Source organism: Catellatospora vulcania, from assembly GCF_009720385.1.
In the GTDB taxonomy this organism is placed as follows: Bacteria; Actinomycetota; Actinomycetes; order Mycobacteriales; family Micromonosporaceae; genus Catellatospora; species Catellatospora vulcania.
This window is the reverse complement of record NZ_WARX01000020.1, coordinates 56779-113749: the sequence shown is the minus strand read 5'-3', so window position 1 is coordinate 113749 and position 56971 is coordinate 56779. Positions and strand designations below refer to the sequence as shown.

Below are 56971 nucleotides of genomic sequence, written 5' to 3'. Positions count from 1 at the left end.
GCCGTCGGGCAGGGTGCGGGTGCTCATCCGGTCGAACAGCGCCAGCCGCTCCGGGTTGGTCTTCGCCCAGTCGTGGAACGCCTCCTCCCACTGCTCGTGCAGCAGGCGGCCGCGCTCGGCCACGGCGCGGGTGTGCGCGATGACCTCGTCCTCGACCGGGAACGCGACGGCCGGGTCGAAGCCGAGCAGCTCCTTGACCGCGGCGGCCTCGTTCGGGCCGACCGCCGAGCCGTGGATCTTGCCGGTGTTCTGCTTGGTCGGGGCCGGCCAGCCGATGATGGTGCGCAGCGCGATGAAGCTGGGCTTGTCGGTGACCGCCTTGGCGCGCTGGATCGCCGCCCACAGCGCGGGCACGTCCTCGTGGTAGCCGGTGTTGCCGCCGGTCCAGTCGACCTTCTCGACGTGCCAGCCGTACGCCTCGTAGCGCTTGCAGACGTCCTCGGACTTCGCGATCAAGGTGTTGTCCTCGATCGAGATCTCGTTGTCGTCGTAGAAGACGATGAGGTTGTCCAGCTTCTGGTGGCCGGCGATCGAGGAGACCTCGTGGGTCACGCCCTCCTCGATGTCACCGTCCGAACAGATCACGAAGATGTGGTGGTCGAACGGGCTGGTGCCGGGTGCGGCGTCCGGGTCGAACAGGCCGCGCTCGCGGCGGGCGGCCATGGCCATGCCGACCGCGTTGCCCAGGCCCTGGCCCAGCGGGCCGGTGGTGGTCTCCACGCCGCGGGTGTGCCCGTGCTCCGGGTGGCCCGGGGTCAGCGAGCCCCACTGGCGCAGCGCCTGCAGGTCCGACAACTCCAGGCCGTAGCCGGCGAGGAACAGCTGGACGTACTGGGTGAGGGAGGAATGGCCGGCGGAGAGCACGAAGCGGTCGCGGCCGGTCCAGTCGGGGTCGTTGGGGTCGAGCCGCATGGCCCGCTGGAACAGCAGATAAGCCAGTGGAGCGAGGCTCATCGCGGTGCCCGGGTGGCCGTTGCCGGCCTTCTCGACGGCGTCCATGGCCAGGACGCGGGCGGTGTCCACCGCGCGGCGGTCGATGTCAGACCAGATCAACTGCTCGGTCACAGCTGTGCTACTCCTAGCGACTCGTTTCCGTCGCGCCAGGCCGTGGAAGGTTCGCCACGCCCTGGGGCTCCGGCAGGTATGAAGCATCGTCGTCCGGGCGGCCACGGTGTCGCCAGGCGTCGGTGTTGACCCTACTCATACCGCGCACGACGCATGTGCGAACCCGTCCATTCCGCGCGTGGTGGCGCGCCCGCAGGGGTTGACCAGCGTTGCCGTACCCTGTTGCGGGTGAGCACGCTCGCCGCAGAGTCGCCTGAGGCGGCCACCGTAGATCTCCCGTCCCCCCGCACCGCCGTCATCCCGGTCCAGCCGGGCGCGGTGGCCCGTGCCGCGCAGCTGCAACAGCGCAAGGCCAGATGGGCGATGGTGGGGGCATACGTGTCGCTCACCAAGCCGCGCATCGTCGAGCTGCTGCTCATCACCACGATCCCGGCCATGATGCTGGCGGCCGAAGGCCTGCCGTCGATCTGGCTGATGCTGGTGGTGCTGGTCGGCGGCTCGTTCGCAGCCGGCGCTGCCAACGCCATCAACTGCTTCATCGACCGCGACATCGACCCGCTGATGGGCCGCACCTCGCGGCGTCCACTGGTGACCCACAAGATCTCGCCGAAGGCCGCGCTCGTGTTCGGCCTGACGCTGGCGGTCTCCTCGACCCTGCTGATGGCGGCCTTCACCAACTGGCTGGCCACCGCGCTGACCGTGGCGGCGATCGTCTACTACGACGTGATCTACACCGCCTGGCTGAAGCGCACCACGCCGCACAACACCTTCTGGGGCGGCGTGTGCGGGGCGATGCCCGTGCTCATCGGCTGGGCCGCGGTCACCGGCTCGCTGGCCCCGGCGGCCTGGCTGCTCTTCGGCGTCGTCTTCTTCTGGCAGATGCCGCACTTCTACGCGCTGGCCATCCGGTTCAAGGACGACTACGCCAAGGCCGGCATCCCGATGCTGACGGTGGTGGCGACCCCGCGTCGCGTCGCGATCGAATCCGTGGTCTACTCCTGGCTCACGGTGGCCGTGTCGCTGGCGGTGTGGCCGCTGGGCATGTCGTCGGTGTACGGCCTGCCCGCGCTGATCTGCGGCGGCTTCTTCATCCTGGAGGCCCACGGCCTGTACAGCCGCACGGTCAAGGGTGAGGACGTCAAACCCATGCGGCTGTTCCACTGGTCCACGGCGTACCTCACGATCGTGTTCGTGGCCGCCGCGGTCGACGTGTTCATCTGAGCGGTTGTTACCTGTTTCGGCCGGACACGCCCTTTTTCGGCACGGTGTGTCGGCCAGCTGACTAAAAACTGTCCGTTCTGTTACGCATTGACGATGCTATTTCCGGGCGAACCCGGACACCTGATCTCTGTACGCCGGGTTGCGATCACGTAACAGGAATCACAAAAGCCCATCACCATCCCTCCACGGGACACCCGTTCTGCTTATCGTGCTTGGCATGGCAGAAGGTTCAGATACGACGACGACCATCGAGACCCCCACCGTCAGCCTTGTGGCGGGCCTGCGCGCTTTCGCGAGCGAGCACGGGGGAGCGAAGGCAGTCGTCGAATACGTCGGACGGCGCGGTTCGCGCATCGTGCTGGTGGGCAATGACGGAGCGTGGGGCGACCGCATGGCCGCCAGCACCGACATCGCCCGGGCCGCCTGCGAGAAGGCCGGCATCACCGTGGAGAACGAGTGGGAGCGCGAGCTGATCGAGCTCATGCGCCCCACGAACGACCTCTGGCGTTCCATGTCCAAGCGAGTTTTGGCGCGCTGAGGTTCTTTCAGATCCCGCGTTATATTCGGATCTTGTGAGCACATCCCTTGACCACGCGACCCGGGCCCAGGCCCGGGTCGCCCTGGTTCTTGAAGAAGGTTCCGTCGAAGCAGGTTCCGCCCCGTCGCCGCGCCCCTCCGGCGGCCGTCCCCGGGTCGCGATCGTGACCTGCGCCGAGATCCCGCTGCTGGAGGCCGACGACCAGCTGGTGCTGCCCGCGCTGGCGGCCCTGGGCGTCGACGCCTCGCCCGTCGTCTGGGACGACGCATCGGTTGACTGGTCCGCCTACGACCTGGTCGTGCTGCGCTCCCCGTGGGACTACGCGCAGCGCCACGACGAGTTCCTGGCCTGGGCGGCCACCGTGCCCCGCCTGGTCAACCCGGTCGAGACGGTGGCCTGGAACACCGACAAGCGCTACCTCGCCGAGCTGGCCGCCGCCGGGCTCCCGGTCACCCCGACCACCTTCCTGGCCCCCGGCGACGAGTGGACGCCCCCGGCCGGCGGCGGCGAGTACGTCCTCAAGCCCGTGGTGAGCGCCGGCAGCCGCGACACCGGCCGCTACGGCCCCGGTGACGCGGCCCAGGCCGTCGCCCACGTGCGCCGCCTCCAGGCGGCCGGCCGGATCACCATGGTCCAGCCGTACCTGCCCGCGGTGGACTCCTACGGCGAGACCGCGCTGCTCTACTTCGCCGACCCGGCCACCGGTCGGCTGGCCTACAGCCACGCCATCCGCAAGGGCCCGATGCTGACCGGCCCCGACGAGGGCCTGGAGACGCTGTACAAGCCCGAGGAGATCACGCCCAGGGTGCCCACGACCGCCGAGCGGGCCGTGGGCGAGGCCGTGGTGGCCACCCTGCCCGACGGCCTCGTCTACGCCCGCGTGGACCTGATCCCCGACGAGCGGGGAAACCCGCTCCTGGTCGAGCTGGAACTGACCGAACCCTCGGTCTTCATGCTCCACGACGAGGGCGCCGCAGCCCGCCTCGCCACCGCCATCACCTGGGCCCTCTGACCGCCGCCGCCCCTCGGGCCGTCGCGCCGCGGTGAAGATCGCTGTTTGGTGTCAAAACCTCGGGTCTGACCCCACTTCCTGACCCGAAACAGCGATCTTCACCGCGCGACCTCACGGAAGCCGCCAAGATCGCGACGATCTTGCGCGGAGGGTTGTCCGTTCGCCGAAATGCCCGCTTCGTGCCCGCAGCTCGCGCAAGATCTCCGCGGCGCGGCGCGGCGCGCAGCGTCGCCGCGGGGCGGGGTGCCGCGGGGCGGGGTGCCGCGGGGCGGGGTGCCGCAGGGCGGGGGTTAGGGGGCGGGGGTGCGGGAGAGGAAGTCGCGGAGGCCGGCGCCGGGCGGGTCGTCGGGGTGGGCGGCGAGGCCGCGTTCGGCCCAGGAGCGGGCGGCGGCGGGGTCGCCGATGTCGGCCAGGGCGCGGGCCAGCCGGCCGTACTGGGCGGCGTGTTTGAGGTCGCCGCCGATGACCTCGATCAGGGTGGCGGTGTCGCGTTCCCAGCGGGCCAGGCGCTCGACGGCGTCGCGGGCGCTGAGGTCGCCGGGGTCGGCGGCCCAGCGCCGGCGCACCACGGCCCGGTAGTGGTCCAGGCCGTCGGGACCTAGGGCGGGGCCGTACGCCCAGATGTCGACGGGGCACCAGCGGCCGGTGTCGAACTGCACGGTGACCAGCCAGTCGGCCAGTTCCACCGGGTCGGGGGCGTCCTGGCGGCAGGATTCGGCGTGGGTGGCCAGCAGGCGGTTCAGCAGGTTGTCCAGCGCGCCGGAGGCGTCGTCGGCGTGGTCGAGGGTGCTCAGCAGCAGCTCGACGGCGTGCGCGAGGGGCTCCCGGGCGACCGCGGCCCGGCCGGTGCGCACCAGGGTGGCCAGTTCCTCGGCGACCTGCGCGGCGCTCTCGGCGTGCCGGACGCTGGCCCAGTAGTCGAGGGCGCCGGTGGTGGTGAAGGTCCGGGTCACCACGCCCGGGAGGGAGTCCTCGGGGTGGGCCTGCGGCGCGCGGCGCAGTGAGGTGGGCACCCCGTCATCATCGCTCCGACGGGCGGTCCGTGAGGGGCTTGCGCGACCGGTTGACGACCGGATCGGAATCTGGCGGTTACCGGACGGTGACCAATGTCCGGTTCGTTTCGTCGCTGGTCAGGCTGGACGCGCTCCCACCGGCCTCGGGGGCGTCGTCGAACCCGGTGGCCCAGACCACGGCCAGGGTGGCGACCCACACCGCGCAGGCTCCGGCCATGTGCGCGCCGACCAGCAGGGCGGGCAGATGGGTGAAGTACTGCACGAAGCCGATCGCGCCCTGGGCCAGCAGCACCCCCAGCAGGATCGCCGAGGCACGGACCATCGGGGCGGCGGTGACGGCGCGGGCGGCGAACCAGCACGCGACGGCCAGGCCCAGCATGAGGAACACGGCGTCCACGTGCAGCTGGGAGATCATCTCGGGGTTCAGGCCGGTGCGGTGGGCCTTCTCGTCACCCGCGTGCGGGCCGCTGCCGGTCACCACGACGCCTATCACCACCACGGCGGCGGAGGCGGCGGTCAGCGCCCAGGTGAGCGGCCGGAGCCGGGTGGCCGCGCCGGTGACCGCGGGGCGGCGCACGGTTCGCTGCCAGAGCAGGTACGAGCCGCCGATCATCGCGGCGGAGAGCAGGAAGTGCAGTCCGACCACGTACGGGTTGAGGTCGGTGAGGACCGTGATGCCGCCCACCACGCCCTGCCCTGGGATGCCCAGCGCGAGGATCACCGCGGGGCGGCGCAGCCGGGCGTGCCGCCACACGGCCACCACGAGCGCGATGGCGATGGCCGACAGTACGAAGGTCAGCAGCCGGTTGCCGAACTCGATGGCCCCGTTGACGCCCATCGCCTCGGTGGCGGTGTACGAGTCCTCGGTGCACTTGGGCCAGGTGGGGCAGCCCAGGCCGGAACCGGTGAGCCGGACCGCGCCACCGGTGATCACGATGCCGATGTTGCCCGCGAGACCGGCCAGGGCCAGCCTCCGCCGGGTCGTCGCGTCCGCGTCGAGCAGCTGCGGCACCGGCCACACCGGCACGCGTTCCAGGATCCGGGTGACCCGGGGGACAAATCCGGCCGCATCGGCGGTGTCGACATCACGCACGAACCGATGGTAGGCGCGCGTTCCGGGCGCGCCGAGTTAGGGCAGGCTGGGTGTCACGGGTCACGCCGGGGGCGGTTTGCGCACGTCGAACTAAATAAGTAACACTGGTGTAGTGAAAAAGGGCGGGGTGATCACAGAGGCATCCGATCGCCGCGTGGGTCATCCTGCCACGCGCGGCCGGGTGATAGAGCTGCTTGCCCAGGGCCCCGCGACCGCGGCGGCGCTGGGAGTCGAGCTGGGCCTGAGCCCGGCCGGCGTGCGCCGCCACCTCGACGCGATGTACGCCGAGGGCCTGGTCAGCGCCCGCGAGCAGGTGATCCGCGGCCCGCGTGGCCGGGGACGCCCCGCCAAGGTCTTCTCGCTGACCGACACCGCCCGTGACGGGCTCGGCCGGCATGCCTACGACGGCCTGGCCACGGCAGCCCTGCGCTGGATCGCCGAGCGAGGCGGCGAGCGCGAGGTGGCCGCCTTCGCGGCGGCGCAGATCTCGGTGCTCGAGCAGCGCTGCGAGGCCGCCGTACGCGACTCGGGTGACGATCCTCTCGCTCGCGCGGAGGCGCTCGCGGAGGCGCTGACCGCTCAGGGATACGCTGCGAGCGCGTCCACGATCGCCACCGGCGGGCAGCTGTGCCAGCACCACTGCCCCGTCGCGCACGTCGCCGCCGAGTTCCCGCAGCTGTGCGAGGCCGAGACCGAGGTGATCGGTCGCCTGGTCGGCACGCACGTGCAGCGGCTCGCGACGATCGCGCACGGCGACGGGGTGTGCACGACCCACATACCTCCGAAACTGGCCCGTCCCGGAGCGCCGCCTGGTGGCGCGCCGGCTCCGGCGGGACGAACCGAGCTTATTCAGATCAACGATGGCGTCACGATGAGGACGGGATCATGACCGAGCAGATCACCACGACCGAGGACCAGCTCGCTGGCCTGGGCAAGTACGAGTACGGCTGGGCCGACCCGGACCTGGCCGGGGTCAACGCGCGGCGCGGTCTCAACGAGGCCGTGGTGCGCGACATCTCGGGCAAGAAGAGCGAAGCCGACTGGATGCTCGAGCTGCGGCTCAAGGGCCTGCGCCTGTTCGGCCGCAAGCCCATGCCGAACTGGGGCGCGGACCTGTCGGGCATCGACTTCGACAACATCAAGTACTTCGTGCGCTCGACCGAGAAGCAGGCGGCGAGCTGGGAGGACCTCCCCGAGGACATCAAGAACACGTACGACAAGCTCGGCATCCCCGAGGCGGAGAAGCAGCGCCTCGTGGCCGGTGTCGCCGCGCAGTACGAGTCCGAGGTCGTCTACCACGCGATCCGTGAGGACCTGGAGCAGCAGGGTGTGCTGTTCCTGGACACCGACACGGCGCTCAAGGAGCACCCGGAGCTGTTCAAGGAGTACTTCGGCACCGTCATCCCGGTCGGCGACAACAAGTTCGCCGCGCTGAACACGGCGGTCTGGTCGGGTGGCTCGTTCATCTACGTGCCGCCGGGCGTCAACGTGGAGATCCCGCTGCAGGCCTACTTCCGGATCAACACCGAGAACATGGGCCAGTTCGAGCGGACCCTGATCATCGTCGACGAGGGCGCGTACGTGCACTACGTCGAGGGCTGCACCGCGCCGATCTACTCGTCCGACTCGCTGCACAGCGCGGTCGTCGAGATCATCGTGAAGAAGAACGCGCGCTGCCGGTACACCACGATCCAGAACTGGTCGAACAACGTCTACAACCTGGTCACCAAGCGCGCCGTGTGCCACGAGGGCGCGACCATGGAGTGGGTCGACGGCAACATCGGTTCCAAGGTCACCATGAAGTACCCGGCCGTGTTCATGGTCGGCGAGCACGCCAAGGGCGAGGTGCTCTCGGTGGCCATGGCCGGCGAGGGCCAGCACCAGGACGCCGGCGCCAAGATGGTGCACGCGGCTCCGCACACCTCGTCGACGATCATCAGCAAGTCGATCGCCCGGGGCGGCGGCCGCACCTCGTACCGCGGCCTGGTCCAGGTGATGGAGGGCTCGCACCACAGCAAGAGCACGGTCAAGTGCGACGCGCTGCTGGTGGACACCATCTCCCGCTCGGACACCTACCCCTACGTCGACATCCGCGAGGACGACGTGTCCATGGGGCACGAGGCGACCGTCTCCAAGGTGAGCGACGACCAGCTCTTCTACCTGATGAGCCGGGGCCTGTCCGAGGACGAGGCGATGGCGATGATCGTGCGCGGCTTCATCGAGCCCATCGCCAAGGAGCTCCCGATGGAGTACGCCCTGGAACTGAACCGACTGATCGAACTGCAGATGGAAGGCGCCGTCGGCTGATGAGCACCGAAGTTATCGCACCGCCCAAGACGAAGTCGCAGGCGTTGCGCTCGTTCCACGTCGCCGACTTCCCGGCGCTCACCGGTCGCGAGGAGGAGTGGCGCTTCACGCCGCTCAAGCGGCTGCGGGGCCTGGCGGCCGGCGACCTCGCGGCCTCGGCCGCGCCCAAGCACGAGTACGGCACGCTGCCCGAGGGGGTCACCGTCGCCACGGTGTCCACCTCGGACGCCCGGATCGGCGGGGTGCTGACCCCGTTCGACCGGATCAGCGCCTGGGCCTTCGAGAACGCGGCCGACGCGCTGGTGGTCGAGATCGCCAAGGAGACCGTGCTGGCCGAGCCGTTCACGCTGCGGCTGGCCGGGCACGGCGCCGAGGGCGCCGCGGCGGCGCACACCTACCTGTCGGTGGGGGCGTACGCCGAGGCGACGATCGTGCTGGAGCAGACGGGCAGCGTCACGCTGGCCGACAACGTCGAGATCGCGGTCGCCGACGGCGCGAAGCTGACCCTGGTCACGGTCGCCGACTGGGCCGCCGACGCGGTGCAGGCGCAGCACGTCAAGGTCAAGCTCGGCCGCGACGCGAAGATCCTGCACGTGCAGGTGTCGCTCGGCGGTGACCTGGTGCGCCAGTTCACCAGCGTCGACTACACCGGCCGCGGCGGCGAGGCGGAGCTGTACGGCCTGTACTTCGCCGACGGCGCGCAGCACATCGAGCACCGCCTGCTGGTGGACCACTCGGTGCCGGACTGCCGCTCGTACGTGGGCTACCGGGGCGCGCTGCAGGGCGAGGGCGCGCACACGGTCTGGGTCGGCGACGTGCTGATCCAGGACCAGGCCACCGGCACCAGCACCTACGAGGTCAACCGCAACCTGCTGCTGTCCGACGGGGCGCGGGCCGACTCGGTGCCGAACCTGGAGATCGAGACCGGCGAGATCGTCGGCGCGGGCCACGCCTCGGCGACCGGCCGCTTCGACGACGAGCAGCTGTTCTACCTGATGGCCCGGGGCATCCCGGAGGCCGAGGCGCGCAAGCTCGTGGTCCGTGGCTTCTTCGCCGAGCTGCTGGGCAAGATCCCGGCCGAGGACCTGCGCGAGCGCCTCGGCACGGCCATTGAGGAGCGGCTGGAGAAGGCGGGATCGTGACCGACTTCGTCAGGGCCTGTGCTGCCGACGACGTCGCCAAGGGTGCGGCGCTCGCGGTGGACCTCGCCGGCACGCCGGTGGTCGTGGTGCACACGGAGGACGACGGCTTCTACGCCGCGTACGACGAGTGCTCGCACGCCGCGGTGGCGCTGTCGGAGGGCGAGGTCGACGGCTGCACGCTGGAATGCTGGCTGCACGGCTCGCGTTTCGATCTTCGTACCGGTGCGCCGACCGGCCTGCCCGCCACCGAACCCGTTCCCGTCTTTCCCGTCGAAGTCCGTGACGGTGATGTCTACGTCAGTCTGACGCCAAGCAATGGAGTGACCCGATGAGCAAGTTGGAGATCCGCGACCTTCAGGTGTCGGTGAAGCTGCCCGAGGGCGAGCTGAAGCCGATCCTGCACGGGGTCACGCTGACCGTGGAGTCGGGCCAGACGCACGCCATCATGGGCCCGAACGGGTCCGGCAAGTCGACCCTGGCCTACTCGATCGCGGGCCACCCGAAGTACGAGATCACCGGCGGCACGGTGACCCTGGACGGCCAGGACGTGCTGGCCATGACCGTGGACGAGCGCGCCCGCGCGGGCCTGTTCCTGGCCATGCAGTACCCGGTCGAGGTCCCCGGCGTGTCGGTGGCGAACTTCCTGCGCACCGCGAAGACCGCGATCGACGGCGAGGCCCCGAAGCTGCGCACCTGGGCCGGCGAGCTCAAGGGCTCGATGGAGAAGATGGGCATGGACCCCGCCTTCGCCCAGCGCAACGTGAACGAGGGCTTCTCCGGCGGTGAGAAGAAGCGGCACGAGATCGTGCAGCTGGAGCTGCTCAAGCCGAAGATCGCGATCCTCGACGAGACCGACTCCGGCCTGGACGTCGACGCGCTGCGGGTCGTCTCCGAGGGCGTGAACCGGGTCAAGGAGAACAACGACACCGGCGTGCTGCTGATCACCCACTACACCCGGATCCTGCGCTACATCCGGCCCGACTTCGTGCACGTCTTCGTCGCCGGCAAGATCGTCGAAGAGGGCGGCCCGGAGCTGGCCGACAAGCTCGAGGCCGAGGGTTACGAGCGTTACGCGGCCGGCGCCGGCACGGCTGCCGTGGCCGCCTGAGGGAGCTGAGCTGACGATGACCGCCTTGACCATCCCGGCCGGGATGCCGCAGTACGACGACAAGCCGCGCTTCGACGTGGAGCGCGTGCGCGCCGACTTCCCGATCCTGGGCCGGGAGGTCAACGGTCATCCGCTCGTCTACCTCGACAGCGGCAACACCTCGCAGAAGCCGCGCCAGGTCATCGACGCGGTGGCCCGCTACTACGCCGAGCACAACGCGAACGTGGCGCGCTCGGTGCACACGCTGGGCACCGAGTCGACCGAGGCGTACGAGGGCGCGCGGGCCAAGGTCGCCGCGTTCATCGGCGCGCCCAGCGTGGACGAGGTGGTGTTCACCAAGAACGCCACCGAGGCGCTGAACCTGGTCGCGCACGCGTTCGGCCCGCACGCGCAGGACCCGCGCTTCCGGCTCGGCCCCGGCGACGAGATCGTGATCTCGGAGATGGAGCACCACTCCAACATCGTGCCGTGGCAGCTGCTCTGCCAGCGCACCGGCGCGACGCTGCGGTGGTTCGGCCTCACCGAGACCGGCCGCCTCGACGAGTCGAACCTCGACGAGCTGGTCAACGAGCGCACCAAGATCGTCTCGATCGTGCACATGTCGAACGTGCTCGGCACCGTCAACGCCACCGCGCGCATCACCGCCCGGGTGCGCGAGGTCGGTGCGCTGCTGATGCTCGACTGCTCGCAGTCGGTGCCGCACCTGCCGATGGACGTCGTCGACTACGACGCCGACTTCATCGCGTTCACCGGGCACAAGATGCTGGCCCCGACCGGCATCGGCGTGCTGTGGGGGCGCGGCGAGCTGCTCAACGCCATGCCGCCGTTCCTGGGCGGCGGGTCGATGATCGAGACGGTGAAGATGACCGGCTCGACCTTCGCCCCGGCCCCGGCCCGGTTCGAGGCGGGCACCCCGCCGATCGCGCAGGCGGTCGGGCTGGGCGCCGCGATCGACTACCTGACCGCGATCGGCATGGACGCGGTGGCGTGGCACGACAAGGAGCTGACGGCGTACGCGCTGGACGCCCTTGACACGGTGCCGGGCCTGCGTATCTACGGCCCCCGGGTGCCGGTGGGACGCGGCGCGACCATCTCGTTCACGCTCGACGGGATCCACCCGCACGACGTGGGCCAGGTGCTCGACTCGCTCGGTGTGCAGGTGCGGGTCGGCCACCACTGCGCCAAGCCGATCTGCGACCGTTTCGCGGTGCCCGCGCTCACCCGGGCCTCGTTCTACCTCTACACGACGACCGACGAGGTCGACGCGCTCGTGCGCGGTCTGGATCAGGTGCGGAAGGTCTTCGCTTAGCCATGCAGCTCGACCAGCTCTACCAGGAGATCATCCTGGACCATTACAAGCGCCCCAAGGGGCGCGGGTTGCGCGAGCCCTTCGCGGCCGGCGTGCACCACGTCAACCCGACATGCGGCGACGAGATCACCCTCCGGGTCGCCCTGGACGGGGAGACCATCAGCGACATCTCGTACGACGGCCAGGGCTGCTCGATCAGCCAGGCGTCCGCGAGCGTGCTCTACGAGCTGCTGAACGGCCGCAAGGTCGACGACGCGTTCGCGGTGCACGCGGCGTTCGTCGAACTGATGGGCGGCAAGGGCCAGGTCGAGCCCGACGAGGAGGTGCTGGGGGACGCGGTCGCGTTCGCCGGCGTCGCCAAGTACCCCGCGCGGGTCAAATGCGCGCTGCTGTCCTGGATGGCGTTGAAGGACGCGGTCGCTCAGGCCGTCGCCCTCGAGAAGGAGGAAGTGTGATGAGCGAGACCGACATCGTCGACGCCGTGGAGACCGCGCCCGTCGAGGCCGCGCCGGTCGAGGCCGCCGCGCCGAAGGCCGTCAAGAAGGCCGAGGTGGACGAGGTCCGCGAGGCCATGAAGGACGTCGTCGACCCCGAGCTGGGCATCAACGTGGTCGACCTGGGCCTGGTGTACGGCGTCCACATCGACGACGAGAACGTGGCGACCCTCGACATGACGCTCACCTCGGCGGCCTGCCCGCTGACCGACGTCATCGAGGAGCAGACCCGCGCCGCGCTGACCACCGGCCCCGGTGGCGGCCTGGTGAACGACATGCGCATCAACTGGGTGTGGCTGCCGCCGTGGGGTCCCGACAAGATCAGCGACGACGGCCGCGACCAGCTCCGCTCCCTCGGCTTCAACGTCTGACCCACCGCACGTCTCGCGAAGGGCGTCCACCCCACCGGGTGGGCGCCCTTCGCGCATCCCGGGGCGGTGCGGCAGGCCCTAGGCTCGGGGCGTGGGGAATGCGTCCGAGGGGCCGTCGGCGGAGTTGCAGGCGTGGACGTGTGCGGTGTGCCCGGCGCAGGAACTGGCCCCGGGGCGGTTCGACGTGGCCGCCCGGCCGGGCCCGGACAGCCGCTACGAACCGGCGACCGGCTGGCGCGTGGACCTGTCCACCAGAGCGCCCACCTGCGTGCACCCGTACCGGGTGGGACTGCCGCCGGGGGCGTACGCCTCCGCGGGCGCGCCGCTGCCGCCGCGGCGGCCGTTGCCGCCCGATCCGCGCGACCTCGCCCTGCCCGACGACCCCACGCTGCTGGAGGCCTGGTTCGTGGCGGTGCTGCGGTCCACCGAGCCGGAGCGGATGCGGGCCGCCCTGGCGCAGGCCGAGCAGGTGGCGGGGGAGCGGTTCCCGGGCCGGACGGTGGTGGCCGCTGTTCGCCGGGTCATGTCCACCGAACTCGCGAGATAATGCGGTTGATCGACTCCCGTCCGGCGGAGGAGGCTCGCGCTCATGCAGATCGCCACCCTCGACCAACGCCCCGACCTCGTCGACGCCCTGTGGGACATGCCCACGGTCTGGCCGGAGTTCATGCGCCACGACCCGATCTCGAACCTCTACTACGGCCTCGCGGTGCAGGAGTGGCCGGAGTACATCCTGGTGGCCGAGGACCCCGACGAGCCCGGCCGGCTCGTCGCCAAGGGCCACAGCGTGCCGTTCTTCCTGCCCGAGGGCGACGAGCTGCCCACTGACGGCTGGGACGGCGCGCTGCGCCGCGCCCTGCGCGCCCGGGTGGCGGGGGAGAAGCCGAACATCGTCTCCGCGATCGAGATCGCGGTGCGCCCCGACCGGCAGGGCACCGGCCTGTCCGCGCTGATGCTGACCGCGATGCGGGACAACGCGGCCCGGCGGGGCTTCGCGGACCTGGTCGCCCCGGTGCGGCCCAACGGGGCCAAGGACCCGGCCGAGCCGATGACGTCGTACGCGTACCGGACCCGCGAGGACGGCCTGCCCGTGGACCCGTGGCTGCGGGTGCACGTCCGGGCGGGCGGCGTCATCGAGAAGATCGCCCCGCGCTCGATGGTCATCCCGGGCACCTGCGCGGAATGGCGCGACTGGACCGGCCTGCCGTTCGACACCACCGGGCCGGTCCACGTGCCGAAGGCGCTGACCCCGGTGCACGTCGACGCCGAGCACGACTGGGCCGTGTACGTCGAGCCCAACGTGTGGATCCGGCACCGCACCGGCGCCTGAGACATCGACCGGAAAATAGGTCGCGGGCAGGCCGGCGGCATCCCAGAATGGCCGCATGACCGCTACCTGCCTGCGCCTCGCGCCCCTGTCCGCCTCGGCGGAAGGACGGCGGCGACAGCAGCGTCGGTCCCTGGCCGGAACGAGCCGCCCGCAGTCGTGACCGCCGCCGGAGTGGCGGGTCTGCTGGCGGGGTACGGCGTAGCCGTGCCCGTCGGCGCGATCGCCCTGCTGCTGATGAGCCTCACCGCCCGCACCTCGCTGCGGATCGGCGCCGCCGCTGCACTGGGCGTGGCGGCCGCCGATGGGATCTACGCCCTGGTCGCCGTGCTCGGCGGGGCCGCCCTGGCCCGCTGGATCGAACCGATCGCCACGCCGCTGCGCTGGATCGCGGTCGCCGTGCTGCTCTACATCGCGGGACACACCGCGGTGAGCGCGGTGCGCCACTACCGCGACCCGGCGCGGGCCCGCGAGACCAAACTGCTGGACACGCCGGGCCGGGCCTTCCTGGCACTGCTCGGGCTGACCCTGCTCAACCCGATGACCATCGTGTACTTCGGCGCGCTGGTCCTCGGCGGGCGGCAGGCGATGGACGGGCTGACCGGTCCGGAGGGCGCGGTCTTCGTGACCGCCGCCTTCCTCGCCTCGGCCAGCTGGCAGCTCACCGTCGCGGCGGGCGGCGCGCTGGTGGGCCGGGTGCTCGCCACACCGCGTGGACGCCTGGTAACCGCCCTGGTGTCCAGCCTGGTGATCTCGATCCTCGCGGTGGCGCTCGTCGTGGCAGAGTAAGCGCATGCTGCCTACCCCCTCCGCTCTGCTGCTCGACTTCGGCGGGGTGATCGTCGAGTCCGGACGGTCGCCCCTGCCGGAGGGCTCCGCTCCTCGCCACGCCGAACTCGTCCGGCGCGTCCACCGGCTCACCGGCGGCGTGGTCGGCGAGGACGAGATCCGCCACGCGCTGGACGAGGCGAAGAAGGCCCGCGCGCGGATGCGCGAGAACACCGAGGAGTGCCTGGAGATCAGCCACGAGCAGCTCTGGGGGGAGCTGATCGCCGTGGAGTGGCCGGCGGTGGCGCGGGCCACGGTCCTGGTGCACGCCAGCGACCTGACCCGGCAGTGGGCGCGGCGGGCGGACTGGCGGCTCCGGCCCGGCATCGCCGACCTGCTGGACTTCACCGTCGGGCGGGGCATGCCGGTCGCCGTGGTCAGCAACACGCCCTGCGGCCAGGCGCACCGCGAGGCGCTCGACGAGTTCGGGCTGACCGGCGCGATCGCCGCCCAGATCTACAGCGACGAGCTGGGCGTGTACAAACCGCATCCGAGCATGATCTGGGCCGCCGCCCGGGACATCGGCGTGGCCGCCGCCGACTGCTGGTACGTCGGCGACCAGCCGCACCGCGACGTCGTCTGCGCCCGCCGGGCCGGGGTGGGCGCCGCCATCCTCATGCCCGAGGGCGAGCCGCGCGAGGTCGGCGAGAACACGCCGGACGCGGTCGTCGCGGACGGCACCGAGCTGCTCGCCCTGCTCCGCCAGGCGCTGTAGGGGGACGGTCCCCGGCGCGCCGGGTCAGGGGCTGGCTGAGGGGTGGCCGTGGCGCCGGGCCCGCCGCTCCGCCACGGCCTGCATCACGGGCATGAAGGCCAGCAGCGGCAGCGCCAGGTTCGCGATGAACAGGGCGGCGATCAGGGTGGCCACCATGGCGCTGGTCGCGATCACGCCACGGCGTACCGACCGCTGCACCGCCTCGGCCCGGCCGGGGCGCTGCAGGGGCACCCGGTCGCGGATGCGCAGCGACAGCAGCAGGCCGCTGAACGCGATGAAGACCAGGTTGGCCAGGTACAGCAGGGTCGCGCCGCGCCCCTGGTCGACCTCGTAGGTCAGCACCGCCGTCGGCACCGGCAGGAACACCACCCCGAGCAGCCACAGGCTGTTGAGCAGCATGATGCCCTCGCCGACGTCGACCAGGTTGTCGAAGACCCGCCGGTGCACCATCCAGAACAGCGACACCACCACGAACGACATCACGAACGCGGCGAAGTCCCCGGCGTGCTCGCGCACGAGGTCGCGGACCGTCTCGGTCTGCGCGTCGCGGGCGGTGTCGACCAGCGGCAGGACCAGCAGGGTCAGCGCGATCGCGACGACCCCGTCGGTGTACGCCGTCAGCCGTTCCAGCGAGCGGGACTCCTGCACCCCTCGTGGGTACCACACCCGCCCAGGTCAGCTCAGGTGCTTGAGCGCTTCCCGCCGGGACAGCCCGGACAGCTCGCCGTGGTGGTCGGCGACGAACGCGCGTACCGCCGCCGGGTCGGTCCTGCCGTACTCGCGCAGCGCCCAGCCGATCGCCTTGCGGATGAAGAAGTCCGGGTGCCCGGCCTGCGCCGCGCAGTAGCGCAGCAGCCGCGGGGCGTCGGTGGCCGCCTTGTACGTCAACTGGTGCAGGATCGCGGTGCGGATCAGCCACAGCTCGTGCCCGGCGGCCCAGGCGTCCATCGTCGTGACCAGACCCGGGTCCCGGGCCACCAGCGGGCCGACCACGTGCGCGGCGAGCGCGTCGACGGTGTCCCACCACGGTTTCGTGGTGATCAGATAACGCGCGGTGTCGACGAACCCGCTGTCCAGCACCCGGACCTGCCGGCGCAGCAGCACGCAGGCGAGGTACTGGTACTCCCGCTCCGGCCGCGCCCAGCAGGCCAGGGCGACCTCGCGCAGCGTCGGCGCATCAGGACGGGGCAGCTCGGCCAGCGCCGCCCGGAGCACCTGCTGCACCGCCGGGCTGGGCACGCCCAGGAACGGGAACTGGTCACGCATGTACGCCCGCATCGCCGTGGCCCGCGCGGGGTCGGCGACGGCCGTCAGCCGCTCGTCCACCCGCGCCATCAGCAGGGCGGCCGCCGCGCCGGTCTCGGCCGGAACCGCCGACACCATGCCACCTCCTGCGTATTGGCCCGCGGTGATCGCCCACCGCCGGTGGAATAATGCCAATCATGGACAGTATCGACCTCGCCTCCCTGTGGTCCGCGGAGCCCGGCTACCTGAACACGGCCAGCTTCGGGCTGCCCCCGGACCGGGCGTGGGACGCCCTGCAGGCCGCGCAGGCGGACTGGCGCGCGGGCCGCACCTCGTGGGAGGGGTGGGGCACCGCGACCGAGCGGGCCCGCCAGTCGTACGCCCGGATCATCGGGGTCGACGCCGCGGACGTCGCGGTCGGCGCGCAGGTGTCGCAGCTGCTGGCCCCGGTCGCCGCGGCCGTGCCCGACGGCGCGACGGTGCTGGTCCCCGAGCTGGAGTTCACCTCGGCGGTCTTCCCGTGGGCGGTGCACGCCGACCGCGGCGTGACCGTGCGCACCGCCCCCGCCGACCGGCTCGCCGAGCGCATCGACGCGAGTGTGGACGTGGTCTCGTTCGGGCTGGTGCAGTCGTCGGACGGGGCGGTCGTCGACTACGCCGCGGTCGTCGCCGCGGCCCGGGCCGCCGGTGCGCTGATCGTGGTCGACGCGACGCAGGCCTGCGGCTGGCTGCCGTTCGACGGCTCGCTCGCCGACGTGGTGGTGACCGTCGCCTACAAGTGGCTGATGTCGCCGCGCGGCACGGGCTTCGTCTACCTGAACCCGGCGGTGCGCGAGCGTTTCCGGCCGCTGGCGGCCAACTGGTACGCCGGTGAGGACGTGCACAGCTCGTACTACGGCCTGCCGCTGCGGCTGGCCAAGGACGCCCGCGCGTTCGACATCTCGCCCGCCTGGCACGCCTGGGTCGGCACCGCGCCCGCGCTGGAACTTGTCGAGGAGATCGGGGTGCCCGCGCTCCACGCGCACGACGTCGGCCTGGCCAACCGGTTCCTGGCGGGCCTGGGACTGCCGCCCGGGGACAGCGCGATCGTGACCGTGGACGTGCCCGGCGCGGACGCCAAGCTCGCCGCCGCGGGCATCCGCACCGCGGTCCGCAACGGCCGGATCCGGGCGTCGTTCCACGCGTACACCACCCAGGCCGATGTGGACGCCGCGCTGAACGCGCTGGTGGGCTGATGCCCGCCAAACCCGCCGCGGGCGGGGGCCGCTGGGCCGATGTCGAGCCGCGGCGGCTGCGCCGCTGGCTGGACGGCTTCTACTCGCGCCACGACGGCGCGCAGGAGGAGGGCCTGAAGCTGGTCGCGGCCAACGGGGACACCGCCGAACTGCTGCCGCCACCGGGCCTGGGCGAGATCGCCGACATCGACGGTCTGCTGGAGGCGCTGGCCGTGCCGCGGCGGCTCGGGCTGCTGCTGGCCCGGCGCAACGCGGTCGCGGTCGGAGTCGCCGACGGCGACGAGCTGATCAGCTCCAAGGTGGACACGTTCTACGTGCAGGGCCGCACCGCAGCCGGCGGCTGGTCGCAGCAGCGTTACGCCCGCCGCCGGGAGAACCAGGCGTCCGGCGCGGCCCGCGACGCCGCCGACATCGCCGCGCGCATCCTGCTGCCGTACGCGGACAGCATGGCGGCCCTGGTCTGCGGCGGCGACCGCGGCACGGTCGACGAGATCCTCACCGACCGCCGCCTGGCCCCCCTTCTCCCGCTCCGCCACGAGCGCCTGCTCGACGTCCCCGAACCCCGCCACGCCATCCTCGTCGACGCGGTGACAGCCGCCCACGCCATCCGCATCCACCTCGTCCCCTGACCCGCCCCACCCCCACCCCCACCGCCGCCCAGCCCCGCGCCCCGCGCCCCGCGCCCCGCGTCACGTGCCGCAACTCTTAAAGACTTGCGGCCTCAGCAGGTGCGTGAGGCCGCAAGTCTTTAAGAGTTGCCGCAGGGTGGACGGCGGGGCGTCAGCTGGCGAAGGTGTTGCATTGGCGGGGGTCGCCGGTGGTGTAGCCCTGGTTGAACCATTGCTGGCGTTGGGCGGAGGAGCCGTGGGTGAAGGCTTCCTGGTTGATGCGGCCGGTGGCCTTCTGCTGGATGGAGTCGTCGCCGACGGCGGCGGCGGCTTCGAGGGCCTGGTCGATGTCCTGCTGGGTGATGGACTTGAACAGGGGCTGGCCGGTGGCGTCGGTGGTCTTGGCGGCTGAGTTGGCCCAGACTCCGGCGTAGCAGTCGGCCTGCAGTTCCATGGCGACGGAGTACTTGTTGGCGTTGGCCGGGTCACGCTGCTGGGCCCGGCGCACCTGCGCCTCGGTGCCGAGCAGGGTCTGGATGTGGTGGCCGTACTCGTGGGCCAGCACGTACGCCTGGGCGAACTGGCCCTTGGCGCCGAACCGGCTGGCCAGCTCGTCGTAGAAGCTCAGGTCGATGTAGACGTGGTTGTCGCCGGGGCAGTAGAACGGGCCGACGCCGGCGGTGGCCGGGCCGCACGCGGTGTTGACCGAGCCGGTGAAGAACCGGGTGGTCGCCGGCTGGTACTGCTGGCCCAGGTACTGCGGCATCGCCGAGCGCCAGTACGCCTGGATCGAGTTGATGTACAGCAGGTTGCGGCAGGCCGGGTTGTCGAAGCGCTTGGGGTTCGACTTGTCGCACTGCTGCGCCAGGGCGCTGCTGTTGACGTCGTTGGGGCCCGGCTGCTGGCCCTGCTGCTGTTCGGGGGTCAGCCCGCCGACGCCGCTGAACAGGCTACCGCCGCCACCGGTGCAGATCAGGAAACCGACGCAGAGCGCGCCGACGAGAAGCACCGCCATGCCGATCTTGCTGCGCATGAGCAACGGCAGCAGCCCGGCCAGGCAGCCCGCGCCGCCCATGCCGCCGCCTCCGCCGCCCCCACCGCCCATGGGCGGGAAGTTGAAGCCGCCGCCTCCGCCGCGCCCGCCCCCGGCGCCACGCATGTCCTCGACCTGTGACGGGTCGAGTTCGGCGTTCTCGTTGATGCTCACGTTCGCCAGCGTAGGCAGTTTTGTGGCGAATCACACCCAAATCAGGTCGTCCCCGGGGTAAATGCCATGGCGAGGCGGGTCGGGGCGCTCGGTAGACTGGAGGCTCCTTCCGAAGCCACCCGGTGGCCCACCCCTGACCTGGGAGCAATTCATGATCACGGCCACCGGTCTGGAACTGCGCGCAGGCGCGCGCATCCTGCTGGGGGACACCACCCTGCGTGTGCAGCCCGGCGACCGTATCGGTCTCGTCGGGCGCAACGGGGCTGGTAAGACCACCACGCTGAAGGTCCTCGCCGGCGAGGGCACCCCGTACGCCGGCAAGATCGACCGGCGCGGGCCGGTGGGTTACCTGCCGCAGGACCCGCGCACCGGCGACCTCGGCATCACCGCCAGCGACCGGGTGCTGTCCGCGCGCGGCCTGGACGTGCTGCGCAACGAGATGAAGGAGCTGGAGGGCAAGCTCGCCGACGACGAGCGCTTCATGCGCCGCTACGGCCAGCTCGAAGACCAGTTCTCCGCGCTCGGCGGCTACGGCGCCGAGGCCGAGGCGGCCCGGATCTGCTCGAACCTGGGCCTGCCCGACCGGGTGCTCCAGCAGACCGTGGGCACGCTGTCCGGCGGCCAGCGCCGCCGCGTCGAGCTGGCCCGGATCCTGTTCCGCGACGCCACCGAGACCGGCGGCGGCATCCTGCTGCTCGACGAGCCCACCAACCACCTCGACCACGACTCCATCACCTGGCTGCGCGGCTTCCTCGGCGGGCACAAGGGCGGCCTCATCGTCATCTCCCACGACGCCTCGCTGCTGGAGGCGGTCGTGAACAAGGTGTGGTATCTCGACGCCAACCGTTCGGTCGTCGACTCGTACAACATGGGCTGGAAGACGTACCTGGAGGCGCGCGAGACCGACGAGCGCCGCCGCAAGCGGGAGCGGGCCAACGCGGAGAAGAAGGCCGGCGCGCTCATGGCGCAGGCCGACAAGCTGCGGGCCAAGGCCACCAAGACGATCGCGGCGCAGAACATGGCCAAGCGCGCCGAGAAGATGATCTCCGGGCTGGACGAGGTGCGCGCCGTCGACCGGGTCGCCAAGGTGCGCTTCCCGACCCCGGCGCCCTGCGGCAAGACCCCGCTGACGGCGGAGGGACTGTCCAAGTCGTACGGTTCGCTGGAGATCTTCACCGACGTCGGCGTCGCCGTGGACCGCGGCTCCCGCGTGGTCATCCTGGGCCTCAACGGCGCGGGCAAGACCACCCTGCTGCGCATGCTCGCCGGGATCCTGGAGCCGGACACCGGCGAGGTCAAGGCGGGACACGGCCTGCGCCTGGGCTACTACGCCCAGGAGCACGAGACCCTCGACGTCGACCGCACCATCCTCGACCACATGCGTTCGGCCGCCCCCGAGCAGACCGACACGGAGCTGCGCCGCATCCTGGGCGCGTTCCTGTTCAGCGGGGACGATGTGGACAAGCCCGCGGGCGTGCTCTCCGGCGGCGAGAAGACCCGCCTGGCACTGTCCACGCTGGTCTGCTCCGGCGCGAACGTGCTGCTGCTCGACGAGCCGACCAACAACCTCGACCCGGTCAGCCGCGAGCAGGTCCTGGACGCCATCGCCCGCTACCCCGGCGCGATCGTCCTGGTCACCCACGACCCCGGCGCCGTCGCCGCCCTCAAACCCGACCGTGCCATCCTCCTGCCCGAGGGCGACGAGGACGCCTGGTCCGACGACCTCCTCGAACTCGTCGAACTCGCCTGACCCACCCGCCCCTCCTGCGCAACTCTCAAAGACTCGCGGCCTCGACTGATGTCGATGGCCGCGAGTCTTTAAGAGTTGCGGCGCTTGGAGACGCGGGCCGCGGCCCGGCCCCGCCGGCGCGGGGTGGGGTCACCAGGGCGTGGAGAGGACGGCTTCGATGACCATTGCGGAGAGGGCGCCGACGGCGACCAGCAGCAGCGGTGCGGGGACCGGGTCGCCGCCGGGGCGTTCGGGGGCCACGGCGGCGATGGTGAGCCACGGGAAGTACGGCAGCCAGGCGTGCTCCACGCCGCCCCGGGCCAGGCCGGCCCCGACCGAGAACAGCACCGCCCCGGACGCGCCCACCAGGAACGGCCAGCCGGGGGTGTTGCGCACCTTGCGCAGGCTCGCGTAGATGGGCGGGCCGACCGCCAGCAGCAGCGCGCACACGCTGATCAGGCCCCACCACAGCGCGGAGCGATGCGGCTCGATGCGCTGGGCGAAGTCGGCGTACGCCGTCCCGAGCCCGTCGGTCCACGCGAAGCCCAGTCTCGCCGCGCCGAGCACCGGGAGCAGCACCCCGAGCCCGGCGAACATGTTCAGGGCGGCCCGGCGGCGGGCGAAGTTCAGGAACACCACGGACAGCCCGAGCCACGCCACCGCGTACGAGAACAGCGCCGCCGTGCCCAGCAGCAGCCCGGCCAGCACCGCCCAGCTCGCGGCGCGCCAGCCGTGACGGCGGGTGGCCCGCACCCCGGCCAGCGTCATCGCCGCGCCGATGGTGGCCACCACGGCGTCCATCGACACCGCGGTCCACACCGCGTACGGCGCGAGCGCCAGCACCGGCGCGTACGGCCGGGCGGCGGCCTCGCCGCCCATGTCGCGCACCGCGGCCAGCACCATCGGCACGGACAGCGCCCCGACGGCGGTCACCAGCAGCGCCAGTGCCAGGTGGTCGGTGACACCGAGGCGCTGCACGGCCCACAGCACCAGCACCGGCGCGGGCGGGTGTCCCCGGGTGGCAGCGGTGTGCTCGGCCGAGCGGCCGGTGAAGCTGCGCAGGTAGCCCAGCGGGTCGTCGCCGACCTCCTGCACGTCGCCGAGGTAGCTGTCCGGGGTCAGCGACCGGGTGAGCCCGTCCGCCCCGTCGACGAGCGCGAGTGAGACGGCCCAGGCGAAGAACGCCACCGTCGCCCCGACGCTGACCGCCCACCACGGCAGTCGATGGATCCAGCCGCGCCAGGCGGCGCCGAGCACGGCCACCGCGACGATCGGCGCCAGCAGCGACATCGGCGAGAGTTCGAAACGATAACGGCCCAGGAACGGCGCGCTCGCGGTGCCCAGCCGGGCCCCCGCGCGCACCGCCAGCCAGGTCGCGAGCAGGCCGATGCTCACCAGCACGAACCAGCCGAACAGGTCTCGGCGTTCGCGGTTTCGGGCGCTCAGGGGGTCGACGGTGGTCACGGCGAGACACGCTATCGGGTACCCGACAGCACCGTGCGTGTCGGTTGGCATGGAATTGATATCTAGCGCATGATCGTCGGAGGCGGTCTAATAGGTTGGACCGCAAACCGCATCGTCCGGGACGTGAGGATTTCAACATGGCAGCCACCGGCACAGCTACCACCACCGAGAAGGGTCGCCGGATCGTCGGGACCGAACGCCAGACGCTCGCCAAGGACCTCGTGAAGCGCTACACGTCGGGTGAGTCCATCCGCGCGCTGGCCGCGTCGACTGGCCGTTCGTACGGATTCATCCACCGCGTGCTCACCGAGTCCGGAGTCGCGCTGCGTCAGCGCGGCGGAGCCCGTCGGCGCAAGAAGGCATGATTCACCCGCGCCACGCTGAGCTTGGGGAGCCGGTTGATGTCTGAGATGGCAGCGGCCGGCTTTCGCATCAGCCAGGACGGTCCGGTCGCGACGGTGACATTGGACCGCCCGGAGGTGCGCAACGCGCAGACCCCCGAGCTCTGGGCAGGTCTGGCCGATGCCGCACGGGGGCTCGCCGGCGATGTGCGCGTCGTGGTCGTACGCGGGGAAGGGCGGTCCTTCTCCGCGGGCCTCGACCTGAAAGTGGTGCAGGGCGGCGAGTTCCAGCAGCTCGCCACCGTCAGCCCGGAGGAGTGCGCGGACCGGATCGCCGGTTTCCAGCAGGCCTTCTCCTGGCTCCGCCGACCTGATCTGATCACCATCGCCGCGGTGCAGGGCCACGCCATCGGCGCGGGCTTCCAGCTCGCGCTCGCCTGCGATCTGCGGATCGCCGCCGACGACGCCCTGTTCGCCATGGCGGAGGTGACGCTGGGGCTCGTGCCGGACCTCACCGGCACCAAGCGCCTGGTCGAGCTCGTCGGTTATGCCCGCGCGCTGGAACTGTGCGTGACCGGGCGCCGCGTCAACGCCGCCGAGGCGGACCGGATCGGCCTGGTGAATCTCGTGGTGGGCCGCGACGAGCTGGACGCGGCCGCGGCCGATCTGGCCAATGCGGTGCTGGCGGCCCCGCGTGACGCGGTCGTCGAGATCAAGGCCCTGCTGGCCGCCGCGAGCGGCCGGAGTTTTCCCGAGCAGGAGCGCGCGGAGCGCGAGGCGCAGACGCGCCGCATCCGCGATCTGGCCGGTCTGGGCGAGTGACTTTCCGGCGGTATCGGTTCCGCCGTCCTCTTTCCGCGGTGCCGGGCCACTCTTTCGGGCGTCATACCAGCGGCTGATTCGTCATGGTGGAAAAGGCGGCCGTCCTCTCCTTTCCGGTGAGTGGCGGTATCCGGTCGCGTGCCATTGTCTGCCCAGCGGAATAGTTAATGAGCCGGGCTAAGGAATTTCCGTCGAGGCGGGCACGTTGAAGCGGCACGTCAGATCTTTCACAGGGGAGGTTCACCGGTGAGTTATCCGGGTGCGGGCGGGGGCATGGAGTCGCTGATGCGGTCCATGCGCCGGGGGCAGAGCGTCGAGAACCGCAAGATCGGGCGCCCCACGGCGAAGCGCATCCTCTCCTTCGCCGGGCCGTACCGCCGGGAGATCATCTTCTTCCTGGTCACCATCGTGGTCGGCGCGGTCATCGGCGTGGCCACCCCGCTGCTGGCGGGCAAGGTCGTCACCGCGATCACGCCGAAGGACGGGGTCATGGCCGCGGACGCGGGCCGGACCGTCGTCACGATCGCGGTCGTGATCGCGGCGCTCGCCCTGTTCAGCGCCCTGCTGTCGCTGGCGGAGCGGTTCTACTCGGCGCGCATCGGCGAAGGGCTCATCTTCGACCTGCGCACCCAGGTCTACGACCACGTGCAGCGCATGCCGGTGCAGTTCTTCACCCGGGCGCAGACCGGTGCGCTGGTCAGCCGGCTCAACAACGACGTGCTGGGCGCGCAGCGCGCCTTCACCTCGACGCTGTCCGGCGTCGTCGGCAACATCATCCAGCTCGTGCTGACCGTGGCCGTCATGCTGACGCTGTCGTGGCAGATCACCGTGCTGTCGCTGATCCTGCTGCCGGTGTTCATCCTGCCCGCGCGGCGGGTGGGCCACCGCCTGGCGGAGATCACCAAGGAGTCGTACGACCTCGGCGCGAAGATGAACGCCACCATGACCGAACGCTTCGGGGTGGCCGGGGCGCTGCTGGTGAAGCTGTTCGGCCGTCCGGAGACCGAGTCGGGCCGCTTCGCCGAGCGGGCCGGGCGGGTCCGCGACATCGGCGTGCAGAGCGCCATGTACTCGCGCACCTTCTTCGCCGCCATGATGCTGGTCGCCTCGCTGGCCCAGGCCCTGGTCTACGGGCTGGGCGGCTGGTATGCCGTGGCGGGCACGCTCGACGCCGGCGACGTGGTCGCCCTGGCGCTGCTGCTGACCCGCCTCTACGGGCCGATCACCGCGCTGTCCAACGTACGCATCGACGTGATGGGCGCGCTGGTCTCCTTCGACCGGGTCTTCGAGGTGCTCGACCTGCCGCCCGCGATCGCGGAGAAGCCCGGCGCGGTCGACCTGCCCCGCGGCTCCTCGAAGATCGAGTTCCGGGACGTGACCTTCCGCTACCCGACCGCCGCCGAGATCTCCCTGGCCTCCCTGGAGGACGTGGCGACGCTGGAGCGCACCGCCACGGCCCCGGTGCTGCGCGGCGTCTCGTTCACGGTGGAGCCCGGCCAGATGGTGGCGCTGGTCGGCAGCTCCGGCGCGGGCAAGTCGACCACCTCGATGCTGGTCAGCCGGATGTACGACGTCACCAGCGGCACGGTCCTCGTCGGCGACGTCGACGTACGCGACGCCACCCTGCAGTCGCTGCGCGACACCATCGGCGTGGTCACCCAGGACGCCCACCTCTTCCACGAGACCATCGCGGAGAACCTGCGCTACGCCAAGCCCGACGCCACCGACGACGAGCTGTGGGCCGCGCTGGCGGCCGCGCAGATCGACGCCCTGGTCCGGGCCACCCCCGACGGGCTGGACACCGTGGTGGGCGAGCGGGGCTACCGCTTCTCCGGCGGCGAGAAGCAGCGCATCGCCATCGCCCGGCTGCTGCTGAAGGCCCCGTCGATCGTCATCCTCGACGAGGCCACCGCCCACCTGGACTCCGAGAGCGAGGCCGCCGTCCAGCAGGCCCTGTCCACCGCGCTGGCCGGGCGTACCGCGCTGGTCATCGCCCACCGCCTGTCCACCGTCCGCGAGGCCGACCAGATCCTCGTCCTCGACGACGGCCGCATCGTCCAGCGCGGCACCCACGAGCAGCTGCTCGCCTCCGGCGGCCTCTACGCCGACCTCTACCGCACCCAGTTCGCGGCGACGGACTCCCCCCGAGCCCGAGGCCTGGGCGCCGTCGCCGAATCAGCGCGGCTGGCGGACACCACCGCCTGACCGCGCCGGTCCGCTGATCGCCCGACTTGCCAGGCAACCGGGCGAAAGCGCGCCCAAGATACGCACGACTGCCAGGCAAGTCGGATGATCATGCTTCAGGCCGGGCCGTGCCGAGCCGTGGGCGGTCAGCGCAGGCGGTAGGTGAGGGCGCGGCCGCGCCAGCGCAGGAGCAGCTCAGCCGCGTGCAGGCGGGCGGCGGGGCCGCGGCGCGGGCGGGGAGCCGTCGTGCCGTCGTACGCCCACAGCAGGTCGCGGAGGGCGAGTTCGCGTGCGGCCGCGGGGTCGCGCGGCGGGTTGGCGCGGGCGTAGTCCCAGCCGTCGCGCAGCGAGCCCTGCGGCGCGCGGCCCGCGGCCCAGGCCGAGAACATCCGCGGCCACCGCCCGGGGCCCGCCGACTCGGCCAGGCGCGGCCAGCTGCGCGCGACGTCGTCGGCCCGCTTGCGCAGCAGCGCGGTCTGCGTCGCCGCCACCGCCGCGGCGTCGAAGCCCGGCGGCGTGGCGGCCCCGGCCACCAGGGCGAGCACCAGTTCCTCCTGCCGCCGCGCGAGGTCACCGCCGGTCACGGCACCGCCGGTCATCGGCCCGCCGCCGCCGTGATCACGGGGTAGCCGGTCGCGGCGGACAGGGCGTCGAGTTCGGCGCGCAGCGCCGCGGCGGGCGGGTAGTGGCCGTCGCGTTCCAGCAGGACGGCGGGCGGGCGCTGCCGCGCGCACAGCTCGCCGAGCAGTTCGAGGACCTCGCCGGGCACCGGGTCGGTGTGCGTGTCGTGGTAGCGGCCCTCGTGGATCCGGCCGCCGGCGACGTGCACGTACGCCATGCGCTCCAGCGGGAGCCGGTCGAGCAGGTCCATCGGGTCCTCGCCGCGGTTGCGCGCGTTGGCGTACACGTTGGCGATGTCCAGCAGCAGGGCCGCGTCGGTGCGTTCCAGGATCTCGGTGAGGAACTCGGCCTCGGTCAGCTCGTCGTCGGGCCACTCGAACAGTGCCGCGATCGGCTCCAGGGCCAGCGGCACGTCGAGTTCGGCGGTGGCGCGTACGACGTTGGCCACCACCGCGTCGACGGCCTCCCGGCTGCGCGGCAGCGGCAGCAGGTGACCGGCCTCGACACCGCCCGCCCGGACGTACGCGATGTGCTCGCTGACCAGCGGCGCGTTGACGGCGCGGGCGGCCTGCGCCAGGTGCTCCACCCGGTGCGGGTCGACGGGCTCGGCTCCGCCGAGGGACAGTTTCACGCCGTGCGGCACCACCGCCACCCCGGCGGCGAGCAGCCGGGCCAGCGCCTCGGGCGGCTCACCGGAGTGCGGCAGCGATTCGGCGATGACCTCGACGAAGCGCAGGCCGGGCAGTTCGGCGACGAAGCCGGAGAGCTCGGGGCGCCAGCCGATGCCGACGCCCCGCCCGGCCAGCGGCGTCATCCGCCGCACCCGCCTCCGCCGCCGCAGCCACCCCCGCCACCACAGGACGAGCCGCCACTGCTGCAGGACGAGCTGGTGGAGCCGCCGTCGCCGCCGGTCGTGCTGCTGCCGGAGTTGTTCCAGCGCGGGCCGTAGACACTCTCGTCGAGGTTGGGGATGTCCGAGCCGTCGGCGAAGGCGGGGTCGGCCGACCACAGCACAGCCGTGCCGAACAGGCCCACGGCCAGCGCGGTCTGCGTGGGGCCGTAGGTGTTCCAGGCGGGGTGGGAGCTGGGCCGCAGGTGGTTGAACTGCCGCTTGGCGGCCAGCAGCGCGCGGTCGGCGGCACGGGTGCGCCGCGGCTTGCGCAGGAACATCACCAGGCCGACGAGGCCGACCGGGATCGCCAGCAGGACCAGGAACAGCACCGGCTTGTCGTTGCCCAGCCCGGCCACGACCCGGGCCACGGCCACCGCGAACAGGGCGAGCAGCAGCAGCGGTCCGCGGCGGGCGCGGGCGAGCACGCCGCTGTCGAGGGTGAGCCCGGCACGGCGCAGGTCGGCGTCGAGGGTGTTCAGCGCTTCGGCGACCGAGCGGTCCTGGCGCAGCTCGCTCTGCCGCGTGCCGTTGCCCACGGCGTGCAGCACCGCCGCGTCGAGCGGCGTGCCGCCGGCCGGCAGGCCGCCGGTGCGGGTGAGCCGCCCCTGCTGGTCGGCCTCGATCACGTGGGCCTGGCGCAGGAAGGTCAGCGAGGAGTACACCGCCAGCGTCGCCCCGCCGTTGAGGTACGCGGTGTGCTGGGGTGACAGCTGGTCCACGCGGACCTGCGCGGGGCCGGAGAACAGCCGGGACCGGTGGATCAGCGTGCCCACCAGTACGACCGCCGCGGCGACCGCGAACAGCATCAGGAAAGTGGGGCCAGGGATGCCCCAGGTGTCCGCCACGGGAGCTCCTTCGACGAGGGAGCCCTCATGATGGACCATCGCCGCAATCAGCGGGAGACCAGGACGCTCAGGCAGGTGACGCAGCCTTCGAGCTTCTCGAACTCGCCGATGTCCACCACCACCGGCGTGTACCCCAGATCGGCCAGCAGTTCCGCGGTACGCGGCGCCGACGCGGCCAGCAGCACCCGGTCGCCGCCGAGCGGGATCACGTGGCAGCCGCCCTCCTCCTCGACCGGCCGCACCGCGGGGAACAGCCCCGTCGGCACCAGGTGGGGCAGTGCGAGGAAGGTGCCGTCGGGCAGCGCGGTGACCGCGGACTTCAGGTGCAGCACCTCGCCCAGCGGCACCGGGACGACGGTGCGCCCGAGCGGCGCCAGCAGGTTGCGCAGCTGCCGGATGCCCTCGGCGTTGGTGCGCCCGCCGCGTCCGACGTAGACGGTCGTGCCGACCTGGAGCACGTCGCCGCCCTCCAGGGTGCCCGGTTCCTCGATGCGCGCGGTGCGCAGGCCCAGTTCCAGCACGGCCTGCTCGACGCCGGTGATCTCGCCCCGGCGGGACTCGGCCCCGGGGTGGGTCAGCACGGCCAGGTCGTCGACGACGACCACCGCGTCCTCGACGAACACCGAGTCCGGGTGCTCGTCGGCGGCCGGGGCCGGGTAGACCTCCCAGCCCGCCGAGGCCAGCGCGTCGGCGTACGCGATGTGCTGGGCGCGGGCCAGGGACAGGTCGATGTCGCTGCGGCTGATGTGGGTGACGATGCCGTCGGCCAGCCGGGAACTCGGCTCGCGGACCAGGGCGGTTCTCATTTCTTACGTAATACCAGGAACAGCACCAGCGCGAGGACCACTACGGTGACGCAGCAGACGGTGCCGCCGAGGAGCAGATGCCAAGGTTTGAGGGCGCCCATGACGCGGCACTGTAGCGCCCGGATGCCCGGAAGAAAATATCTTGTCGATCCCTGGATCTCGTGGCTAATGTCGGCGGTACACGGGAAAGGAGGTGGTCCAGCTTTGAGTAGCTACAGGACACGTGAGGTGGCTGCCCGCTAGGCGGCTGTCATCGACTGCACTTCTGTCGATACCTGAAGGTTCGACTGGAGCGTCGAGGCCGTGTGTCAGCGGCCCTGGCGAATCCAAGGGAGCCACCCGATTCCCGGGGGAATGTCCGGTTTGTCCAGCCGGCCCGCGCATCCGCGCGGTACCCCCGGGTTTCGCATTTTTTCGGCCCGGAAATCCGTTTCCGCATCAGCGGCGGCGCACGGTCTCCTCGATCAGGTCCAGCACCGGGCCGAAGTCGTCGGCCGAACCGCCCATCGCCAGCCGCTTGACCAGCCCGTCGTACGCCAGCTCCAGGAAGTGCGCCAGCACGTCCAGCGGCACGTCCTCGCGCAGCACGCCCGCGCTCGCCTGGCGCTGCAGGCGCTCGCGGGTCGCGGTGTCGATCGCCTCGCTGTGCTGGGCCCACCGCTTGGCGAACGCCGGGTCCGTGCGCAGCCGCCGGGCCACCTCCAGCTGCGTGCCGAGCCAGCCGGCCGCGTCCGGGTCCTGGGCGTGGGCCAGCAGCTCCCGCATCACCTGCACCAGGCCGTTCGCGGCGACGGTGGCGGCCATCTCGACCGCGTCGTCCTCGGCGACGGCCAGGAACAGCGAGTCCTTGTCGCGGAAGTGGTGGAAGATGGCGCCCCGGGACAGCCCGGTAGCCTGCTCCAGGCGGCGCACGGTGGCACCCTCGTAGCCGTAGCGGGCGAAACAGGCGCGGGCCGCGGCGAGGATCTCGTGGCGGCGCGCGTCGAGTTGATCCTGACTCACCCTGGGCACATGCCGATCTTCCCAGGTCGGCCCCGCACATGCAATCCGTACGTACGGCTTGGCGGCCGGCGGGTGACTGCGGGTGAGGCCGCGGTGGCAGATCTACGACGCAATGCGCGCGTGACCGCCGCATGGAAGAATCCTCCGCGGCCGGCGTGCGTTGAGCGTCGGGGGCAGTAAGGCGACACCGTGCGAAACGTTGCAGGCCAAGGGGTCTGCGGCCCGCCGGGGAGGATACAAGCTGTGGACCTGGAGCTGTTGACCACGACCTACGTCGACACGTGGGTGATGGTGCTGGTGGTGTCGATCCTGACGATCTCCCTGCTGGTCGGCGTGCCGCTGGCCCGCTCGGCCGGGCGCCGGCGGGGCATCCGGCTGGCCAACCCGGGGGCGTACGCCACCCGCGCGGACAAGGCCAAGGACACCGGCCTGTTCCTGGCCGCGCTGATCCCGACGCTGCTGGTCTGGCTCGCCGTGATGGGCGTGTCCTTCATCGGCCTCACCGGCTTCGCCAACGACGTCATGGGCTGGAACCACTGGACCAACGTGCTGGTCCCGCTGAGCCTCGACGGCATCAGCATCTCATTCGGCGCGTGGGCGTTCGTCGCGGTCAAGCGCGGGCGGCACCCCGGCCGGGCATACAAGATCGTGCTCGCCGCCGCGACGGTGTCGGCGACCCTGAACTTCGTGCACGGCCGCGACAAGTGGTCCATCTGGGCAGGCCTCTACCTGGCGTTCCTGTCGTTCGCGGGCATGGCGATGTTCCACGAGCTGCTCGACCAGTTCATGGCCGGCTACGACGACGAGGTGGCGCTCAAGACCCGCTACCCGCGCTTCGGCCAGCGCTGGTTCTACGCGCCGATCTCCACGTTCGCGGCCCGGCGGGCCTGGATCGTGCACCCGCCGACCGAGGGCCTGCGGCCCAGCGTGCGCAACGCGCTGACGCACCTGGAGGACACCCGCGAGGCCAAGCGCCAGCGCCGCCTGTACGGCGCCCAGCTCGTCCGCGAGGAGCAGCAGGCCAAGCTGGTCGAGGTGCACGCCCGCGCCGAGGTGCGCCGGGCCCGCTCGGCGAGCTGGCGCACCGGGGCCGCGCCGGCCCCGCAGGCGCCGCACCAGCAGGTCTCCCACCAGCCCATGCCGCACCAGCCCATGCCGCACCAGCCCATTGCGCACGCCAACGGGCACCAGCCGTTCCCGCCGCAGTCGGTGTACCAGCCGACGCCGCAGCCCGAAGCCGTGCCCGAGCCGCCGCCGGCCCCCCGCCAGCCGGAGCCGGTCGCGATGTCCCAGGAGCTGGTGCCCGAGCGCGACGAGCGCGGCACGATCCTGGGCCCGGATCTGCGCGCCACCCTGGAGTCGGTGTGGAGCGCGCCGACCGGGCGCGAGCCGATGGGCCACCGGCCGCTGTCGGACACCAGCGAGATCACCTCGCGCGGCATGCTCAACCACATCCAGGAGCCGGTCCAGCGGATGATCGCCGACGCCCTGGCCCGTGGCGAGGAGGTCAGCGTGGGCGGCGTGCGCGAGTGGGCGACCCGGGAGTACGGCCGCACGCCGAGCGAGACCTGGGCCCGTACCCAGATCAAGGCAGCTCGGCAGCGGGACACCTTCGGCGTGGACGCGGATCTGGTGTGAGCAGGCATCGATTTCGTTACCGCTGCGTTTCCCGCACAAAGGGGGGCTTCACCAGCGTGTCCTGAGTCACGTAAGGTGCCCGCGTGCCTCTGTTGCTGTTGGACCTCGACAACACACTGGTCGACCGCGAGGGCGCCTTCCGGATGTGGGGTACTCGGTTCCTGTCCGAGATCAGCGCCCCGCCGTACGACATCGACTGGCTGGTGGACGCCGACGCGGACGGCCTGACCTCGCGCTGGGACCTGGCCGACGCGATCCGTGACCGCTATCGACTGCGCAACTCCGTGATCGACCTGGTCGAGGAGCTGCACGAGGGGCAGATCGAGGCGACCCGGCTGGACCCGATGGTGGGCGCCGCGCTGCGCATCGCCGCCGAGGCCGGCTGGGTGCCGGTGATAGTCACCAACGGCGAGACCCGCCAGCAGGAAGCCAAGATCCGGCGTACCGGCCTGGACCGCTTCGTGGCCGACTGGGTGGTCTCGCAGGAGGTCGACTGCCGCAAACCCAACCCGCGCATCTTCGAGATCGCCGCGGAACGGGCCCGGATGCGGCTGCGCGGCGCCTGGATGATCGGCGACAGCCCCGAAGCCGACATCGGCGGCGCGACCACCATCGGCATCCCCAGCGTCTGGATCCACCGCGGCCGCCAGTGGACCGAGCGCCGCTTCGGCCCCACCCGCATAGTCGAAGGCGCCATCCAAGCCGTAGCCGCCGTCCTCGCCGCCGACCCACCCCACCGCATGGCCCGCTGACCCGGTTCTATGGGTTGATCATGAACTTATGGCACGGGTCGACGGCGTGTCGCGGCCACAACTTCATGATCATTTCTGGTGGGCGGGTGTGGCGCGGGTCGCAGGAGAAAATCGGTTGACAGAGGTCGGGGGTCGAAGGAAGACTCGTCGGCGTTGTGCGAGATCCCGGAACTGATCCGGGTCGGGAGAGAAGGGGGTTGAGCCGAATGGTTGCCGTCGCTGTGCGCTGCGCGCATTCCGCCTCTTACTTCTTCTCTCCGACCGAGGAGCTTTTCCAGTGCGAGAGCACGACTTTCCGCGCGCCGGCCGCGTCAACCGCCGGAACCGTTTCGACGACGACGAACTGACCTTCGAGAAGTCGCACGCCGAAGAAGTCGAGTGGGACGAAACCCCCGACAAGCCCGAATTCGGTGACCGCTGGTCCACCTGGGACCTGTCGACCCCCACCGAGCGCGGGCCACAGCCCCATCCCGACTGGCTCGTCACCGAGCTGGCCGCGGTCGACGTGGAACGCGGAGTGCTGAAAACCGGCAAGGAAGCCGACGTCTTCCTGCTGCACCGCCACGTGCCCGGCACCGAACGCGGCTGCCTGCTGGCGGCCAAGCGCTACCGCAGCCACGACCACCGCATGTTCCACCGCGACTCCGGCTACCTCGAAGGCCGCCGGGACAAGGAATCCCGGGTCAACCGGGCCATGGCCAACCGCAGCGCGTTCGGCAAGGAGGCCATCGCCGGACAGTGGGCGGCCGCCGAGTTCGGCGCGCTGGCCCGGCTCTGGGAGATCGCGCGGCAGCTCGACGTGCCGCCGTTCACGCCGTACCCGGTGCAGATCCTGGGCACCGAGGTGCTGCAGGAGTTCATCGGCGCACCCGACGGCACCGCGGCCCCGCGGCTGGCACAGGTGCGCACCGACGAGGCCGGCCTGGCCGACCTGTGGTCGCAACTGGTGCTGGGCCTGACCGTGCTGGCCCGAGCCGGGTACGCGCACGGCGACCTGTCGCCGTACAACATCCTCGTGCACGAGGGGCGGCTGGTCATCATCGACCTGCCGCAGATCGTGGACGTGGTGGCCAACCCGCAGGGCAAGCGATTCCTGGCCCGCGACGTGCACAACGTCGCGACCTGGTTCACCGCCCGCGGCCTGTCCGGGCTGGACGAAGCGGCCCTGACGGCCGAACTACTGGCCGAAGCCGGCATGCGGACCTGACGATCGCGGGCCCGGCGCACGGCCGTGATCATTGAGTTTGCCTGGCAATCGGGCGAAAGAGTGGGCAGCATACGCCCGATTGCCAGGCAGGTCGGCGCATCCTGGGTACGCCGGGAAGCGGGTCTTGCGGCGGCGAGGGCGGGCCGCGATGATCACCCGATGTCGTCGTTCACGTACGTCGCCCCGTTCCGGTTCGGCCGGCTCACCCTCACCATGCTCGGCGTGGGAGTGCTCGCGTTCCTCGCGGGCCTGCTGCCGGGCCTGCCCGAGGACGTCACGGTCGTGCTGCTGGCCGTCGGCGTGGCGCTGCCGGGCACCCTGCTCGCGCTGTACCTCCCGCTGATCCTGGGCGGCAAACCGGGCCTGCGGGTCGACGCCGACGGCATCATGTTCGGCGGACGTCCCCTGATCTACGCCCGGACCAGCGCGTTCGTGCCGTGGTCGGCGATCAGCGAGATCTACCTGTTCCGGATCCACCAGGGCCTGTTCGTCACCACGTACCTCGGGGTGCAGGGGGTCGACGGCGTCGCGCCGCTGCGGCCGTCCATGCCCGCGAGCGTCGCCGCCACGTTCTGGCACGTGCCGACCGAGGTCGTGCTGGCGAGCCGGCCGGCGTTCGGGTGGCGACTGGACAAGGCGGCGCTGACCACGGCGGTGGGTTACTTCGCGTCCCGGGTGCCGGTGGTGGACCTGACCGAGGCGGCCCCGATGCAGCGTCAGCTCCGCGAGACGCCGCCGACGTTCGGCCCGCCGTCGGCCTGAACGGACTGAGCTGCGTCCCACCGTGTGAGCGGCAGAGGCATCGGCGGGCCGAAACGCATTGCCTGATTTCGATCATTGGTGGCAGTGTCGTTTCGCGTACCGATCGGAACGTGTTCTTTGCAGCCTCGTGAGGTGACGCAGTATGAGGGTGATGGTGACGGGTGGCGCCGGCTTCATCGGCTCCCATCTCGTCGACGCGCTCGTCGAGCGAGGCGACGACGTGACGGTTCTGGACGACCTCTCGGCGGGCCGGGCCGCGCGCTTGAACGAGCGAACCGATCTGATCGTTGGCAGCGTGGTCGCCGCCGACCTCGTCGCGGAGGCCTTCGACAAAGCGCGACCCGATCTCGTCTACCATCTCGCCGCGCAGGCAGACGTGCGCATCTCGATGAGTGCGCCCGCGATCGACGCGTCCGTCAACGTGCTGGGCACGGTCATCCTGCTCGACCTCGCGTCACGGGCCGGAACTCCGGTGGTGTTCGCCTCCAGCGGTGGGGCGATCCACGGCGGGTCGATCACCATTCCGATCAGCGAAAACGACGCGCCTGAGCCGATTTCGCCGTACGGTACGGCCAAACTGTGTGCTGAGGCGTATGTCCGGCAGTTCAACCTGCTGTACGGCACCCGGCATCGGATTCTGCGACTGGGCAACGTGTACGGACCTCGGCAGGATCCGTCGGGAGAGGCAGGTGTGGTCTCGATCTTCGCACGGAGTGTCGCCGCCGGCGTGCGACCCGTAATCTTCGGGGACGGGCTCCAGACACGGGATTTCGTGTATGTGGCAGATGTGGTCGAGGCGCTGGTCAAGGCCGGCCGGGTGGAGATGCCCGGTGTCTGGAACATCGGCACCGGGATCGAGAGCAGTCTGCTTGACCTGCTGTCGGCGTTCTCGGTCCTGGCGGGACGGGCGGTGAAGCCCGTGTTCCGGCCGGCACGACGTGGCGAGGCCAGGCGAAGCTGTCTGGCGATCGAGGCCGCCCGTCGCGATCTCGCGTACCGCCCGGTGGCTGATGTAAGCGAGGGAGTCAGGAAGACCTACCGCTGGGTGATCGGGGGTGCGTCCGACCGGTACCCCTGCTGACGGTGAACACGACGAGGCACCTGCTGTCAGCGGCGGCGGCCGCGCGGCTTGAGCGGGGTGTTCGGCAGCGTCGGAGCGGGCAGCGGCGGCCCGTCGTAGCCGGTCACCTCGCCGAAGCGCGGGTCGGCGGCCGTCCACTGCTCGCGCGCGGCGGCGACGTCGTCGTGGCTGCGCCCGACGAAGTTCCACCACATCACGATCTCCTCCTCGAACGGCTCCCCGCCGAGCAGCAGCACCCGCGCGGGTGCGTCCGCGGCCAGGTCGAGCGACGCCCGCTCGCGCCCGAGGTACAGCAGGGTGCCCGGCTCCAGCGGTACGCCGTCGACCTGGGCCGCGCCGTCGAGCACCAGCGCCGCGTACTCGAAATCGGGCCGTAGCGGCAGCGTGACCTGCGCGCCTGCGGCGAGTGCGGCTTCCGCGCCGACCAGCGGGGTGTACGCCGTCGCAGGCGACACGACCCCGTCCAGTTCGCCCATGATCACCGTCACGGTGACGCCGGGCCGCTCGACGACGGGCAGGTCGGGGTGGTGCTCGAAGGCCGGGGCGACGGACCGCGCCCCGTCCGGCAGCGCGACCCACAACTGCACGCCGTGCAGCAGTTCGGTGCGCGGGACAGGCGATTCCTCGGAGTGCGAGATGCCGTGCCCGGCGGTCATCAGGTTGAGTTGGCCGGGTCGGATGAGCGCGGTGCTGCCGATGCTGTCGCGGTGCAATACCTCGCCGGCCACCAGCCAGCTGACCGTCTGCAGGCCGGTGTGCGGATGGGGCGCGACACGCATGTCGTGGTCGGCGGGACCGTACTGGTCGACGAAGCACCACGCGCCAACCATGCGCCGGTCCTTGTGCGGCAGGGTGCGGCTGACCATCATGCCGCGCGGGCCGCCGAGCACGACTTCGCGTCCCGGGAGCAGCTCATGGGTCGGCCCGTCCGGCACCGGCTCGTGCCCGCAAGCAGTCTCCACCGGCCGCGTCTCAACGTTGCTCATGCAACGACCTTAACCGCGCGGCGTTGCGGCTCCCAAGACGCTGCGCCGCGAGCTCCCAAGATCGCTGTTTCGTGTCACTTCCTCAGGCTGGACCGCAGATCATGGCACCAAACAGCGATCACCACGGCTTTCCACGCCCCTCGAACCGCCACGAACCGCGCGAACCGCCCAGGGCGCCCCCCAGGCCGCCAGGGCCGCGCCCCGCCGTCGTCGCCGCGCCCTGTCCGCCGGACAGCGAGCCGCCTGCCCGCCACCGCACGTCACCGACACGGACACCGTCACCGACCAGCTCATCGCCGCCGCCCGAGGCGACCTCGCCGACCGCGCCGCGGCCTCCCGGCCTGCGCAGGCGACGGCTGTGCGTTAAGAAGGGCACCTTCTACATCGCTTCGCGATGTAGAAGGTGCCCTTCTTAGTCCCTAGACGGGGCTCGTCAGTTGGCGAGCATGCGGCGGAGGACGTAGTGCAGGATGCCGCCGTGGCGGTAGTAGTCCGCCTCGCCGGGGGTGTCGATGCGGACGACCGCGTCGAAGGTGACACCCGTGTCGGTGGTGACCTTGACCGTCTTCGGGGTGGTGCCCTCGTTCAGGGCCTCCACGCCGGTGAAGGTGAAGGTCTCGGTGCCGGTCAGGCCGAGCGAGTCGGCGGTCTGCCCGGCCGGGTACTGCAGCGGCAGCACGCCCATGCCGATGAGGTTCGAGCGGTGGATGCGCTCGTACGACTCGGCGATGACGGCCTTGACGCCCAGCAGCGCGGTGCCCTTGGCGGCCCAGTCCCGCGACGAGCCGGAGCCGTACTCCTTGCCCGCCAGGATGACCAGCGGGATGCCGGCCGCCTGGTAGTTCTGGCTGGCGTCGTAGATCGTGCTGACCGGGGCGTCCGCGACGGTGAAGTCGCGGGTGAAGCCGCCCTCGGTGCCGGGCGCGATCTGGTTGCGCAGGCGGATGTTGGCGAAGGTGCCCCGGATCATCACCTCGTGGTTGCCACGGCGGGAACCGTACGAGTTGAAGTCCTTGCGGTCCACGCCGTGCTCGGCCAGGTACTTGCCGGCCGGGGAGTCCGCCTTGATGGAGCCGGCGGGGGAGATGTGGTCGGTGGTGACCGAGTCGCCCAGCTTCGCCAGCACCTTGGCGCCCGCGATGTCGCTCACCGGACCCGGCTGCGCCGCCATGCCCTCGAAGTACGGGGGCTTGCGCACGTAGGTCGAGTCACCGGCCCAGGCGAACGTGTCGCCGGTCGGCGTCGACAGGCCCTGCCAGCGCTCGTCGCCCGCGAACACGTCGGCGTAGTCCTTGGTGAACATCTCCGCCGAGATCGACTTGTTGATGGTGTCCTGCACCTCGGCCGGGGTCGGCCAGATGTCGCGCAGGTACACCGGCTGCCCGTCGGCGTCGACGCCGAGCGCTTCGCTGGACAGGTCGATGTCCATGGTGCCGGCGATGGCGTACGCCACGACCAGCGGCGGGGACGCCAGGTAGTTCATCTTGACGTCGGGGTTGATCCGGCCCTCGAAGTTGCGGTTGCCGGACAGCACCGACACGACCGCGAGGTCGGCCTCGTTGACCGCGGCGCTGATCTCCTCCGGCAGCGGGCCGGAGTTGCCGATGCAGGTCACGCAGCCGTAGCCGACCAGGTGGAAGCCGAGCTTCTCCAGGTACGGCACGAGTTCGGCCTTGTGGTAGTAGTCCATGACGACCTTGGAGCCGGGCGCCAGGGTGGTCTTCACCCACGGCTTGGCGCGCAGGCCCCGCTCGACGGCCTTCTTCGCCAGCAGCGCCGCGCCCAGCATGACCTGCGGGTTCGACGTGTTGGTGCAGGAGGTGATCGAGGCGATCACGACCGCGCCGTGGTCGAGCTGGTACGTCGTGCCGTCGGCGGCGGTGACCGGCGTCGGCTTGCTGGCCCGGGTCACGCTCTGCGCCGGGGAGTCCGAAGCCGGGAAGCTTTCCTTGCCCGCCTCGTCGTCGTCCTCGTCGTCGACGTAGTCCGGCAGCACGGCCCGGAACGCGGTCTTGGCGTTGGTGAGCTCGACGCGGTCCTGCGGGCGCTTCGGGCCGGCGATGCTCGGCACCACGGTCGCCAGGTCCAGCTCCAGGTACTCGGAGTAGGACGGCTCGATCGACGGGTCGTGCCAGAGGCCCTGCTCCTTGGCGTACGCCTCGACCAGCGCGATCTGCTCGGCCGGGCGGCCGGTCAGCTCCAGGTAGGCGATGGTCTCCGCGTCGATCGGGAAGATCGCGCAGGTGGAGCCGAACTCGGGGCTCATGTTGCCGATGGTGGCCCGGTTGGCCAGCGGCACCGTGGTCACGCCCGGGCCGTAGAACTCGACGAACTTGCCGACCACCCCGTGCTTGCGCAGCTGCTGGGTGATGGTGAGCACCAGGTCGGTGGCGGTCGCGCCCGAGGGCAGCTCGCCGAACAGCTTGAAGCCGACGACCTTGGGGATCAGCATGCTGACCGGCTGGCCGAGCATCGCGGCCTCGGCCTCGATGCCGCCGACGCCCCAGCCCAGCACGCCCAGGCCGTTGACCATGGTGGTGTGCGAGTCGGTGCCGACCACGGTGTCCGGGTAGGCCTGGCCGTTACGCGGCATGATCACGCGGGCCAGGTGCTCGATGTTCACCTGGTGCACGATGCCGGTGCCCGGCGGGACGACCTTGAACTCGTTGAACGCGGTCTGGCCCCAGCGCAGGAACTGGTAGCGCTCCTGGTTGCGGCCGTACTCGATCTCGACGTTGCGCTCGAAGGCGTCCTGGCGGCCGAACACGTCGGCGATGACCGAGTGGTCGATGACCAGCTCGGCCGGGGCCAGCGGGTTGACCTTGGAGGCGTCGCCGCCCAGGTCGCGGACGGCCTCGCGCATGGTGGCCAGGTCGACGACGCAGGGCACGCCGGTGAAGTCCTGCATGAGGACGCGGGCGGGCGTGAACTGGATCTCCACGCTGGGCTCGGCGGTCGGGTCCCAACCACCCAGCGCGCGGATGTGTTCGGCGGTGATGTTGGCGCCGTCTTCGGTGCGGAGCAGGTTCTCCAGCAGGATCTTCAAGCTGAAGGGCAGCCGCTCGTGGCCCTCCACCTTGTTGATCTGGAAGATCTCGTAGCCCGCGTCACCGACGCGCAGCTCACTCTTGGCACCGAACGTGTCGAGGCTCGCCACGTCGTACTCCTTCACAGCGGGTCTGTTACAACCTGAAGTCTTTCGCAGAGGCTGGCGCGCGACCAGGTAAGGCAAGGCTTACTGGCAACGTCGCCGTCACTCAAACCGTACGTCCGTCTTGTTTGCCGCGCAAGTCCGTGCCAGACTCCGGGATGTGATTCACCACGTACAGGTCGCCTGCCCGCGGGGCAGCGAGGACGTGCTGCGCGGCTTCTACGTCGGCGTCCTCGGCATGACCGAGAAACCCAAACCCCCGGCGCTCGCGGTACGCGGCGGCTGCTGGTTCATCGACGAGTACGGCAGTGAGCTGCACCTCGGCGTCGAAGACGACTTCCACCCCGCCCGCAAGGCCCACCCCGCCCTCCTCCGCCCCGACCTCGACACCCTCGCCGCCCGCCTCAGCGCCGCCGGCTATCCCGTCACCTGGGGCAACGACGAGGTCCCCGGCATCCGCCGCTTCCACACCGAAGACCCCCACGCCAACCGCCTCGAATTCGTCCTGGTCGAGGCCTCCTGACGCCCAGCGCAGTTCGCGTTGATCATGAACTTACGGGCAGGTTCGACGGCGTGTCGCTGCCCTGACTTCATGATCGATCTGCGCTGACCCGTTGGGGCCACATGGTGAGGATTGGTGCTTCACCGTGGCCGGGTGGGGGTGGGACGGTCGGGTCATGATCTCTTCGGGCGCGGTTCTCGGGGTGTTCGCGGTGGCGCTGGCCATGGTGCTCACCCCGGGGCCGAACATGATGTACCTGGTGTCGCGCAGCATCACCCAGGGGCGGCGGGCGGGGCTGATCTCGCTGGCCGGGGTCGCGGCGGGCTTCCTCGTCTACCTGACCGCCACGAACCTGGGGCTCTCGGCGCTGTTCGTGGCAGTGCCGTCGCTCTACCTCGCGGTCAAGCTCGCCGGTGCGGGATACCTCGGCTGGTTGGCTTTCAAAGCCCTGCGGCCGGGCGGTCTGTCGGTGTTCGAGCCGACGGTGCTGCCACCGGATTCGAACCGGCGGCTGTTCACGATGGGGCTGGTCACCAGCCTGCTCAACCCGAAGATCGCCATCATGTACCTCTCGCTGATCCCCCAGTTCATCCAGCCGGAGGCCGGGCACGTGCTGGCGCAGGGATTCCTGCTCGGCGCGGTGCAGATCATCGTCGCCGTCACCGTCAACGGGCTGATCGCGCTGGCCGCGGGCACGATCGCGGGCTTCCTCTCCGGCCGCCCGGTGTGGCTCCGCGCCCAGCGCTACCTGATGGGCACCGTCCTCGGCGCCCTCGCCATCCGCATGGCCACCGACCACACCCGCCCCGCCTCCGCCTGACCGCTCCGAAGGAAGGGCACCTTCTTATCGCTTTTCGATGTAGAAGGTGCCCTCCTTGTTAAGGCTCTGCGCCGACCGGCACAGCCGGCCGCCGGCTGCCCGCCGGCCGCTTGTGGTTGTGCTTGCGGCGCTTGCGGCGCTTGCGCGCGGTGGGACGGCAGGGCGAGCACGGCGCAAGGTAAACAGCTGCAGGTCTTCGGGTAGCAGCCATGAGGGCAGGGCGCGGATCAGTCGGTCTCGAGGGTCGGGCCTGGCCCGCCAGCTGTACGCGGAACGTCCGCCGACCACGCCCCGACGCCCATGGTCCCGTGCTTTCCCGCGACTGCTCCCCGATGTCGCAAGCGACATCACCGACGCGTGGTCGACCCGCGAGACCCTCGCCAGCAACGATGGCTGGCCTGTCGGGGTTGGGCGAAGGGGTCCTGGGCGTCTACTCGGCGCGAAGTGTGAAGGGCCCGGCGGCAGTCTCGACTGTTCCGGTGTGGACGTCATACAAGCCCTGTCACCAGGTACGCGGGGGCCTGGATCGCGCGCCGGACGACGTCAACATCGACGTTTACGGATGCGATGGGGTCGCTGACGGCTTTGCCCTCGAGTTCGCCCAACGGGATCTCGAAGTATGCGGCGAGCAGGTCCGGGAACGCAGACAGGTCCGTCATGTCGCAGTCGGTGTGATGCAATGGCCAGATTCCAGTCGCCCGCGCGGCGGCTACCGGCGTTGGCCTGCCCGACCTTGCCGAGCATAGCCATCGTGCGCAGCGTGGCCGGAGTGATCCGGCCTCCCACGTTTCGGATGACGGCAGCCTCACCCTGCTGCAGCCCGAGGATGTAGGTCGGGTCTACGCGCGGGTCGACGCTACCGATGACCATCAGGATTCCGGTGGGTTGATGGTCAGGTCGGCGATGAACCGGCTGGCCGCGAATTCGGCGTTGCGCTCAGTCAGTTCGTTAATGCCGGTCATGGCGGCCCCTCTGCTCGCGCTCGGACACGTCGCCTCCGTCGGCGGACCGCAGGCGGAACCGCTCGCGCTGCTTCCCAGACGTGGCCTCGCCGCGTTTGGCAAACTCGATGTGCCGGTGTAACAAAAGATCAGCGCAGGCCACCTGAGGCGATGAGCTGCTCGCCTGTCAGCCAGGCCGAGTCGTCGCCGGCGAGGAAGACCGCGATGGACGCGATGTCCTCGGGCCGCCCAGCCCGACCCAACGGCGTCTGCCGGACGAGATCGGTCTCGAGGTCCGAGCCCTGCACTCCGGTGCTCTGATAGCCCTCGGTCTCAACCAGGCCGGGATTGACGGAGTTGACGCGGATCTGCCGGGAGCCCAGTTCCTTGGACAGCACGCCGGTGATCGCGTCGACTGCGGCCTTCGTCGCGCTGTAGATCGCGCTCTGGGCGGGAGTGATGCGGCTGACGCCCGACCCGATGTTGATGATGCTGCCGCCCTCGCTCAGATGCTTGACCGCGGCCCGCGTGGTCAGCAGGTTGCCCAGCACGTTGATGTTGAACATCCAGTGGAACTTCTCCTCGGTGATGTCCTCGATCGGCCCGAACTCCCATACGCCGGAGTTGTTGACGAGCACGTCCAAGCGGCCGTACTTCTCCACCGCCACCTCGATGAGGTGCTCAGCCTGCTCGGCGCTGGTGACGTCCGCGGCGACGGCCATCGCCTGCCCGCCGGCGTCGGTGATCGCCGCGACGGTGGCTTCTGCTCCCGCTTTGCTGGAGGAGTAGTTGACAACCACTGAAGCGCCTTCTCGCGCCAGCGACTTCGCGATCGCGGCTCCGATGCCCTTCGAGGCGCCGGTGACGACCGCTACTCGCCCTGTCAGTTTGCCCATGATGATCACTCCGCGATTGGCGCCGGGCCCGGACCGCGTCCCGGCTGGCTTGATGTGGCGGACGGCTGGAAACTGCGCGATGAACGCGATGAAGGGTCCGGTCGGGCACTGATCGAACCGATAACCCGGCTCGCACTCGGCCCGGGCGCTGGACCCGATCACCGTAACACCCGGGTTGACCTGCGCATACCCGTTGACTTGCGGGGCATGAGCGCGGTGCGGCGGGTTGTGCTTAACCGGCTAGCGCCGTTGGCGGCGTGTTCGGTAGGAAGTGGTCAGCGGAAGGCCCGCAAAGGCCTGCGCCGCTGCAGCGTCGAGGTCCGCGCGGCCGAGGCCACCCTTGGCCATTACGTCGAAACCGCGGTTCAGCGTCAAGATCATTACGCTGATGGTGTGGGGGTCGGTGTTCGGGTCGAGATCGCCATTGCGTTGGGCGGCGGCGACGCAGTCGCGCAGTAATCGCTGCTGATCTACGAAGACTGCCCGAATGATCGTTCGTGCCTCGTCGTCCTGGTTGCCGACTTCGTGGGCGAACTTGCCGGCCATGCAGCCGAGCCGGTCGGCGTCGTCCAGCACGAACCGAGCGCCGCTGGCGAGAAAGGCCTGCAGCCGGTCCGCGGCGGTGTCGTCGGGCCCGGCGAGGAGATCACTCACCTGGGCGAGGGCCTGACGCGCATACTCGGTGAGGGCCTTGATGAACAGGGCGTGCTTGTCGCCGAAGGAGGCGTACAGGCTTCCGCGCCCCAGCCCGGTCGCGGTCGAGATGTCTTCGAGGCTCGTGCCCGCGAAGCCGCTCCTGCGGAACTGCCGGACGGCGGCGTCGAGGACCTCCTGCTCATCGAAGCTGCGTGGCCTGGCCATGGCGCCCATCCTACGTCATTTTGACCGAGCGTTACAGAACTAGTAACCGAGTTATTGGCAGACCGGTACAGAACCGTGTAGCGTTTTTGACGGAGCGGTACAGAACGGCGGACGGCGAGAGCGACCCAGCCGCCGGTACCAGCGACCACCCCGTCACCGCACAGGCGACCCGGGGCACGCGAAAGTCTCAGCCGCAAGGAGATAGTCCATGAGCGCCAAGCTCGACGGAAAGACCGCGCTGGTCACCGGTGGCAGCACCGGCATCGGCCTCGCGGCCGCCCAGCGCCTGGTGGAAGAGGGCGCGTTCGTCTTCATCACGGGCCGCCGGCCGGCCGAACTCGAGAAGGCGAAGGCCCAGATCGGGCGCAACGTCGCGACCGTACAGGGAGACATCGCCGACCTCGACGACCTCGACCGCCTCTACCAGACGGTCAAGGCCGAGAAGGGACAACTCGACATCGTGGTCGCCAACGCCGGCATCGTCGAAGTGAAGCCGACCGACCAGGCCACACCGGAGCACTTCGACAAGATCTTCAACGTGAACGCCCGCGGGACCTACTTCACGGTCCAGAAGGCCCTTCCGCTGATGGGCAAGGGCGGCAGCATCGTGCTGGTGTCGTCGGGAATGAGCGTCAAGGGCTTCCCGGGCTACGGCGCCTACGCCGCGACGAAGGCCGCCATGCGCTCCTACGCCCGCACGTGGGCGGCGGAACTCAAGGGTCGCGGCATCCGCGTCAACGTGGTGAGCCCCGGCGTTATCGAAACTCCGATCATGGACAGCCAGTTCGCCAGCGAGGCAGAACTCGCAGCGGGCCTGGACCTGTTCAAGTCGATCATCCCGATGGGCCGCCTGGGACGGCCCGAGGAGATGGCCAGTGCCATCTACTATCTGGCCTCGGACGAAAGCAGCTACACCACAGGCTTCGACCTCGTCGCCGACGGCGGCGTCGTCGAAATCTGAACGACCGCCAGCAAGCCCGACCCGGCCCGCCCGCGCCTTCTCACGAAAGCGCGGGCGGACCCGCCGGATGACCTCCCTAACCGCTTCGCCTACGCGGAGCCCTCGAGCACGCTGCGTTGGTGAACGCCGTGATACGCCGCGGCGTCCGCGTCATCGCGCCTCGACCAGGGGCCGCACATCGCGCGCGACGAACTCGTATGCCTCCAGCGTCGCCGCCGTCGACAGGCCCGGCGCGTGGTTGACCAGAAAGTGCCCGACCCCGGCCCGCTCGTAGCGTCGAAGCTTCTCGGCGCACAATTCCGCGTCGCCGGCCAGCTCCCACTCAGCGGCCTGCTCATCAGGGCCGCTGCCAGGCGGATAGGCCACCAGGTTCACCGACACCGTGACGTCCTCCCGGCGCCGCCCATACCGGTCGAGCTGCTCGCGCAGGTAAGCGAGATGGCCGGCGAGCTCAGCAGCGGCGACGCGGAACGGCTGCCACCCATCGCCGAGTTCGGCGGCACGCCGGATCGCACGCCTGCCCTGGCCGCCGATCCAGATCGGCACGCCGCCGGCACGCGCGGGCTTCGGCTCCATCAGCACCGGCTCGAAGCGGTACACCTCACCCTGGAACCCGGCGGCACCTTCCACCGTCCAGGCGGACCTCAGGATCCTGATCGCCTCGTCCGAGGCGGGGCCGCGCTGGTCGAACAGCGCGCCGAAGCCGAGGGCGTCGAACTCCTCACGCAGCCAACCCACACTGACGCCCAGAATGGCCCGTCCGCCCGACAGGGCGTCGAGCGTCGCCCACTGCTTGGCGATCAGCAGCGGCGGGCGCAATGGCAGGGCGATCACCGACGTCCCGAGCTCGACCCGTCGGGTCATGCCCGCCACGAACGCGAGCACGGCGAACGCCTCCCAAAAATTGCGTGCATTGTCCGAGGTGAACGAGTCCGTCGGCAGCGCGGAAGGATACGCCGAGGCGATCTCGGGCGGGATTGCGATGTGGTCGGAGACCCAGACCGAGTCGAAGCCGAGCTCCTCGGCCCGAACGGCGAAGGCCGCGATCGAGCCCGCGGACGCCGAGGCCCCATAGTTTCCCAGATGGACGCCGATCTTCACAACGGTCTCTTCCCGTTCGACGGGCATGGACCTCAAGCGTGATCAGTCCACGATCCCGGACAGGGATCACCATCTCACGCCGGGCGTTCCCTTGATCGACCAATGCGCAAAACCCGCCGCCGCCCAGCCGTTGAAGTGATCTCGCCGGGATGCGCCCCCGACCGGTCCGTCAGGCGTGCCCTGCGGCACAGATCGCACGGTACCGATACTCAAGCAGCGCTTCGCATCCGTCGGCTTCATAGCCAAGCGACCGCCGTCATCCGGCACGGCCAGGTGGACCGGGTGCTGCGAGTCTGCGGGTATTCGATGAACTCAGCGCTGCCAGCGGCTGACGTTCACCCTGGGCGGCGTGCGCCGATACCCGTCACGCGAGATGGTTACCCCGCTCAGCCTCGTCGTCGGCCTGTTCGACGGCGCGGCACGCCTCGGCGCCATGAGTGGTGATCTCGGCCCGATGACGAAGGCAGGGGTCGGTCGAGAGCCGTGGCACATGCTTACGGGGTGCGCGTGCGACTGCACGACCTCGTGCTTGGCCCAACCAAACCGCCCTCACCAGGCCGGTCAGGTCACAGCGCGAAGTCAGCCGTGACGTCGAGGCCGCGGGCTGCTACCACCTGGGCACTGCCGTCGGCCAGCCGGTAACACATACCCATGACGGCTGCCTGGCCGGCTTCGACCCGTTCGGCGAGCACCCAAGAGCGGTCCAGAAGCAGATCGACCGGGTGCCTTATATGCTCAGCCAGGATCTCGTCGGGCTCTACGCGGCCTGCGGCTCGGGCCGCGAGCACGCTGGGCGTCACACGCTCGATGACGTCGCGGACGTAGCCGGTCGGCGCGATCCCGTCCTCTAGCGCGGCGCACGCCGCGCCCACCGCGCCGCACGAGTCATGACCGAGCACCACCACCATCGGGCAGTCCAGCACGTCCACGCCGTACTCGATGGTGCCCAGCACCTCCGCGCCCGTCACGTGACCCGCAGTGCGCACCACGAGCAGGTCACCCAGGCCGCGATGGTGATCATGAAGTTGTGGCAGCGACACGCCGTCGAACCTGCCCACAAGTTCATGATCAACGCGGAGGGGGTGGCGGCCGGGTCGGGGGAATGTTGGTGGATCGTTGACTGTTCAACTATCGTGTCAGGGGAGTAAGAGCCAGTACAGAGGAGGGCGTCATGCCTGCCGTTACCGTCGATGACCTGTTGGTGCTGCCCCGGGTGCCCACGCCGGGTGAGGCCGCGGTCGAGCGGAAGGTCACGTCGGTGACCGCCGCGCCGTCGGGGTTCGAGGGGGAGGGGTTCCCGGTGCGCCGCGCGTTCGCGGGCGTGGACCTGAAGGCCCTGGACCCATTCATTCACATGGACCAGATGGGCGAGGTCGAGTACGCGCCGGGTGAGCCGAAGGGCACCCCGTGGCACCCGCACCGGGGCTTCGAGACCGTCACCTACCTGCTCGACGGCATCTTCCGGCACCAGGACTCGCACGGTGGCGGGGGCCTGATCTCGGACGGCGACACCCAGTGGATGACCGCCGGCAGTGGTCTGCTGCACATCGAGGCTCCGCCGGAGGAGCTGGTGATGTCGGGCGGCCTGTTCCACGGCTTCCAGCTGTGGGTCAACCTGCCCGCGAAGATGAAGATGTCGGCGCCCCGCTACCAGGACATCCGGGCCGGCCAGGTGTCGCTGCTGAGCTCGCCGGACGGTGGCGTGCTGCTGCGCGTCATCGCCGGTGACGTGGCCGGGCACCCGGGGCCGGGTGTCACGCACACCCCGATCGCGCTGGTGCACGCCACCCTCGCGCCGGGGGCGCAGCTGCGGCTGCCGTGGCGGCCGGACTTCAACGCGCTGGTGTACACGCTGGCCGGATCGGGCTCGGTCGGCGCGGACAGGCGGCCGGTGAAGCTGGGCAACCTGGCCGTGTTCGGGGCCGGTGACGTGATCACCATCGAGGCTGACGCGTCGCAGGAGAGCCGCAACGCGGCGGGCATGGACGTGCTGATCCTGGGCGGGCAGCCGATCCGCGAGCCGGTGATGGCGTACGGCCCGTTCGTGATGAACACCAAGGCCGAGCTGATCCAGGCGTTCGAGGACTATCAGGCCGGCAAGCTGGGCGTCATCCCGAGCGAGCCGCGCCGGGTCGACGTCGGCAACGCCGACCACCCCGGCCACGACGTCCTCTGAGGACGTGGCAGTGTCCGGCCCGGTGGTCTGACGGCTGCTGAGCAGGCCCGAAAGGGCGAGTGAGTAAGGAAGGGCCCCTTCTTTAACGCGGAGCGTTAGAAGGTGCCCTTCCTTCTGCCCGGGTTCAGGGGACCGGGGGCAGGGGCGGAAGGCCGGGGACGGGGAGTTCGGGCAGGCCGGGGATGGGCGGGAGGCTCGGGTCGACAGGCAGGCCGGGTGCGCCGCCGCCGAGCACGATGGAGATCAGGCTGGCCAGCAGGTCGTTGATGCTGGTCAGCAGTTCGGTGATGGCATCCATGGGATCCACCTTCCGTAAGCGGTCGCGGAGGTGTGGCGACCGATTAGGACCATTTGATAGCTAATACCCGACATGTGGCAAGGGTGGCCCTGCTTCCGGAGGACCACGAACGGGCGGGGCGAGCGGCGATCTTTCAGGTCGCTGCTGTCTACACGTCAAGGATTGCAAGGGCTTGCGGAAACATTTCAGTTACCCGTATGTTGCGGCTGTTGCTCGTGTGACGCCCCCGACACTTCACCCTCCCGGAGAAGGCCCATGGCAGCCCTACGCGCCCTCGTGCGCACGGCACTTCGCAAAGACTTGAGAAACACCCGGACCCTCCTCATCGGACTGCTGGCGGTGGTGCTGGCCGCGGCCCCGTTCGTGGTGGTCCGTGCGCTGACCGGCGGCGGGCCGGCGCAGTGGGTCGAGGCCGGTGACACCTACTGGGCCGACGAGCCCGCGGAGGCGGCCCTGGCCGCGGCCGGGGCGTCGCGGCGCAGGGCGGAGCAGTTCTACTTCGTGCTGCCGGACCGCTTCGCCAACGGCGACTCCCGCAACGACCGGGGCGGCCTGTCCGGCGACCGGCTGAAGACCGGCCTGGACAAGACCGACAAGGGCTTCTACCACGGCGGTGACCTGGCCGGCCTGATCGACAAGCTGGACTACGTCGAAGGCCTGGGCACCACGGCGATCTGGCTCGCGCCGGTGTTCCAGAACCGCCCGGTGCAGGGCACGGGCGCGGACGCGTCGGCCGGCTACCACGGCTACTGGATCACCGACTTCACCCAGGTCGACCCGCACTTCGGCACCAACGCCGAGCTGAAGAAGCTGGTCAAGCTCGCGCACCAGCGCGGCATCAAGATCTACCTCGACGTCATCGTGAACCACACCGCCGACGTCATCGCGTACGAGGAGAACCAGTACTCGTACGTGGACAAGAAGACCAGCCCGTACACCGACGCGCAGGGGCGGGCGTTCGAGGACGTCAACTATGCCGACGGGCGTAACGGGTTCCCGAAGACGAACGGCACGTCGATGCCGTACACCCCGGTCTTCAAGAGTTCTGCCGACGCGAAGGCGAAGACGCCCGCGTGGCTGAACGACCCGACGATGTACCACAACCGGGGCGACTCCACCTTCTCCGGCGAGAACAGCACCTACGGCGACTTCTTCGGGCTGGACGACCTGTGGACCGAGCGGCCCGAGGTGGTCCGCGGCATGACCAAGGTGTACTCGGACTGGATCTCCTCCACCGGCGTGGACGGCTTCCGGCTGGACACCGCCAAGCACGTGAACATGGAGTTCTGGCCGCAGTTCAGCCAGGGCATCGCGGTCAACGCCCGCAAGGCCGGCAAGCCCGACTTCTTCATGTTCGGCGAGGTCTACTCGGCCGACCCGAGCATCATGTCGAGCTACGTGCGCCAGGGCCGCCTGCAGGCCACGCTGGACTTCGGCTTCCAGGCCGCCGCGCAGGGCTTCGTCACCGGCGGCTCCGGCCAGGGCCTGGCCGACCTGTACGCCGCCGACGGCATGTACACCTCGCCCGGCACCGACGCGTCCACCCTGCCGACCTTCCTCGGCAACCACGACATGGGCCGTATCGGCACCTTCATCAGGAACAGCGGGGCCGACGCCGAGTCCGCGCTGCAGCGCGACAAGCTCGCGCACGAGCTGATGTTCCTGACCCGCGGGCAGCCCGTCGTCTACTCCGGTGACGAGCAGGGCTTCACGGGCAACGGCGGGGACAAGGACTCCCGGCAGGACATGTTCGCCAGCCAGGTCGCCGACTACCTCGACGACGACCTGCTCGGCACCGACCGCACCCACGCGTCCGACCAATTCGACACCGCGCACCCGCTGTACCGCGCGATCGCCGAGCTGGGCGCGCTGCGCCAGGCGCACCCGGCGCTGCGCGACGGCGTGCAGGTGACCCGGTACGCCGGTGACGGCGTGTTCGCGTTCTCCCGCATCGACCCGGCGCAGCGCACGGAATACCTGGTGGCGTCGAACAGCGGCACCGGCCCGAAGACCGTCACCGTGGACACCGCGACGGCGGGAGCTGCGTTCGGGCAGCTCTACCCGGCCGCGGGCACGGGTGCGACGGCGGGCGCGGACGGCAAGGCCACCATCACGGTGCCCGCGCTGTCCAGCGTCGTGCTGCGCGCCGACCGGGCCCTGCCGAGCGCGGGTGACCCGCAGATCGCCATCACCGCCCCGGCTGCGGGCGCGAAGGTGGCCACCCGGGCCGCCGTCACCGCGCGCGTCACCGGTGACCCCCTGGCCACGGTCACCTTCGCGGCGCAGGTCGGCGACGGACCATGGAAGCTGCTCGGCACGTCGAATGCCGTCGGCGAGCACACCGTGTACCACGACCTGACCGGTCTGGCCGGTGGCACGACCGTCGCCTACAAGGCCGTCGCACGCGACGGCGCGGGCCGCACCGCGTCGACGACCAGCGCCATCACGGTGGCCTCGCCGGCCCAGGCCGCGCAGCGCGAGTACGTGCTGGTGCACTACCAGCGCGGCGACGGCGCCTACGATCCGTGGGGCCTCTACACCTGGGGCGACATCGACGGCTCGATGCAGCACCCGTGGCCGCAGGGCCAGCCGTTCGCCGGACAGGACTCCTACGGCCGGTTCGCCTGGGTGAAGGTCAAGCCGGGCGCGACCAATGTCGGCTTCCTGGTGGTCGACGGCTCCGGGAACAAGGACGTCGACGCCGATCGCAGCGTGGACCCGAGCCGGGTCGGCGAGATCTGGCTGAAGTCCGGCGACGCGGCGGTCTACACCTCCCGTGCCGCGGCGACCGGCAAGGTCGACATGCACTACCGCCGCACCGACGGGAACTACGCAGGCTGGGGCCTGCACCTGTGGGGCGACGGCCTGGCCGCCGGAGCGGGCACCGATTGGTCCGCCCCACGCCAGCCGGACGGCACGGACGCTTTCGGCGCACACTGGAGTGTGCCCGTCGGTGATGCTGCCAAGCCGGTCAACTTCATCGTGCACCGCGGCGATGAGAAGGACCCGAACGCCGACCTCGCCATGGACATGGGCCTGGGCGAGGCGTGGATCGCGTCCGGGGACGGGACCGTGCACCCGAGCCGGGCGGCCGCCGAGCACACCGCGGTGCTGCATCTGCGCAGGGCCGACGGGAACTACGACGGCTGGGGCCTGCACCTGTGGGACGGTAACGCCAACCCGGTCGAGTGGGGCAGCCCGATGCTGCCTACCGGCACGGACTCCTTCGGCGCGTACTGGCGGATCCCGCTGGTCGACGGCGCGACCGGGGTGAACTACATCATCCACAAGGGCGACGAGAAGGACCTGCCGACCGACCAGCGGCTGAACTTCGCGACGTTCGGCAACGAGGCCTGGATCCTGTCCGGTCAGCAGGCCTACCTGCGGCCGTCGGTCAAGGGCGCGGCGCTGGACATCGACCTGACCAGGTCGTCCGCGCAGTGGCTGGACCGCGGGACCATCGCCTGGAACAAGAAGGACCCCGACGGCAAGGTGTACGACCTGGTCGTGGCCCCGAACGGCGGACTGTCCGTGGTGGACGGCGCGCTGGCCGGCGACTTCACGAAGATCCGGCTCAACGCGTCGGGCGGCCTGTCCGAGGCGCAGCGCCAGAAGTTCCCGCATCTGTGGGCGTACGGCGCGTTCGACGTGAACGCCTCCCTGGCGAGCATCAAGAACGCGCTGCGCGGGCAGCTCGTGGTCACCGAGAGCGACCACGAGGGCAAGCTGCTGTCGGCGACCGGGGTGCAGATCCCGGGCGTGCTCGACGACGTGTACTCGGCCGCAGCCAAGTCGGTGCTCGGCCCCGTGTTCGCCAAGGGCAGGCCGAGCCTGGCGCTGTGGGCCCCGACCGCGAAGGACGTCAAGCTGCAGCTGTTCGACAGCCCGTCGGCGACGCCGCAGACCGTTTCCATGCTCCGCGACGACGCCACCGGCGTCTGGAAGGTCACCGGGTCCGGCGACTGGACCGGTAAGTACTACCGGTTCCAGGTCAGCGTGTGGCAGCCCGCCAAGGGGCAGGTCGTCACCGCGTCGGTGACCGACCCGTACGCGGTCGCGCTGTCGGCGAACTCGACCCACAGCCAGCTCGTCGACCTGGCCAAACTGCCCGGCGCGGCCGTGAAGGCCCCGTCCTACACGGGCCGGGCGCAGATCCAGGAGCTGTCCGTGCGCGACTTCTCCGTCGCGGACACGACGGTGCCGCAGGACAGGCGGGGTACGTACGCCGCCTTCACCGACCCGCAGACCGCGGGCATGCGGCACCTGAAGTCGCTGGCCGACGCCGGGGTCTCGCACCTGCACCTGCTGCCGGTGTTCGACTTCGCGACGATCCCCGAGCAGCGGACCGACCAGCAGCAGCCCGCCTGCGACCTGCCGTCGCTGCCCCGGGACTCGTCCCAGCAGCAGGAGTGCGTGGCCGGGGTCGCCGCCACCGACGGCTACAACTGGGGCTACGACCCGCTGCACTACACGGTGCCCGAGGGTGGTTACGCCACCGACCCCGAGGGCAGGGCCCGCAACGTCGAGTTCCAGTCCATGGTGGACGGCATCCACCGGGCCGGGCTGCGGGTGGTGCTGGACGTGGTCTACAACCACACCTCGGCCGCCGGGGACGACCCGAAGTCGGTGCTGGACCGGATCGTGCCCGGCTACTACCAGCGGCTGCTCGAGGACGGCACGGTGGCCAACTCCACCTGCTGCGCCAACACCGCGCCCGAAAACGCGATGATGGGCAAGCTGGTGGTCGACTCGCTGGTCACCTGGGCGAAGACGTACCGGGTGGACGGGTTCCGGTTCGACCTGATGGGCCACCACCCGAAGCAGAACCTGCTCGACGTGCGGGCGGCGCTGGACAAGCTGACCCTGGCCGAGGACGGGGTCGACGGCAAGGCGATCCTGCTCTACGGCGAGGGCTGGAACTTCGGCGAGGTCGCGAACGACGCCCGGTTCGAGCAGGCCACGCAGGCCAACATGGCCGGCACCGGCATCGCCACGTTCAACGACCGGCTGCGTGACGCCGTACGCGGCGGCGGGCCGTTCGACGACAACCCGCGTCTCCAGGGCTTCGCGTCCGGGCTGTTCACCGACCCGAACGGGGACGCCGCCAACGGCACGGCCGCCGAGCAGAAGGCCCGGCTGCTGCACCAGCAGGACCAGATCAAGGTCGGCCTGACCGGCAACCTGGCCGGGTTCACCTTCACGGACTCGGCGGGCAACCAGGTCAGCGGCGCGGAGGTGGACTACAACGGCTCCCCGGCCGGGTACACCAAGGCCCCGGCGGAGGCGGTCACGTACGTCGACGCGCACGACAACGAGATCCTGTTCGACGCGCTGGCGTACAAGCTGCCCGCGGACACCCCGGCGCTGGACCGGGCCCGCATGCAGGTGCTGGCGCTGTCGACGGTGCTGCTCAGCCAGGGCACCGGGTTCGTCACCGCGGGCTCGGACCTGCTGCGCAGCAAGTCGCTGGACCGCAACTCGTACAACTCCGGCGACTGGTTCAACGCCATCCGCTGGGACTGCGCGACAGGCAACGGCTTCGGTCTCGGCCTGCCTCAGGCCGCCGACAACGAGAGCAAGTGGGCGTACGCCAAGCCGCTGCTGGCCGATCCGGCCATGGTGCCCTCGTGCGAGGCGATCAACCTCGCCGGGGACCGGTTCGCGGAACTGCTGCGGGTCCGCACGTCGAGCCCGCTGTTCTCCCTGCGTACGCAGGCCGAGGTGCAGCAGGCGGTGTCGTTCCCGCTGTCCGGGGCGGCCGAGACGCCGGGCGTGATCACCATGGTGATCAAGAAGGACGGCAAGACGGCGGTCGTGGTCTTCAACGCCACGACGTCGAGCACCACGCAGACGGTCGCGTCCCTGAAGAACGCGCGGCTCGGCCTGCACCCGGTGCTGGCCGCCTCGGTGGACCCGCTGGTGCGGCAGTCCGCGTACGCGCCTTCGGCGGGCGCGTTCACGGTGCCGGGCCGTACCGTGGCGGTGTTCGTCACCCGCTGACGCACCGTACGGGTCGGGCGGGCGTCCTGTCACAGGACGCCCGCCCTTTCACATCGATCCCACCGGTCAGAGCCGCGGAGCGCCCCGCCGGATCCCGTCGATCATGAACTTGTGTCCATGACACGCCGTCGAGCCGTGCCATAAGTTCATGATCGACGGGGGAGGTGGGGGGTCAGCTGGGGAGGCGGGGGCCTGCCTCGCGCTGGGTGGCGAACCAGGTCTCGACCTCGGTGGAGGTGCGGGGCAGGCCGGCGGAGAGGTTGACGGCGCCGTCCTTGGTGACCAGGACGTCGTCCTCGATGCGGATGCCGACGCCGCGCAGCTCGGCGGGGACCAGCTCGTCCTCCGGCTGGAAGTACAGGCCGGGCTCGACGGTGAGCACGTAGCCCTCGTCGAGCGCGCCGTCCTTGTACTTCTCGTGCCGGGCGTGCGCGCAGTCGTGCACGTCGATGCCGAGCATGTGGCCGAAGCCGTGCAGGGTCCACCGGCGGTAGACGGTGGACTCCTTGGACATGGCCTCCTCGACGCTGACCGGGAGGATGCCCAGGTCGTGCAGGCCCTCGGCGAGCACGCGCATGCAGGTGGTGTGCACGTCGGCGAACTTGACGCCCGGCTTGATGAAGTCCATGCCGGCCTGCTGCGAGGCGTGCACGATGTCGTACACCTGGCGCTGCAGCGGCGTGAACGTGCCGCTGACCGGCAGGGTGCGGGTGACGTCGGCGGTGTAGAGGTTGCGGTTCTCCACGCCCATGTCCAGCAGCAGCAGCTCGCCCGGGGTGGTGCGGCCGTCGTTGCGGATCCAGTGCAGCACGGTGGCGTTGCCGCCCGCGCCGACGATCGAGCTGTACCCGACGGTGTTGCCGTCATGGCGGGCACGCAGGCCGAACACGCCGTCGATGAGGCGCTCGGAGATCGCGCGGTCGGCCGGGATGATCCGGGCCACGTCCTCGAAGCCGCGTACCGTCGCGTCGATCGCGTCCTGCAGCTGCGCGATCTCCCACTCGTCCTTGACCAGCTTCATCTCGGAGATGGTGTACGCCAGCTCGCGGTCGCGCTCGGGGGCGGCCGCCCGGACCAGGCTGTCGACGTGCGGGTCGAGGTTGCGCAGCACCCGGGTGCGGCCCGGCGCGAGGTCGTTCAGCACCTCGGCCAGCGTGTCCAGGTGCGCGGTCTCGACGCCCAGCTCGGCGGACTTCTCGCGCAGGGTGTGGCGGCGGCCGATCCACAGCTCGCCGTAGCGGCGGTCCTTGAAGAACTCGTCGGTGTCGCGCGGGGAGCGCGGGCGCACGTACAGCACCGCGTCGTGCCCTGAGCCGTTGGGCCGCATGACCAGGACGCTCTCCGGGTCGTGCTCGCCGGTCAGGTAGACGAAATCGCTGCCCGGGCGGTACGGGAAGTCGGTGTCGTTGGCCCGCACCATCTCGTGCCCGGACGGGATCACCAGCGTCTCGCCGGGGAACGCGGCCGACAGCGCCGAGCGGCGCTTGGCGTGGTTCGGGGCCTCCGCCCGCAGGGTCACCGGGAGCTCGGTGTCGCTCCATCCGGTGCGCATGAACTGCAGGAACTTCTCCGGGTACGCAGGGTCGTGCGACTCGGTGCCCTTCTTCTCTTCAGTCATATTGCCGCCTCCGAGCATGGTCTTCGTGTGTTCCGAGCCTATCGCCCGCTGGTAGCTGGCATGATTGCCCACGTGTGTGGACTTTTGGCCTTTTTCAGTAGTCAGAGCACGGTTGATGCCTACTCCGGGCCGCTTCGCGAGGCCCTGGAACGGATGCACCACCGGGGCCCCGACGACACGGGGCTGGACGTCGTCGACACCGACGCGATCTTCGCGCACAAGCGGCTGTCGATCATCGACGTGGAGTTCTCCAAGGAGCCGCTGCCCTGGTCGCCGCCCGGCCCGGACAGCGCCGACTCGGCCGAGGCCCGCTACCTGCTCACCTTCAACGGCGAGATCTACAACTACCTGGAGCTGCGCCAGGAGCTGATCGACGAGCACGGCGCGAAGTTCGCCACCCAGGGTGACGGTGAGGTCATCGTGGCGGGCTACCACTACTGGGGCGAGGCGGTGCTGGACCGGCTGCGGGGCATGTTCGCCTTCGTGATCTGGGACCGGCAGCAGCGGCTGGCCTTCGGCGCGCGCGACGGGTTCGGCATCAAGCCGCTGCACTACCTGCAGACCGTGGACGGGCTGTTCCTGGCCAGCGAGAAGAAGGCGCTGCTGCCGTTCGCGCCGAGCGCCGCCGCGGGCAACGCGGGCATCGACCCGGTGCAGCTGTCGCACCTGCTGACGT

At 70.6% G+C, this 56971-nt stretch carries 53 protein-coding genes (2 of these 53 running past the window's edge); 32 read left to right on the top strand and 21 right to left on the bottom strand.

What is annotated here, in order from left to right:
- Positions 1 to 1065 carry the 5' portion of a transketolase gene (gene tkt, locus F6W97_RS33770; RefSeq protein WP_269059723.1) on the bottom strand. Its footprint begins 1014 nt before the window's first position, so only the first 1065 of its 2079 coding nucleotides appear in the window; its start codon is at positions 1063 to 1065; its stop codon lies off the left edge, out of view.
- 318 nt (positions 1066 to 1383) lie between these two features.
- Here tkt and F6W97_RS33765 point away from each other — a divergent pair, with 318 nt between their 5' ends.
- From F6W97_RS33765 to F6W97_RS33755, 3 genes are all read left to right on the top strand, one after another.
- On the top strand, positions 1384 to 2286 hold the full coding sequence (locus F6W97_RS33765) for a heme o synthase (RefSeq protein WP_269059724.1): 903 nt from the start codon (positions 1384 to 1386) through the stop codon (positions 2284 to 2286).
- A gap of 217 nt (positions 2287 to 2503) precedes the next feature.
- Complete coding sequence (locus F6W97_RS33760) at positions 2504 to 2824, top strand: hypothetical protein (RefSeq protein ID WP_155374610.1); 321 nt, start codon at positions 2504 to 2506, stop codon at positions 2822 to 2824.
- Between the two features lie 82 nt (positions 2825 to 2906).
- Positions 2907 to 3836, top strand: coding sequence for an ATP-grasp domain-containing protein (locus F6W97_RS33755; protein ID WP_155374751.1), 930 nt, complete (start codon positions 2907 to 2909; stop codon positions 3834 to 3836).
- Between the two features lie 290 nt (positions 3837 to 4126).
- Here F6W97_RS33755 and F6W97_RS33750 read toward each other — a convergent pair whose 3' ends face one another.
- Together F6W97_RS33750 and F6W97_RS33745 are read right to left on the bottom strand one after the other, a co-directional pair.
- Positions 4127 to 4849, bottom strand: a complete 723-nt coding sequence (locus F6W97_RS33750; RefSeq protein WP_155374609.1) for a hypothetical protein — start codon at positions 4847 to 4849, stop codon at positions 4127 to 4129.
- A 76-nt stretch (positions 4850 to 4925) separates the two neighbouring features.
- Positions 4926 to 5861, bottom strand: coding sequence for a COX15/CtaA family protein (locus F6W97_RS33745; RefSeq protein WP_155374750.1), 936 nt, complete (start codon positions 5859 to 5861; stop codon positions 4926 to 4928).
- A 193-nt stretch (positions 5862 to 6054) separates the two neighbouring features.
- On the opposite strand from F6W97_RS33745, the gene F6W97_RS33740 reads away from it, so the two are divergent.
- The 12 genes from F6W97_RS33740 (at position 6055) to F6W97_RS33685 (ending at position 15543) form a co-directional block, all read left to right on the top strand.
- On the top strand, positions 6055 to 6831 hold the full coding sequence (locus tag F6W97_RS33740; protein ID WP_230687204.1) for a helix-turn-helix transcriptional regulator: 777 nt from the start codon (positions 6055 to 6057) through the stop codon (positions 6829 to 6831).
- A complete protein-coding gene (gene sufB / locus F6W97_RS33735; protein WP_155374607.1) occupies positions 6828 to 8249 on the top strand; it encodes a Fe-S cluster assembly protein SufB in 1422 nt (473 codons plus the stop codon). Before F6W97_RS33740 ends, sufB begins: the two co-directional genes overlap by 4 nt.
- Complete coding sequence (sufD, locus tag F6W97_RS33730) at positions 8249 to 9391, top strand: Fe-S cluster assembly protein SufD (RefSeq protein WP_155374606.1); 1143 nt, start codon at positions 8249 to 8251, stop codon at positions 9389 to 9391. The genes sufB and sufD overlap by 1 nt, the downstream gene beginning before the upstream one ends.
- Positions 9388 to 9723 carry a non-heme iron oxygenase ferredoxin subunit gene (locus F6W97_RS33725; RefSeq protein ID WP_155374605.1) on the top strand — a complete coding sequence of 112 codons (336 nt, stop codon included), beginning with the start codon at positions 9388 to 9390 and terminating at the stop codon, positions 9721 to 9723. Before sufD ends, F6W97_RS33725 begins: the two co-directional genes overlap by 4 nt.
- Positions 9720 to 10499 carry a Fe-S cluster assembly ATPase SufC gene (gene sufC / locus F6W97_RS33720; protein WP_155374604.1) on the top strand — a complete coding sequence of 260 codons (780 nt, stop codon included), beginning with the start codon at positions 9720 to 9722 and terminating at the stop codon, positions 10497 to 10499. Before F6W97_RS33725 ends, sufC begins: the two co-directional genes overlap by 4 nt.
- A gap of 16 nt (positions 10500 to 10515) precedes the next feature.
- A complete protein-coding gene (locus F6W97_RS33715; protein ID WP_155374603.1) occupies positions 10516 to 11808 on the top strand; it encodes a cysteine desulfurase in 1293 nt (430 codons plus the stop codon).
- A gap of 2 nt (positions 11809 to 11810) precedes the next feature.
- On the top strand, positions 11811 to 12263 hold the full coding sequence (gene sufU, locus F6W97_RS33710) for a Fe-S cluster assembly sulfur transfer protein SufU (RefSeq protein WP_155374602.1): 453 nt from the start codon (positions 11811 to 11813) through the stop codon (positions 12261 to 12263).
- A complete protein-coding gene (locus tag F6W97_RS33705; RefSeq protein WP_155374601.1) occupies positions 12263 to 12673 on the top strand; it encodes a metal-sulfur cluster assembly factor in 411 nt (136 codons plus the stop codon). The genes sufU and F6W97_RS33705 overlap by 1 nt, the downstream gene beginning before the upstream one ends.
- A 91-nt stretch (positions 12674 to 12764) precedes the next feature.
- On the top strand, positions 12765 to 13220 hold the full coding sequence (locus tag F6W97_RS33700) for a hypothetical protein (protein ID WP_230687203.1): 456 nt from the start codon (positions 12765 to 12767) through the stop codon (positions 13218 to 13220).
- 42 nt (positions 13221 to 13262) lie between these two features.
- Entirely contained in the window at positions 13263 to 14003 is a 741-nt protein-coding gene (locus tag F6W97_RS33695; protein ID WP_155374600.1) for an N-acetyltransferase, read from the top strand.
- A 156-nt stretch (positions 14004 to 14159) separates the two neighbouring features.
- Entirely contained in the window at positions 14160 to 14789 is a 630-nt protein-coding gene (locus F6W97_RS33690) for a LysE family transporter (RefSeq protein WP_155374599.1), read from the top strand.
- 4 nt (positions 14790 to 14793) lie between these two features.
- Positions 14794 to 15543, top strand: coding sequence for an HAD family hydrolase (locus F6W97_RS33685; RefSeq protein ID WP_155374598.1), 750 nt, complete (start codon positions 14794 to 14796; stop codon positions 15541 to 15543).
- Positions 15544 to 15567: 24 nt separating this feature from the next.
- On the opposite strand, the gene F6W97_RS33680 is transcribed toward F6W97_RS33685, so the two are convergent.
- Both F6W97_RS33680 and F6W97_RS33675 read right to left on the bottom strand, forming a co-directional pair.
- Positions 15568 to 16209, bottom strand: coding sequence for a TMEM175 family protein (locus F6W97_RS33680; RefSeq protein WP_155374597.1), 642 nt, complete (start codon positions 16207 to 16209; stop codon positions 15568 to 15570).
- Positions 16210 to 16218: 9 nt separating this feature from the next.
- Positions 16219 to 16926, bottom strand: coding sequence for a DNA alkylation repair protein (locus tag F6W97_RS33675; protein WP_230687202.1), 708 nt, complete (start codon positions 16924 to 16926; stop codon positions 16219 to 16221).
- Positions 16927 to 16985: 59 nt separating this feature from the next.
- On the opposite strand from F6W97_RS33675, the gene F6W97_RS33670 reads away from it, so the two are divergent.
- Together F6W97_RS33670 and F6W97_RS33665 are read left to right on the top strand one after the other, a co-directional pair.
- A complete protein-coding gene (locus F6W97_RS33670; protein ID WP_155374596.1) occupies positions 16986 to 18023 on the top strand; it encodes an aminotransferase class V-fold PLP-dependent enzyme in 1038 nt (345 codons plus the stop codon).
- The gene (locus tag F6W97_RS33665; protein WP_196279449.1) at positions 18020 to 18652 is read left to right on the top strand and encodes an acVLRF1 family peptidyl-tRNA hydrolase; all 633 of its coding nucleotides are present in this window, start codon (positions 18020 to 18022) and stop codon (positions 18650 to 18652) included. The genes F6W97_RS33670 and F6W97_RS33665 overlap by 4 nt, the downstream gene beginning before the upstream one ends.
- A gap of 151 nt (positions 18653 to 18803) precedes the next feature.
- On the opposite strand, the gene ypfJ is transcribed toward F6W97_RS33665, so the two are convergent.
- Positions 18804 to 19838, bottom strand: coding sequence for a KPN_02809 family neutral zinc metallopeptidase (gene ypfJ, locus F6W97_RS33660; RefSeq protein WP_155374594.1), 1035 nt, complete (start codon positions 19836 to 19838; stop codon positions 18804 to 18806).
- Positions 19839 to 19989: 151 nt separating this feature from the next.
- Here ypfJ and F6W97_RS33655 point away from each other — a divergent pair, with 151 nt between their 5' ends.
- The gene (locus F6W97_RS33655) at positions 19990 to 21588 is read left to right on the top strand and encodes an ABC-F family ATP-binding cassette domain-containing protein (protein ID WP_155374593.1); all 1599 of its coding nucleotides are present in this window, start codon (positions 19990 to 19992) and stop codon (positions 21586 to 21588) included.
- 129 nt (positions 21589 to 21717) lie between these two features.
- Here F6W97_RS33655 and F6W97_RS33650 read toward each other — a convergent pair whose 3' ends face one another.
- The gene (locus F6W97_RS33650; RefSeq protein WP_230687201.1) at positions 21718 to 23031 is read right to left on the bottom strand and encodes a hypothetical protein; all 1314 of its coding nucleotides are present in this window, start codon (positions 23029 to 23031) and stop codon (positions 21718 to 21720) included.
- Positions 23032 to 23168: 137 nt separating this feature from the next.
- On the opposite strand from F6W97_RS33650, the gene F6W97_RS33645 reads away from it, so the two are divergent.
- The 3 genes from F6W97_RS33645 to F6W97_RS33635 all read left to right on the top strand — a co-directional run bounded on the left by F6W97_RS33645 (position 23169) and on the right by F6W97_RS33635 (position 26399).
- Positions 23169 to 23396 (top strand): helix-turn-helix domain-containing protein, encoded by a 228-nt coding sequence (locus tag F6W97_RS33645; RefSeq protein ID WP_120315961.1) that lies wholly within the window; start codon positions 23169 to 23171, stop codon positions 23394 to 23396.
- Positions 23397 to 23441: 45 nt separating this feature from the next.
- Positions 23442 to 24194: an enoyl-CoA hydratase/isomerase family protein gene (locus F6W97_RS33640; RefSeq protein WP_155374592.1), complete on the top strand. Its 753-nt coding sequence runs from the start codon at positions 23442 to 23444 to the stop codon at positions 24192 to 24194.
- Between the two features lie 273 nt (positions 24195 to 24467).
- Positions 24468 to 26399, top strand: a complete 1932-nt coding sequence (locus F6W97_RS33635; RefSeq protein WP_196279447.1) for an ABC transporter ATP-binding protein — start codon at positions 24468 to 24470, stop codon at positions 26397 to 26399.
- A 125-nt stretch (positions 26400 to 26524) separates the two neighbouring features.
- Here the strand turns inward: F6W97_RS33635 and F6W97_RS33630 are convergent, their stop codons facing one another.
- The 5 genes from F6W97_RS33630 to F6W97_RS33610 all read right to left on the bottom strand — a co-directional run bounded on the left by F6W97_RS33630 (position 26525) and on the right by F6W97_RS33610 (position 30553).
- Positions 26525 to 26977: a hypothetical protein gene (locus F6W97_RS33630; protein ID WP_155374590.1), complete on the bottom strand. Its 453-nt coding sequence runs from the start codon at positions 26975 to 26977 to the stop codon at positions 26525 to 26527.
- Entirely contained in the window at positions 26974 to 27813 is an 840-nt protein-coding gene (locus F6W97_RS33625; RefSeq protein ID WP_155374589.1) for an MbnB/TglH/ChrH family RiPP precursor modification enzyme, read from the bottom strand. The genes F6W97_RS33630 and F6W97_RS33625 overlap by 4 nt, the downstream gene beginning before the upstream one ends.
- Positions 27810 to 28736 (bottom strand): TIGR04222 domain-containing membrane protein, encoded by a 927-nt coding sequence (locus F6W97_RS33620; RefSeq protein WP_230687200.1) that lies wholly within the window; start codon positions 28734 to 28736, stop codon positions 27810 to 27812. Before F6W97_RS33620 ends, F6W97_RS33625 begins: the two co-directional genes overlap by 4 nt.
- A gap of 47 nt (positions 28737 to 28783) precedes the next feature.
- Positions 28784 to 29542: a dimethylargininase gene (ddaH, locus tag F6W97_RS33615; protein WP_155374587.1), complete on the bottom strand. Its 759-nt coding sequence runs from the start codon at positions 29540 to 29542 to the stop codon at positions 28784 to 28786.
- A gap of 438 nt (positions 29543 to 29980) precedes the next feature.
- Positions 29981 to 30553 carry a TetR/AcrR family transcriptional regulator gene (locus F6W97_RS33610; RefSeq protein WP_155374586.1) on the bottom strand — a complete coding sequence of 191 codons (573 nt, stop codon included), beginning with the start codon at positions 30551 to 30553 and terminating at the stop codon, positions 29981 to 29983.
- Between the two features lie 234 nt (positions 30554 to 30787).
- Between F6W97_RS33610 and F6W97_RS33605 the strand changes: the two genes are divergently transcribed.
- From F6W97_RS33605 to F6W97_RS33585, 5 genes are all read left to right on the top strand, one after another.
- The gene (locus tag F6W97_RS33605; protein WP_155374585.1) at positions 30788 to 32182 is read left to right on the top strand and encodes a DUF2637 domain-containing protein; all 1395 of its coding nucleotides are present in this window, start codon (positions 30788 to 30790) and stop codon (positions 32180 to 32182) included.
- Between the two features lie 83 nt (positions 32183 to 32265).
- A complete protein-coding gene (locus tag F6W97_RS33600; RefSeq protein ID WP_155374584.1) occupies positions 32266 to 32934 on the top strand; it encodes an HAD family hydrolase in 669 nt (222 codons plus the stop codon).
- Positions 32935 to 33211: 277 nt separating this feature from the next.
- Positions 33212 to 34141: a serine protein kinase RIO gene (locus F6W97_RS33595; protein WP_155374583.1), complete on the top strand. Its 930-nt coding sequence runs from the start codon at positions 33212 to 33214 to the stop codon at positions 34139 to 34141.
- A 159-nt stretch (positions 34142 to 34300) separates the two neighbouring features.
- A complete protein-coding gene (locus tag F6W97_RS33590; RefSeq protein ID WP_155374582.1) occupies positions 34301 to 34903 on the top strand; it encodes a hypothetical protein in 603 nt (200 codons plus the stop codon).
- A gap of 142 nt (positions 34904 to 35045) precedes the next feature.
- Positions 35046 to 35984 carry an NAD-dependent epimerase/dehydratase family protein gene (locus tag F6W97_RS33585; RefSeq protein WP_155374581.1) on the top strand — a complete coding sequence of 313 codons (939 nt, stop codon included), beginning with the start codon at positions 35046 to 35048 and terminating at the stop codon, positions 35982 to 35984.
- A gap of 26 nt (positions 35985 to 36010) precedes the next feature.
- Here the strand turns inward: F6W97_RS33585 and F6W97_RS33580 are convergent, their stop codons facing one another.
- Both F6W97_RS33580 and acnA read right to left on the bottom strand, forming a co-directional pair.
- Positions 36011 to 36970, bottom strand: coding sequence for a pirin family protein (locus tag F6W97_RS33580; RefSeq protein WP_155374580.1), 960 nt, complete (start codon positions 36968 to 36970; stop codon positions 36011 to 36013).
- Positions 36971 to 37403: 433 nt separating this feature from the next.
- Entirely contained in the window at positions 37404 to 40142 is a 2739-nt protein-coding gene (gene acnA / locus F6W97_RS33575) for an aconitate hydratase AcnA (RefSeq protein WP_155374579.1), read from the bottom strand.
- A gap of 139 nt (positions 40143 to 40281) precedes the next feature.
- Here acnA and F6W97_RS33570 point away from each other — a divergent pair, with 139 nt between their 5' ends.
- A complete protein-coding gene (locus tag F6W97_RS33570) occupies positions 40282 to 40644 on the top strand; it encodes a VOC family protein (protein WP_155374578.1) in 363 nt (120 codons plus the stop codon).
- 154 nt (positions 40645 to 40798) lie between these two features.
- Entirely contained in the window at positions 40799 to 41443 is a 645-nt protein-coding gene (locus F6W97_RS33565) for a LysE family translocator (protein ID WP_155374577.1), read from the top strand.
- Between the two features lie 488 nt (positions 41444 to 41931).
- On the opposite strand, the gene F6W97_RS41070 is transcribed toward F6W97_RS33565, so the two are convergent.
- From F6W97_RS41070 to F6W97_RS33550, 3 genes are all read right to left on the bottom strand, one after another.
- Complete coding sequence (locus F6W97_RS41070; RefSeq protein ID WP_230687199.1) at positions 41932 to 42102, bottom strand: hypothetical protein; 171 nt, start codon at positions 42100 to 42102, stop codon at positions 41932 to 41934.
- Between the two features lie 431 nt (positions 42103 to 42533).
- Positions 42534 to 43442, bottom strand: coding sequence for an SDR family NAD(P)-dependent oxidoreductase (locus F6W97_RS33555; RefSeq protein WP_230687198.1), 909 nt, complete (start codon positions 43440 to 43442; stop codon positions 42534 to 42536).
- 78 nt (positions 43443 to 43520) lie between these two features.
- Positions 43521 to 44141, bottom strand: coding sequence for a TetR/AcrR family transcriptional regulator (locus F6W97_RS33550; protein ID WP_196279438.1), 621 nt, complete (start codon positions 44139 to 44141; stop codon positions 43521 to 43523).
- Between the two features lie 208 nt (positions 44142 to 44349).
- Here F6W97_RS33550 and F6W97_RS33545 point away from each other — a divergent pair, with 208 nt between their 5' ends.
- Positions 44350 to 45102, top strand: coding sequence for an SDR family NAD(P)-dependent oxidoreductase (locus F6W97_RS33545; RefSeq protein WP_155374575.1), 753 nt, complete (start codon positions 44350 to 44352; stop codon positions 45100 to 45102).
- Positions 45103 to 45252: 150 nt separating this feature from the next.
- Here F6W97_RS33545 and F6W97_RS33540 read toward each other — a convergent pair whose 3' ends face one another.
- Both F6W97_RS33540 and F6W97_RS33535 read right to left on the bottom strand, forming a co-directional pair.
- A complete protein-coding gene (locus F6W97_RS33540; protein WP_155374574.1) occupies positions 45253 to 46230 on the bottom strand; it encodes a TIGR03619 family F420-dependent LLM class oxidoreductase in 978 nt (325 codons plus the stop codon).
- A 539-nt stretch (positions 46231 to 46769) separates the two neighbouring features.
- Positions 46770 to 47261, bottom strand: a complete 492-nt coding sequence (locus tag F6W97_RS33535) for a carbonic anhydrase (RefSeq protein ID WP_155374573.1) — start codon at positions 47259 to 47261, stop codon at positions 46770 to 46772.
- A 113-nt stretch (positions 47262 to 47374) separates the two neighbouring features.
- Between F6W97_RS33535 and F6W97_RS33530 the strand changes: the two genes are divergently transcribed.
- Complete coding sequence (locus F6W97_RS33530; RefSeq protein WP_155374572.1) at positions 47375 to 48379, top strand: pirin family protein; 1005 nt, start codon at positions 47375 to 47377, stop codon at positions 48377 to 48379.
- 124 nt (positions 48380 to 48503) lie between these two features.
- Here F6W97_RS33530 and F6W97_RS33525 read toward each other — a convergent pair whose 3' ends face one another.
- On the bottom strand, positions 48504 to 48677 hold the full coding sequence (locus F6W97_RS33525; RefSeq protein WP_155374571.1) for a hypothetical protein: 174 nt from the start codon (positions 48675 to 48677) through the stop codon (positions 48504 to 48506).
- Between the two features lie 255 nt (positions 48678 to 48932).
- Here F6W97_RS33525 and pulA point away from each other — a divergent pair, with 255 nt between their 5' ends.
- Entirely contained in the window at positions 48933 to 54677 is a 5745-nt protein-coding gene (pulA, locus tag F6W97_RS33520) for a pullulanase-type alpha-1,6-glucosidase (protein ID WP_155374570.1), read from the top strand.
- 172 nt (positions 54678 to 54849) lie between these two features.
- Here the strand turns inward: pulA and F6W97_RS33515 are convergent, their stop codons facing one another.
- Entirely contained in the window at positions 54850 to 56295 is a 1446-nt protein-coding gene (locus tag F6W97_RS33515; protein WP_155374569.1) for an aminopeptidase P family protein, read from the bottom strand.
- A 72-nt stretch (positions 56296 to 56367) separates the two neighbouring features.
- Between F6W97_RS33515 and asnB the strand changes: the two genes are divergently transcribed.
- Positions 56368 to 56971, top strand: the 5' end (the start) of a protein-coding gene (gene asnB, locus F6W97_RS33510) for an asparagine synthase (glutamine-hydrolyzing) (RefSeq protein ID WP_155374568.1). 1412 nt of this gene lie beyond the right edge of the window; the window shows 604 of its 2016 coding nt (coding positions 1-604); its start codon is at positions 56368 to 56370; its stop codon lies beyond the right edge, outside the window.

Coding starts and splice junctions, on each gene's coding strand:
- F6W97_RS41070 (WP_230687199.1), bottom strand. CDS start 42,102: ATGACGGACCTGTCTGCGTTCCCGGACCTGCTCGCCGCATACTTCGAG.
- sufC (WP_155374604.1), top strand. CDS start 9,720: ATGAGCAAGTTGGAGATCCGCGACCTTCAGGTGTCGGTGAAGCTGCCC.
- sufB (WP_155374607.1), top strand. CDS start 6,828: ATGACCGAGCAGATCACCACGACCGAGGACCAGCTCGCTGGCCTGGGC.
- F6W97_RS33545 (WP_155374575.1), top strand. CDS start 44,350: ATGAGCGCCAAGCTCGACGGAAAGACCGCGCTGGTCACCGGTGGCAGC.
- F6W97_RS33565 (WP_155374577.1), top strand. CDS start 40,799: ATGATCTCTTCGGGCGCGGTTCTCGGGGTGTTCGCGGTGGCGCTGGCC.
- F6W97_RS33625 (WP_155374589.1), bottom strand. CDS start 27,813: ATGACGCCGCTGGCCGGGCGGGGCGTCGGCATCGGCTGGCGCCCCGAG.
- F6W97_RS33585 (WP_155374581.1), top strand. CDS start 35,046: ATGAGGGTGATGGTGACGGGTGGCGCCGGCTTCATCGGCTCCCATCTC.
- F6W97_RS33590 (WP_155374582.1), top strand. CDS start 34,301: ATGTCGTCGTTCACGTACGTCGCCCCGTTCCGGTTCGGCCGGCTCACC.
- F6W97_RS33760 (WP_155374610.1), top strand. CDS start 2,504: ATGGCAGAAGGTTCAGATACGACGACGACCATCGAGACCCCCACCGTC.
- F6W97_RS33515 (WP_155374569.1), bottom strand. CDS start 56,295: ATGACTGAAGAGAAGAAGGGCACCGAGTCGCACGACCCTGCGTACCCG.
- F6W97_RS33550 (WP_196279438.1), bottom strand. CDS start 44,141: ATGGCCAGGCCACGCAGCTTCGATGAGCAGGAGGTCCTCGACGCCGCC.
- F6W97_RS33580 (WP_155374580.1), bottom strand. CDS start 36,970: ATGAGCAACGTTGAGACGCGGCCGGTGGAGACTGCTTGCGGGCACGAG.
- F6W97_RS33645 (WP_120315961.1), top strand. CDS start 23,169: ATGGCAGCCACCGGCACAGCTACCACCACCGAGAAGGGTCGCCGGATC.
- F6W97_RS33640 (WP_155374592.1), top strand. CDS start 23,442: ATGGCAGCGGCCGGCTTTCGCATCAGCCAGGACGGTCCGGTCGCGACG.
- F6W97_RS33695 (WP_155374600.1), top strand. CDS start 13,263: ATGCAGATCGCCACCCTCGACCAACGCCCCGACCTCGTCGACGCCCTG.
- F6W97_RS33685 (WP_155374598.1), top strand. CDS start 14,794: ATGCTGCCTACCCCCTCCGCTCTGCTGCTCGACTTCGGCGGGGTGATC.
- F6W97_RS33525 (WP_155374571.1), bottom strand. CDS start 48,677: ATGGATGCCATCACCGAACTGCTGACCAGCATCAACGACCTGCTGGCC.
- F6W97_RS33715 (WP_155374603.1), top strand. CDS start 10,516: ATGACCGCCTTGACCATCCCGGCCGGGATGCCGCAGTACGACGACAAG.
- F6W97_RS33635 (WP_196279447.1), top strand. CDS start 24,468: ATGGAGTCGCTGATGCGGTCCATGCGCCGGGGGCAGAGCGTCGAGAAC.
- F6W97_RS33540 (WP_155374574.1), bottom strand. CDS start 46,230: ATGCCCGTCGAACGGGAAGAGACCGTTGTGAAGATCGGCGTCCATCTG.
- F6W97_RS33675 (WP_230687202.1), bottom strand. CDS start 16,926: ATGGTGTCGGCGGTTCCGGCCGAGACCGGCGCGGCGGCCGCCCTGCTG.
- F6W97_RS33530 (WP_155374572.1), top strand. CDS start 47,375: ATGCCTGCCGTTACCGTCGATGACCTGTTGGTGCTGCCCCGGGTGCCC.
- sufD (WP_155374606.1), top strand. CDS start 8,249: ATGAGCACCGAAGTTATCGCACCGCCCAAGACGAAGTCGCAGGCGTTG.
- F6W97_RS33630 (WP_155374590.1), bottom strand. CDS start 26,977: ATGACCGGCGGTGCCGTGACCGGCGGTGACCTCGCGCGGCGGCAGGAG.
- F6W97_RS33655 (WP_155374593.1), top strand. CDS start 19,990: ATGATCACGGCCACCGGTCTGGAACTGCGCGCAGGCGCGCGCATCCTG.
- pulA (WP_155374570.1), top strand. CDS start 48,933: ATGGCAGCCCTACGCGCCCTCGTGCGCACGGCACTTCGCAAAGACTTG.
- sufU (WP_155374602.1), top strand. CDS start 11,811: ATGCAGCTCGACCAGCTCTACCAGGAGATCATCCTGGACCATTACAAG.
- F6W97_RS33670 (WP_155374596.1), top strand. CDS start 16,986: ATGGACAGTATCGACCTCGCCTCCCTGTGGTCCGCGGAGCCCGGCTAC.
- F6W97_RS33705 (WP_155374601.1), top strand. CDS start 12,263: ATGAGCGAGACCGACATCGTCGACGCCGTGGAGACCGCGCCCGTCGAG.
- ddaH (WP_155374587.1), bottom strand. CDS start 29,542: ATGAGAACCGCCCTGGTCCGCGAGCCGAGTTCCCGGCTGGCCGACGGC.